Genomic DNA, 57,671 nt, shown 5'->3' on the forward strand with positions numbered 1-57,671 from the left:
TGGAAATCAACGGGCTTCCTATCCAAACAAAAAACGGCAGTCTGAAGCCCTGAATACATAGCGTATCCAGGGCTTTGTCAGGCAAGGTGAAGGAGCTCGAATACCCTATGCATAACCGGTATCCTTTTTAAAAACAAACACTCCATTCCCGCGTCTTTTTATCAAATTCAAATCGGCCATCCGGCGGCTGTCTGTAACAATTCATATATTCATCAAACATTTCATCCATATTGATATAATCGCCTACTACCCATACCGGTATCTCCACCTTTGTCCGGCTCTGAACGGACTTTGCCAAAGAGATAACCATGCCTTCTTTCATTTTATCAATAAAGGAAGCCACCATCTCTTTTGGAACCGGCGGAAAAGAAGTTCCCTTCCGCAAAGAAAAAAAGGTCTTCTCGCTGCGGAAATAGCCAAGCTTGAACGAAATGACTCTCCCCAGCATAAAATAAAAATCAGGAAGATAACGATAATATGTTTTGTTAAACCATTCATCCTCCTCTGAAAGATAAGCATACCGGTTATTTAACTTGCTGTAGAACGGGACCCGTAAATGGTGCTTGCAATGGCCAAGGTAAAGAAGCTCAGCAATCTCTTGATCCTCCAGCTCATTCAACCCCTCCATATCATCGAAATCCAGCCAGCAAAAGTCGCCGTACTCAGCAATCGGCTCTTTAAGAAGACTCCTGACCTCCCCAGCATCCACGTAATTAAACCTCGTATGCATGTTAAAATCTGCCCCGCCGTATTCATGTTTCAGCAGCAATAAATGATTCAGCTCCTGAGAAAGGCTCTGAACGAAATCATGAAAATCAATTCCATATGAAATTGCATATTGGTGAGCTGTATTTAAATGAACATAAATCAGCTCTTTCATAGTCCCTTGGCTCTTCAAAGCGATGACCTCCGATTTTCTCGAAATTACGACATCTTTTCCGCATCAATATGTTATACTTTCTATTTTAGCAAAAGAAATGAAAAACTCGTATGTTAAAATCTAAGAAATATGAGATTCTTTTTCACTTTCTTTTTCTGTTCGTTTTATAATGGGAAAGAATGAGTTTTTCAACAAGGAGGGATGCTTATGCTGACAAACTTAACTGAAGATCAAATGACTCTTCTTGTCATAAAAGCGTTAAAAGAAGGAAAAAAGAAAGAGCTTCAAAAGCTGCTGGATGAGCTGCACCCTTATGATATGGCAGCTATTTATACAAACCTGCCTCCCAAGCACCAGACACGGTTTTTACTTCAGCTCAGCATTCCTATTTTGACGGACATGATTCAAGAGCTTGATAATGAAAACCAGCTGGATGTACTGAAAAAAGTGGGGAAAGAGCGTTCCCGAAAAGTTCTTGATGATATGGATAATGACGATTTGGCTTCGCTGCTCGATGACATGTCCCCCGAAAAAATCAAATTGTTTCTAGCCGGCATGAAAAAAGAGGAGTCCACCATCATCGAAAGCATGATGGCGTACCCTGCCGAAACGGCCGGCCGTCTTATGACGAACCGATTTGTTTGGATCCGGGACACTTACACCGTGCGCGAGGCTGTTGATAAATTAAAGACCTTCGCTGAATTTGCAGAAACGATCAACTACTTGTATGTCATTGACGCGCAAAAAAAGCTGGTCGGCGTCGTGTCATACCGCGATTTGCTTTTAGCAGATGCGAACGACAAAGTAAACGAAGTCATGTACGGACGAGTTATTTCCGTGTCCGTCTATACAGACCAGGAGGAGGTTGCCCGCTTAATTGAGCGCTACGACTTCCTCGCTATTCCTGTAGTGGATGATCACGATATGCTTGTCGGCATCGTGACGTTTGACGACATCATTGACGTTGTTATTCAAGAAGCAAACGAAGACATCGAGAAACTTTCTGCTTCCGGGAAATCGATCGACTTCGATACAAAAGCGTCCACTGCGGCTTTTCGCCGTCTCCCATGGCTGATTCTTCTGCTATTTATCGGGCTTGTTTCCGGAAGCATCATTTCCGGCTTCGAGAACACATTGCAGCAAGTTGTGGCACTGACCTTTTTCATGCCGATGATCTCCGGAATGACCGGGAATACAGGCACCCAATCCCTTGCTGTCGTTGTCCGCGGCTTAGCCTCCCGGGACATTGACATGAAGACTGTATTAAGCTTGATTGGCCGGGAGTTTGGTGTCGGCTTTATTATCGGTATTGTATGCGCTGTTTTAATCTTTTTGATCGCCTTTTTCTGGCAGGGCAGCGCCATATTAGGCATCGTTGTCAGCTCCTCTTTGCTGATTACTCTGATTATCGGCACGCTTGCCGGAACCGTTATTCCATTGGTTCTTTATAAGCTGAATATTGACCCGGCTGTCGCCTCCGGACCGCTGATTACAACGATTAATGACATTTTTTCCTTAATTATTTACTTCTCAATTGCTTCCTGGTTTCTGCAGCAGTTGATGTAAGGTACACATACACCGTTTCTAAAATATATGAAGAAACTTTTTTCTGATGATCAGACTGATTGACGACGCCTGTTTGCCGAAGCGCCGTATTTGATTCGGAAGCCGCAAAAACAGGCGTTTTCAACAGTTTAAGGCATATTCCCTTCGCCAACCGCATATAAAGTAGTATCTTTTCTTTAGATTTGACTGAAAAATCAGTATTCATTATACTGTTAGTAACTATTTAAGCGCGTTAAGAGGTGATTCGATGGGACAATGAAGGTTCAATATGAATTCTCCCGTAAGCCCGCTTCATTGAAGACGCGGCTCGTTGAAGTGAAAGATTGGCTCGTCAATCAGGTAACTTTACTCTGCAGGAGGTGACTCCTTGTCTGTCTGCTGACGGACTGAGGAATTTATTTGGACATATTTAACCTGGTGTTCATCGCGATCCTTATAGCTTTAACTGCATTTTTTGTTGCTTCGGAATTTGCTATTGTGAAAGTCCGCAGTTCGCGGATTCATCAATTGCTGGAGGAAGGACATCCGCGGGCGCCTGCCGCCAAGCTTGTTATTTCCAGCCTTGATGAATACTTGTCCGCTTGTCAGCTCGGCATTACGATCACCGCGCTTGCACTCGGCTGGATTGGAGAGCCGGCTATGGCCGGCATACTGAAGCCGTTTATGGAGTTTCTCCATATTCCGCCTTCTCTGTCCCACATCATTATCATAGGAGCAGCATTTTTCATTATTACGTTTCTCCATGTAGTAGTAGGGGAACTTGCGCCAAAAACGCTGGCTATTCAAAAAGCGGAAGCCCTCACGCTTCTCTTTGCCCGGCCGTTAATTATATTTTATAAAGCAATGTACCCTTTTATATGGACGTTAAATGGAACGGCCCGGCTCATTACTGGTCTGTTTGGCATAAAGCCTGTTTCTGAAAGTGAAGCCGCGCATACTGAAGAAGAACTGCGCCTGATTTTATCCGAAAGCTTGAGAAGCGGAGAAATTAACCCTTCTGAGTTCAAATATGTAAATAAAATCTTTGAGTTTGATGACCGGATTGCTAAAGAAATCATGGTTCCCCGCACCGAAATGGTGACATTGCCCAAAGAGATGACGATCAAAGAATTCATTGAAGTGGTTCGGGAGGAGCGTTTTACCCGTTACCCTGTCATTGCTGGCGACAAAGACCACATTATCGGTCTCGTCAATTTTAAAGAAGTGCTTACTGATTATGTAAAGCAAAAGGAAATCGGTCCTATCTTGCTTGAGCAGTACGTCCGGCCAATCATCCGGGTGATTGATTCTGTACCGATCCATGAATTGCTCGTTAAACTGCAAAAGGAACGGATTCATATGGCTGTGTTAATGGATGAGTACGGCGGAACATCCGGCCTGGTCACCATCGAAGATATTTTAGAAGAAATCGTTGGCGAAATTCAGGATGAGTTTGACACGGATGAAGTGCCGCTCATACAGAAGATTGCTGAGGCGCACTATATTATCGATGGCAAAGTATTGATCAACGAGGTAAATGCCCTTCTTCAGCTTTCGCTGGACGATGAAGATATCGATACGATCGGCGGCTGGATTCTTACAGAGAATTACGAGGCCGTCCAAGGCGATACAATTGATTGCCATGACTATCTATTTACCATTAAAGCGATGGAAGATCATCAAATTAAATATGTAGAAGTGCGAAAAAAGCCGCAGGTGCAGCTGGATCAACAGATTCTTGCGGATAAGCAGCCTGCTCTTTCATTAACTGAATCGAAAGCAATTTAGCCGTCTCCTGTGAAAAGAGAATGAACCGGATAATGATTATCCGGCTCATTCTCTTTTCTTTTTTCAGTCTGAAGACTGTTTTTTCGGGAGGATTTTTTTGTAAAATAGAGAATGTAAGAAAAGTTGCTCCAACAGTTTGCTGTGAAGGAAGGATAACGATGCTGATAACAACAACTTTGATTTTACTGTTCCTTTTGATTTATAGTGCCGGAGCGACCCTGTTCATCCGAATATTCGAAATAGGGATATGCAAGCGCGGAAATAAAACAGCAGAAAAGATGATTGCTCTAACATTCGATGACGGGCCGGACCCCCTGTATACACCGCTGTTGCTTGATTTGCTCGACCAGCATGGCGCGAAAGCCACCTTTTTCTTGGTTGGCGAAAAGGCGCGCGCTCACCCTGACATTGTCCGGATGATCCATAAAAAAGGCCATACTATCGGCCTTCATAACGACATTCACCGATCCAATTGGTTTTTCCTTCCTTTCGCATTCAAAAAGCAGTTGATAAGAGCGCAAACTGCTTTGAAAGAAATTACAGGTGAACTCCCCCTCTATTACAGGCCGCCTTGGGGACACTTTAATTTATTTACACTTCGCGATGCTAAGCCGCTGCGCATAATTATGTGGACAGCGATCCCAGGTGATTGGAAAGAACAAGTTCAGCCAGCTGTACTGGCCGGCAAGCTGCTCAAAGAAAGAAAAAGCGGGGCCATCATTACTCTGCACGACAGCGGAACCACATTCGGCGCTGATGAACATGCCCCTGCCAATACATTAAAAGCCCTGGAAATCTTTTTTGCGGATGAAGGATCCACTCACTATCAATTTGTAACCGTCGATACCTTGCTGCAGGCATCCAGAAGGAGCAAACAGTAATATGGAGTCTCAAATTCTCGATTATTTATCTCAATACGGGTTCATTATTTTATTTATCGCCGGCTTTTTTGGCATTGTAGGGATTCCGGTTCCGGAAGAAAGCTTATTTGTTTATATCGGCATTTTGGCAAAAACCCACGGAATCTCTCTTGTTTCAGCCTGGCTGACTATTTCCTCAGGTGCTTTTTGCGGCATGATAACAAGCTACATTCTGGGGCGCAAAGTCGGAAAGCCTTTGCTTGACCGCTATGGGAAGTATTTAGGAATGAATAAAAGCAAGGTAACGAAATTCGTTCTCCACTGGGACATGAAGAAATCTTTGTTTACAGGCTTCTTTATCCCTGGCATCCGGCAGTTCAACCCGTACTTTGCCGGAGTTGCCAAGTTTCCATGGCCCTTGTTTCTCCTTATTTCTGTTTTTGGCTCACTCATATGGGTATTGTTTTATGTAATGATTGGTTATGTAGTGAGTTCATATATTGCTATTAAGCCTGTTTATTTAACGATCGCTGGTGTCATCTTTTTCATCATCTTTGTCATCCAGCTGCTATACAAATGGAGGAAATCCAAAAACAAAGCTGCTAACACCGAATGCTAAAGGAGTTCTCGACTATGAAAATTTTGTTACTGCCTCTTTTCCGCATGCCGTCCGGCCATCATAAGGCGGCCGAAGCCATCGTCGGCCATTTGTCCACTATGGAAGCGGAAATAGAAGTGAAGACGATTGATTGCTTAAGCCATTTTCATAGTGGCCTAGAGGCTGTCATTTCCAACGCTTATTTAAAATGGATCAGCCGAAAACCAGCCTTGTATAGCAAGTTCTATCATACATTTATGTACTCATACGGCACGAGAAGTGCGTCACGCTCCCGCTTCTCCCTGTGCTTCTGGGATAACTATCTGGCCTGGCGGCTGGAGAAGCTGATGGAAGAAGAACAGCCGGATTTTATAATTTGCACGCATTGCTATCCTTCTAAACTTCTTAATCAGCTTAAAGCAAAAGGAAAAGTCAACGCTCCTGTCATCAATGTATACACTGATTTCTTTATGAATGATGTATGGGGAAAGGAACACATTGACTTTCATTTTGTCCCTCATCAGCAAGCAAAAGAGCAGTTAATGAAAACTTATTCATTGAAAAAAGAACAGATATTTGTAACGGGCATTCCGGTGCATCCATTTTTTCAAAAGGCTTCCCGCCCTGAATCTGAGGGCTATGTATTAATTGCAGGCGGGAACAGCGGCTTAGGGAACTTAACCGCCTTGATTGATCAATTGTCAAAGGCCGAATTGCGCTATCGCTACAAAGTGCTATGCGGCCATAACCAAAAGCTGTATAAGCAAATTCGCTCTCTTAATCATGAAAAACTAGACGCGATCGCCTATACCAGTTGCCGGAAGCAGATGAATCGCTACTATGAGGAAGCTTGCGCGATTATTACTAAGCCGGGCGGAGTGACGATCACCGAGGTGTTAGAGAAATCTTTGCCCGTTTTTATTCTTGATACGCTGCCGGGACAGGAAGAGATTAACCGCCAGTATTTAGGGGAGCAGCACCTCATATATACACTTGATCTGCAACAGCCGGTTGAACAGCAAATCCTGGATGTCATCAACAATGAAGTAGAGATGAATAAATGGCGCAAACGCCTAGCCTGTTACCAGCTTGAAAAAGATGCAGAAATTAAAAACAGCTTGCTGGCAGTCTTTAAAAGCAAGGAGCCTTCCTATGCTCCGTCATTAAAAAAATCCGCCTGGAATCCTTATCTCGGCTGATTTTCTTCATGGGGCTCTTGCTGGTTCGCTTAAATAAATAATGGTATAATCTTTGTGGTTAATTTAATTAAAGGAGAATTCTTTTACATGTCTGATTTGATTCACCATCTGGAAGGGTGGCTGCTGGAGTACGGGGTTTTGGGGTTAATTGTTGTTGCTTTTACTGAATCTTCTTTCTTCCCTATTCCGCCAGACGTCATCTTGCTGCCTTTAGCTCTTGCCGATCCTGACCGCGCCATTCTCTTTGCATTATATACGACTGTCGCTTCTGTTTTGGGAGCTTTACTTGGCTGGCTGATCGGGCGCAAACTGGGACGTCCTATTTTATTGAAATTCGTATCTGAAGAATTAATTTTAAGAGTGGAGCATCTATTTAAAAAGTACGGTCCTCTCGCCATTTTAATTGCCGGATTTACACCGATTCCCTACAAAGTGTTCACGATTTTTGCCGGTGTGGCAAAAATTCGCATCAGGGTCCTTCTCATCTGGTCTCTGATCGGGCGCGGGCTTCGCTTTTTCCTTGAAGGAATTATTATCTTCTGGCTGGGCGATCAGGCGAAACCATTTATTGAAGAAAACTTTACGCTGCTGACCATTGCAGGCGGATTGCTGATCGTTGTTATTTACGTTGTATACCGTTTGCTGCAAAAAAGAAAACAAACCGTCTAGAGAGCTTGGATTCAAAACCGGGCCATCTCTATCATTACTTATTTATACAAACATCCCGGTGCCTATGGCAGCCGGGATGTTTCAATATCTGTTATGTATAGCTTATATTTTCAGGCCTTTGCATGATCGGCTAATTCTTGATAGCTTTTTAAAGAGTTGAACACTTCGATGCGGGACTTGGTTTTTGACACTTTAATACCTAATTGAGCGAGCCGGTCGATCATTTTTAACACTCTATCGTGGTCTTTCCCCAATTTACACACCTCTTTAAAAGTTTTTTCTTACCTTTTCTACGTCCGATCGTAAAAATGGTTTCAAAAAATTATTGTTTTATTTAATTTTAATATTCCCTTTTCTTTAGCAATTAATCCCTGAAATTTTGATTTTTTGCGGCCGAAGCCGGCTCCTGCCAACCATAAATAAAAGAGAAATCAATCCCTTCCTCACCTCAAGCTTTTGATCTATTTATTTTAAAACAGGCATCCTTATACGGCTACCTTAACTTTTTCCACTCTGTTAATTGGAATAGAAATCAACAGCCCCTTTCTACAAGCAAACTAAAAAAGACTGCGGACCACGCTCAATTTTCATTGAGTTTGTCTACAGTCTGAGAAGCCGGCGCTGCCGGCTTCCAAGTTTGCCTTTTTCATGATGCCCTTAGCTGTAAAGAGCTTCTTTCTGTGGTTCATTGTAAACAGCTGTATCCAGCTCTTTCGTCACGCGGCTCGTTACTACTCCGGCTGTCATGCTTCCGCTGACATTCACGGCTGTCCGCGCCATATCGATCAACGGTTCCACTGAAATCAGCAGTCCCGCCAGCGCTACAGGGAGATTCATTGTCGATAGCACCAGGATCGCTGCGAAGGTCGCTCCGCCGCCAACACCGGCTACGCCAAATGAACTGATCGCTACTACAGCAATTAACGTCAGAATGAACGTTGGCGAAAGCGGGTCAATGCCGACCGTCGGCGCAATCATGACCGCCAGCATAGCCGGATATACACCGGCACAACCGTTCTGGCCGATTGACAGCCCGAACGAGCCGGCAAAGTTCGCAATTCCTTCCGGCACTCCTAATGAGGAGGTCTGCGCTTTAATATTTAAAGGCAAGGTTCCTGCGCTTGAGCGGGAAGTGAAGGCAAATGAAAGCACCGGCAGCACTTTCTTTACATATGTCAGCGGGTTTAATCCGACTAAAGTCAAGATAAGCAAGTGAATAATAAACATAACTGCCAGCGCTACATAGGAAGCTAAAACGAATTCTCCAAGCTTCGCAATCGCCGTAAAGTTGCTTGTTGCGACCGTCTTAGCCATAATCGCTAAAATGCCATAAGGTGTAAGACGCAAAACGAGTGTCACAATACGCATGACAATACTGTAAATCGAGTCGATCATCTTCTTGAAAAACTCGGCTTGTTCCGGTTCTTTTCTTCTCACCCCAAGATAGGCAAATCCAACAAATGCCGCAAAGATAACTACAGCAATCGTGGAAGTGCTCCGTTGGCCCGTTAAATCAAGAAACGGGTTAGCCGGCAGCAATTCAATAACTTTTTGCGGGAAAGACTGCCCTTCAATTTCAGAGTACTGTTGCTCAATCTCCATTCCGCGCGCCTGCTCTGTTTCGCCTCCTTGGATTTGAACCGCTTCGAGGTTGAAGCCAAGAGACGCACTAATGCCGATGGCTGCTGCAATAGCTGTTGTTCCGACAAGCAAACCGATAATCAGGCCAGCAATCTTGCCAAGATTGGTTGTCAGAGTAAGCTTTGTAAAAGCCGACACAATAGAAATAAACACAAGCGGCATGACGACCATCTGCAGCAGTTTCACATAGCCTGTGCCGAGGATGTTAAACCATTCGGTGGATTGAAGCAGCGTATTTGATTCCAAGCCATAGATCAGCTGCAAAACAAAACCAAGAACAATCCCCAGTCCAAGGGCGGTAAATACCCTCTTTGAAAATGAAATATGCTTTTTCTGCATAAAATATAAAACACCTGCTAACAAAAGCAGAGCTGCAACATTGACAATAATAAGAAATGAATTCATGGATGCTTCCTCCTTTTACTAACGAATAGCCTATATCATCTATTCCTATGTGTCAAGTAGGTTTTTAATTCCTCTCTTTTTTCCTTTATAGAAATATTCTCCTTTCCTTGGTAACATAGACGTATCTTAATAGATGAAACATCATTCAAATACTATGGATAAAGCTGGTGGGAATAATGGAAATACCTATGTGGAGCTGGATCGCTTACGTTGTTTTGTTTTTAAACTTTTCCTTTTCAGTCGCTGTTATTTTTTTGGAAAGGCGTGATGCCGCAGCCACTTGGGCCTGGCTGATGGTGTTGTTCTTCATCCCCATTCTCGGTTTCATTCTCTACCTAATTTTTGGCCAGAATTTAAGCAGGCGGCGTTTATTTGATTGGGACGAAAAGGTCAAGGTTGGCACTGAGTCGGCTATTCAAAATCAAATGCATGCCATTAAAAACCAGCTCTTCCGGTTTCGCAACCCTCACACAGAGGAAAACGAAGATTTGGTCTATATGCTGCTGTGCAACAATGATGCTGTCCTCACCGAAGACAATGATGTAGACATTTTTGTTGACGGCAAGGATAAATTCAATTCCCTGCTTGAAGACATCAGACAAGCAACGCATCACATTCATCTGCAATATTATATTTTCCGGGTGGACAACCTTGGAACCGAGATTGTCCAGCTGTTGACGGAAAAAGCGAGGCAAGGCGTGGAAGTAAGAGTTCTCTACGATGAAATGGGTTCCCGCGGCGTCCATAAGCGGCACTTCAAAGAATTAATCGAGGCGGGCGGCATAGTGGAAATCTTTTTCCCTTCCAAAATCCCCTTTATTAATTTGCGTCTCAATTACCGCAATCATCGCAAGCTTGTGATTATTGATGGTGAGATCGGCTATGTAGGCGGTTTTAATATTGGCGATGAGTACCTTGGACTTGATCCAAAGTTCGGCTACTGGCGGGATACTCATTTGCGAATCAAAGGAACAGCGGTGCACTCCATCCAGACGCGGTTTATCCTGGATTGGAACCAAGCATCAGATCGCCATGATCTCCATTACGCTGAAGCCTATTTTCCCGATAAGCCGGCTGCTGGCGATGTATCGATGCAGATTGTGACAAGCGGACCGGATTCAGAGTGGGAACAAATTAAGAACGGCTACATTAAAATGATCTCATCTGCCCGAGAGTCTGTGTATATTCAAACCCCTTATTTTATCCCGGATGCCAGCCTGCTGGATGCTCTGCGCATTGCGGCCCTTTCAGGCGTAGATGTCCGGATCATGATTCCGAATAAACCAGATCATCCCTTTGTTTACTGGGCCACCTACTCTTACATCGGCGAGCTGATGAAAGCAGGAGCGAAAACGTATATCTATGATGCCGGCTTCATTCATGCAAAAATGATTGTCGTCGATAAAAAACTGAGCTCTGTGGGCACAGCTAATATTGATGTGCGCAGCTTCCGGTTAAACTTTGAGGTGAATGCTTTTATTTACCACCTGGAAACGGGCCAAAAACTTGCGGAGATATTCGAAAAGGATATGGAGCTTTGCTCCGAGCTGACGCTCGAAATTTATAACAACCGGAAAACACTCATTAAATTTAAAGAATCTATTTCAAGGCTGCTGTCACCCATTTTGTAACAACGTCGAGCTGCCCCAGGAAGTCATGAAAAATGACTTTTGGGGGCGGCTTTTTTCTTCTCTGGAACAGGCCGATCTCCATTAAAGGAAGAGTGAGCGCAGCAAAGCAGCCGAAAAAACTAACGATGTTCTTTCATAGAGCCCTGACAACAAGCAGGTTGTTTTGCCAGTGAATATCCATCTATTTTGAAAAAATGGTTGCTTATACCATATAAAAACCACAAGTCAAGCCTATTAATCAAAAAAATGTGACAAATTCGTTAAAAATGTTTTGAACTTTTAGAAAATTGGTTATATAATAAGTCTACAAACTTTTAACGAGGTGATATTTATGGATCAGGTAATAACACAAAAATTAAATAAGCAAGGATTGATCTTCGTCACTATTCATTCGTTATTCTTTTTAAACTTAGCTTTTGACTTCGTGCAATTTTATTAAATATATAAACTGATTTTCGAACATCCTTCATAGCTGGCAATGAAGGATCAGGAAACATTAAAGCATTGCCAGCCACTAAAAAAAGATCAGCCATCAGGCTGATCTTTTTTAATTATGCATTAGCCGAGTGTCAAACGGGCTCTCGTCACCTGCTGGTTCCTTTCATATTTTGCACAGAGCGGTTAGCTGCCAGCAACGCTGCATCTGTTTCTTCCAGCAAACTAGCAACCAGCTCATCAGCCGTTTGCTTTTTGCTCAACCTTGTCCCTTGTCCGGACCAAAGAGACATATATTCTTTATTATTTTGCTTTCCGGCCTGCTTTCTCATAGATTGGGTTAATGTGTTTTGCAGAGGATACGGCAGAAAAACCTCTTCATGCCCCTGCATGTCTTGAATGAAATGATTGGAAATGCCCCGGGCGGTTTTTCCGGAAAAAGCCTTCGTCAGCACCGCCTCCTTTTCATCGGCTGCCAAGATTGCTTCTTTATGAAGCGGATGAGCCCCGCTTTCCTCAGTCACTAAGAACGCCGTACCGAGCTGAGCGGCTGAAGCACCCAGACATAGAGCAGCGGCTATGCCCTGCCCGTTCATGATTCCGCCGGCAGCAATAACTGGAATACTCACCTCTTGCACAACTTGAGGAAGCAGCGCCATTAAACCAATCATGCTTTCAGGCGGTTGAAATGATCCTCTATGCCCTCCTGCTTCACATCCTTGCGCCACAACAGCGTCTACTCCTGCCTGTTCACAAGCAACCGCCTCTTCTACCGTTGTGGCAGTGCCGACCGTTATAATGCCTCGTTCCTTTAATTGCTCCAGTGCTCGCTGCGGAGGCAGCCCAAACGTAAATGAGCATACTCTGACTCTCTCCTGCAACACGACCGCAAGCTGCTCATGAAAAGCGGAAGACCCGAAAGATAAACTCCCCCCTTCCTCCTCTGCCTTGAGCTCCTTATGATAAGGCGCCAGCAATTGGCGGGCGGCCTGCACTTGTTGGGCGCTCGCCTCTGCTTCCTCAGGAACAAACAAGTTAACGGCAAAATCAGCCGTTGTCAGTTGTTTCACGCGTCTGATAAATTCTTCTGTCTTCTCACCCGATAGATAACCGGCACCGATGCTGCCAAGAACACCTGCATTTGAGGCAGCAGCAGTTAATTCCGGTGTGGATACTCCCGCCATGGGAGCTTGCCATACCGGAAGCTTTAAAGTTAACCCAAGCATAGTCATCCTCCATTCTTTAAAGTTGCCGTCAAAGATTTTTCTCCTTTAATATAATAAGAAAACAACAAAGGAGACCAATCATGACGAAATCCGAAATTGAATCAAAAATTGCTGAATTAAAAATGGACTATATCCGTGTACAAGGAGACATTGAAAAGCTCGAATCCACAGGTAATACTGTAACAAAAGCGGAAGAACAGCTCATTCGCATGGAAAATGAGCTGAAGGAACTGAATCAACAGCTGGCCGCCTTGTCTAAATAAGACGCATGAACAAACAGCAATCGTTCGCTTTAGCGGACGATTTTTTTATGAACAGCAACTGATCAGGTTCATCCGTTTCTACAAATAAACCAGCCTTTCCAATGAATGTGCCTTCCCTGCTGGGAATTATAGTCAATATCAAGTATACAGCAATTACCTATTATGCTATCATTCAAATAAATGAATATTTAAAAAATTTTAGTTGAAAGTGGTGACAGAATGAATCTCGTTGAACAGTTAGCCGGTCTGCTTGGCCAGGAAAAAGTCACAGTGAATGAAACCATATTGGAGCATCATAGCAAGGATGAATCACATTTTGAAGCGGTTCTTCCCGATGTTGTCGTATTTCCTGCTTCTGCTGAGGATGTCCAAAAGATCGTGCGGTTTGCCAAGGAACAGCACATTCCCGTTGTTCCTTTCGGCATTGGCTCCGGCCTTGAAGGTCATGCCATTCCAATACATAAGGGAATATCCGTGGACTTCAGCCAAATGAACCGGATTATTGACATGCGTCCGGAGGATTTGCTCGTCAAAGTTCAGCCCGGCGTAACGCGGCTGCAATTAAATCAAGAATTAAATAAGCATGGTCTCTTCTTCCCGGTTGATCCCGGAGCCGATGCCACAATCGGCGGCATGGTTGCTACCAATGCAAGCGGCACGCAAGCGGTTCGGTACGGTGTCATGAAAGACCAGATTTTGGACCTGGAAGTCGTGCTCGCTGACGGCCGAATCATTCACACCGGATCACTTGCTAAAAAATCCTCCTCCGGCTACAACTTAAATAGTTTGTTTACCGGCTCGGAGGGTACACTTGGCCTATTCACCGAAATTACTCTCAAGCTGCATGGCATACCCGAATCCATCATTGCAGCCAGGGCCTGCTTCCCTTCCGTCAAGCAATGCGTAGAGGCAGCTGCCGCCATTCTGACCGCCGGCATCCCAATCGCCCGCATGGAACTTGTGGATGACCGTTCCATTGCACAAGTCAATCAGTTTAGCGGAACCGACTTTCCCGAGGAGCCTTCGCTGTTCCTTGAGTTTCACGGGAATGAAGCAGGCAATGAAGCCGATGCCCAATTTGTGCAGGAACTGTTAGAGGAGTATCAATGCCAGACCTTTATCTTTGAAAAAAACAGCTTAAAAAGAGCTCAGCTTTGGAAAGCCCGGCATGACTTATCCTACGCTTTCCGCCATAGCAATCCGAAGCTGCATACGATTAACACAGACGTGTGTGTACCAATATCAAAGCTTGCAGATATGGTTACTTACGCGCGTGCGCGAATTGAAGCCTACGGGATGGATGGCGCGATCCTTGGGCATATTGGAGACGGAAATTTTCATACACTTACTTTGTTTGACCCGCAGGACCCTGAACAAGTTCGCAACACAGAAATATTAAACGGAGAGATTGTTACGTTTGCTTTATCGCTTGGAGGAACGTGTACAGGAGAACACGGCGTCGGCTTGGGCAAAATGAAATACCAGATCCAAGAGCATGGCGAAGCGCTGAACGTCATGGCCGGCATTAAAAGTCTGCTTGACCCCGACCATATTCTGAATCCGGGAAAACTGATTCCTTCCGCGGAGAAAGCGACACTGTAATGCAAAAAAACTGTTCTGCAACCGTCTGCAGAGCAGTTTTTTTCATGGGCATTAAGCTTGGTAAATCAGCGGTATTTATCAGGTGTGCACCTGCATCGCCTGATCCTTTCGTTTTTTTAAGGCCATGTAAAGCAGCAAGCATTGCTCGAAAGACTGTGTATCAATGGAAAGAATTTCGCTTAGCTGATTCAATCGGTATAACAGAGTATTGCGATGAACAAACAGCTTTCTGGCCGCCCGGCTGACATTTAACCCTTGCTCGCAGTAGACAAGAAATGTTTCTATGAGTGCCGAAGCATTAGAATGGGAGACTAATTTTTCAGCGTAGTCATCCAGCGTCTCTGCCAAAGCCGGCTGAATGTCCTGCACGAGCGCACTTAATAAAATATTCCAGTCATCAAATGCATAAACACCCGATGCGCCTTTCGCGCGCTCCTTCCCTGTTGAGAGCGCCTGCAATGCCTGTTGGTACGAACGGCTGACACCTGCAAAACCGCTGCAGCTCTTTCCGTAAGCGATAGAAACCGAACCGCCCACCTGCTGGTTTCGAAAAAATTTCCTTAAGGCTTTCAGCGCATGTTCACATTGCCGCCTCGTTTTTTTCATGTCAGCACCATCCATATATTTTAGGACTATCCACTGTCCTTGATGAACCGGACTGATGATGTCTTCATCATGAACTTGAAAATAATGGCTGATGACTTGAAACAAATCATATTGGGAAATCCGGAGCACTCCTTCTTCTCCTTTCGCCGTATGCAGGGAGGAGAGGTCGATTAGAATGCACATTCGGGGGCAATCGAAATGAAAGCCCGACATGCTGCAATAATTTTGCAGGGTGTCTTCACTTTCCCACTCTTTAAAGTGGATAAGATGCTGAATGAAAAGCTCGGTCGTTTTCATTTGCAAATAAAATGATTCTGTCCGGAAAGACTGCTGCAGCAGCATTTCAACGTGTGTCCGGACAAACTCCACATATTTCCCCACCTCCTCCGGCTCGCCAATGATTCCTAAAACGCCAATGATTTGCCGCTGAAAGCGTATCGGTGTAGCCACACCCGGCAATACGTTTTTCCGTCCTGTTATGTTCTCCTTTGTGAAAATAACCGCTCTGCCCGCTTTTGTGACTTCCTCTGTCACCTCATGATGAGAGCCGATTCTTGTTAAGTCATTGCAGCCAATGATTGTTCCTTTGGCATCTGTAATGCTCATAGATACCCCCAGAACAGTGGATGTTTTTTCTACGATAGATTGGGCAATTTGTTCAAAAAACTTCATTGCTTCACCTCAGTCATTAGCTAATCTTTTAACATTTTTCTTAATTTTCTGATTAATATTCGTTATTATTCTACCAGATTTTTGTATAAATTGTACATTGATTGAAAGCGCTTTCCGAATATAATGGTAAATAATTTAAAGCAGCTATATCACGCCTGAGGGAGGTTTTTATATGAATAAAGCAGATATCATTATCGTCGGCGGCGGAGTTATGGGATCAAGTACAGCTTATTCCTTGCGCAAGATTGGTTTCGAAGGAGCAATTACAGTGTTTGAGAAAGACCCGATTTATGAGTTTTCCTCTACACCCCGCAGCGCAGGCGGGATTCGCCAACTATTTACCACGGCCATCAATATTCAATTAAGCCGGTTCAGCCTGCAAAAATATCAAACGTTTTCTGAAGATATGGCGATTGACGGCGAGCCGGCCAAAATTGACTTTCAACAAAGAGGCTATCTATTTTTAGCAAAAAAAGAAATGGTCCCGGCGATCGAGCGCCAAAGAAAGCTGCAAAACGAGCTCGGCGTGCCTTCCCAATTTCTCTCTCCCGATGAACTTCAGGCTGTCATCCCCGAGCTGCAGCTGGAAGATCTCGCGGGCGGCCTTTATTGTGCAGAAGACGGTTATCTTGATGCTTATTCAGTTATGCAGGCGTATAAGAAAAATGCCCAAAAGCTGAATGTCGATTATGTCTCTAAGGAAGTGGCCACCTTTTTGACGGAGAACGATCGCATAAGAGGAGTACGCTTAGTCGATGGAGAAGAATATATGGCCTCAATCGTAGTTAACTGTGCCGGAGCGTGGGGAGCGATTCTCAGTGAAAAAATCGGGCTTTCTCTGCCGGTCGTGCCGTTAAAACGGCAAATTTTTCAATTCCATCCGGCTGTCCCGCTGGAAAAACCTCTGCCTCTTACGATTGATCCAACCGGCGTGTACTTCCGCCACGAAGGCGACCGTGTAATTACAGGCTACGCAGAAGATGTCAAGCCTGGAATTGACTTTTCCTGGAAGCGCTCTTACTTTGAAGAGCTCTGGCCGGTGCTGGCTCACCGTGTTCCAAACTTCGAAAGCGTGAAGCTGGAATCCGGCTGGGCGGGGCTGTACGACTTTAATACCGAGGATCAAAATGCGATCATCGGCGAACATCCGTCTATGAAAGGGTATTATGTTGCTCTTGGATTCAGCGGACATGGCATGCAGCAAGCGCCTGGCGTCGGCCTCGGATTGGCTGAACTCATTTACAAAGGAACCTATGAAACACTCAATCTGTCTCCTTTGCGTGTCGAACGTTTTGCAGAAAATGACTTAGTGCTGGAGCAAGCAATTGTGTAATTGACTTTTATCAAAGGGGGAAGCGACTTGCTAATATTAACTGAAGGCAGCATGCGAGCAGCTGCTGGCATGGCAGATATCATTGCAGCTGCAGAAACTGCCTATGAGCTTTACGATCGAGAGCAGTTTCATATGGACGCAAGAACACAGATCGCTCATGAAGAAAACACACTTTTGCTTATGCCTTGCCAAGCCAGCGAGTTATTTGGAACAAAAATAGTCAGTGTGTTTCCTACTAATCATCAGCGGTCGCTGCCGGCTGTACAAGGGCTGATGGTGCTGATTGACGCCTGCACAGGGAAACCGAAAGCCTTATTGAACGGCACCTATTTAACCGCGCTCCGTACCGGCGCTCTCGGGGGATTGGCTGCCCGGCATCTCGCACCGGCCGGCGCCAGCTCTGCAGGCTTGATCGGCACTGGCGCCCAAGGCTTCTACCAGCTCCTGGCCATCTGCCTGGAGCGTAATATTCAGAACGTTTATTTATACAACCGAACACCTGAAAAAGCGATTGCTTTTGCCGGCAACCTTCAATCGCACTTGCCTTCACACATCCGGATTCACATTGAACATCACTCCAATGAAGTAATCAGCCAGTCAGATATTCTTGTTACTGCAACAACGTCCAGCATGCCTGTTCTTCCGGACGAACCTGATTTATACAACGGCAAGCTCATAATCGCCGTCGGGTCCTTTCAGCCGCAGATGCGCGAGCTGCCTGAACAGCTCTTTAAACAAGCAAATCACCTTTTTATTGATACCCTTGATGCGATCGAAGAATCGGGCGATGTGGCCGACCCGCTCAAAAACGGCTGGTTAAGCCAGTCGCAGATCATTCCATTTTCCAGCTTAATCGCCGGCAAAATACGCCCGCAATTAAGCGAGAAGCATCCCATGATTTTCAAATCGGTCGGGATGGCTTTATTTGATGTCATGGCCGCCCGGGCTGTTTATGAAAAAGCTGTTCAGCACCAGATCGGACTGGAAATTGAATTATAAAAGTTAAGCCTAAAACCTTGGAGAGGATGATAAATATGCATACAATCATCATGGTTGAGTTCATTCTTTATTGCTTGCTGATGCTTGGAGCCGGCTACTTATTCAGCCGAAAAGAAATGGATCATGCTTCCTTCCTGCTCGGCGGCAAAAAATTGCCGGGCTGGGCGCTCGCTTTTTCAGAAAGAGCCACCGGCGAATCCGCCTGGCTCCTCCTTGGCTATACAGGATTTGTTTTCGCTACAGGTCTGTCCGGCATATGGGTAGCTGTCGGCATTTCATTAGGAATTGTTTTTTCCTGGCTGTTTTTAGCAAAGCGCTTTATGAAGGAAGCGGAAGAATATCAAATTATGACCCTTCCCGGCTACCTGGCGAAGCGATTCGGCAGCCACGGAAAAATTATTCTTTGGATGTCTGCCATTTTAATTATTAGTTTTATGATGTTTTATTTCGGCGCGCAAATTGCCGGTGCCGGCAAAACATTATTCACTGTGTTTCATATCCATCCCACTGCAGGGGCGTTGCTTAGTCTAGCCATCGTTATTCTCCTCTCCTACCTTGGCGGGTTCACGGCTGTTGTCTGGACCGATATGATTCAAAGCCTAATGATGCTTGTCACGCTTGTTGTCTTGCCCATCATCGCTCTTTTTCATATTCAGGAAGCCGGCCTCTCCATCAGCGCAGCCCTTGCCGCCTCTGGCCCGGCTATGGATTCGTGGACAGGCGGGGCGGCAGGATTTGCTCTCGGCCTTCTTCTCTTTAACAATTTCGCCTGGTTTTTCGGATTTCTCGGCGGCCAGCCGCAGCTGAGCGCCCGCTTTATGGCATTAAAAAATGAGAAAGAAGCAAAAACAGCTACCCGGGTCGCCATTATTTGGACCATTCTCGCTTACGGCGGAGCCTTCATGATCGGCTTAACCGCCCTTACTTTATATCAAGGGCAAAATTTCGCCGATGTAGAAACGATCCTTCCTTTCATGGTTTTAGACTTATTGCCGCCTTGGATCGCCGGAATTTTGCTTTCAGGAATTTTGGCCGCGATTATTTCTACCGCCGACTCGCAGCTTCTCGTCATTACAAGCTCAGTCAGCGAAGATATTGTCAACCATGCGCTCGGCAAAAACTTGACTGAAAAACAACTAGTGACTATTTCCCGGCTCACCATTATCGGTGCGGGGCTGCTTGGACTGCTGATCGCCTTAACCTCTCAGTCTCTCGTATATCTTGTTGTAAGCTGGGCCTGGGCCGGTGTAGGCTGTACCCTTTCACCCGCTATTATTCTCACGTTCTTCTGGAAGCGCTACTCTGGCGCTGGCGTCATCGCCACGATTCTGGCCGGATTCATCAGCACCATCGTCTGGATTTCCACGCCGCTTGAAGAGATTATTTCTTCCCGCTTTACCACATTCTTGATCGCTGCTTTCTTCGGCATTGTATTCAGCCTGCTCTTCCCATCCAAAGAAAGCGCCCGCGATATAAAAGAATCTCCTGAAGCAGACATATCGCCAAAAGTGATAGGATAATTGGTCCATCCATACTGAAAAGCACTGTTCGTCTGCCCGAACAGTGCTTTTGGCAATCAAGGAACCCATACTTCAATGTGTCGCGGCAATACTTCAAGCGTAAGCGGGAGGCCGCTTCCGATATCGCCGTCAACGTTCGCTTTTAAAAGAGCCTCTGAAGCAACCTTCACCCGGCTTGTACGAAAATACACGACATCCGGGTCTTCATTCAATTCCCCCTTCAACAAGTTGGCCGTCATCCGCACAAGCTTTGGCAAGGATGCTTTACGAATGATAAAGCAATGAAGCTTGCCATCATGAACTTCCGCATCAGGTGCCACACTTTCAAACCCGCCGACAGAATTGGTCAAAGCAGCTAGAAAAAGCAGCGCCTCTCCCTTCCATTCTTCCTCATCCGCCGTCACTGAGATGGTCACTGGCTGCTTATTCACCAGCCCTTTGCCCCCTTCCAGAAAGTAAGCAAACGAACCGAGCGCCGTTTTTTTCTCAGGAGATACCACCGCTGCAGATTCGGCTATATCACCCAGTGCGACAATATTTAAAAAATAGCGTTCATTGACCTTTCCGACATCTGCCTTTTGCAGCCTGGCCCGGCCGATGACAGCCATCGCCTCCGCCGGTTCAAGAGGCACCTGCAATGCCCTGGCAAAGTCATTCACTGTGCCGAGCGGAATAACTCCAAGCGTCGGCCTGTGTTCTTTTTCCGCCAGGCCATTGACTACTTCATTTAACGTCCCATCTCCACCGATTGAAACAACCATGTCAAGACGAGCCGCAGCTGCCTCCGCCGACCATGCAGCAGCATCTCCAGTCTGGCTTGTTAACCGGATATCGGTTGTATAGCCTATGTTCGCCAGCTGGTGCTGGATTTTTTCCACATACCCCTGCGCCTCTTCTTTTCCTGAAGAAGGATTAGCGATAATCATAGCTTTTTTCATTCGGCTTTCCCTCCATTTGCTCTGCCTTGGCTGTTCTCTGTTTGCGACTTACGCTGCTGGTAAAAAGAGCCGGTTCCCAGCTCTTCATTCAGAAGCAGTTCCATTTGCTCCAGATCTGCCCTTGTCACAACAGGATCTTTCTCTGACCAGTTCACGATATAAATAAAATAAAAATGGTTAATCGTTCGAAAAATCACATTTGAATGGGGAAACTTATCAAATACCGCCTTGATATTGTAGCGGCGGGAATATGCCCATCTCTCAAGCCTCATAAATTAGCCACCTATTATTAGAATAATATCTTTTATATACCCTCTTCTCTACTTTTTCAACTGCGGACAACGATAAATTCCTTGTCGCTTTTCTCGACAAAACTACTGATCAATCAACAAAACTAGTGAAAGGACTTTAGCCTTTTGCATGGAAAGTAGTAGTAACAGTCTATTATCCCGGAAACAGCCGCTTGAGGAAATGAGACATCATTATTTAACGGAGGGATGAACATGGAACAGGCTTATTTTAGTTCAGAAGTAGCCAAAAGCCTTGGAGTGGGGGCAAGCACGCTGCGAAAATACTCATCAGCACTGGAAGCGGCCGGCTACCGCTTTGACAGGGGAATCAACAACTCACGTGTTTTTTACCAAAAAGACATTATTACTGTCCAGCGTCTCTTAAAGCTGATCCAAGAGCAAAACTTGCCGCTTGAAGCAGCCATCGAACTAGCGATGAAAACGGAGCCGGATACACACATAGAGCAGAAACAAGCGGAACAGCCGAAAGCCGAAAGCAATGAATTATCTGAACGGATTGCCCGCCTGGAGGAGCAGCAGGAAACTCTCATTCAAGTGAACAAGGAGCTTGTTAAAGAGCTTGCTCAATACCAAAGGTGGATGAAGGAGAAATTAGAGCATCAGGAGATAGAGATTCGTGACCGCCTGCTGTTAAACAGCCTTCAGCCTCCCCCGATTAAAAGAGAGCCTCCTAAATACCGGCTCCCTTCCTTGTTTTCTATTTTTAGAGGGAAAAAAAATGAAGCCACTTTTAATTAAGCGGCTTCATTTTTTTCTTTGCAGGACTTTTTAGGTTTGTGTAGAATTAGGTCAAACATCACGTTTAAAAGGGAGCCTTTACATAATGAAAAAAGCAGTTTTCTTTGATTTAGACGATACACTGTTAAATGACCGCAAAAGCATTCAAACCGCCTTCGATGTGACCTGCGGGGACTTAGAACAAAAATACGGAATTGGCCAAGCAGAAATTGAAGCCTCTGTCAGAGAAGCAGCACGGGAACAATATCAGCAGTATTCTTTTTATCCGGTGACTCTTCATCTCGGCATTAACCCTTTTGAAGGGCTGTGGGGAGATTTTGGCGATGTGCATCATTGGCAGCTGCGCCAGATGGGCAAGGACATCAGCGATTATCAATTAAAAACATGGGAAAAAGGATTAGCGGCTGTTGGAATCCAAGGAGCAGCTGACTGGGCAAAAGAACGGTTCCGGGAAGTTCGCCGCCGTTCTCCTTTCCTGTACGAGGACACGATCGCTGTGCTGGATCAGCTCAAAGAAAATGGCTGCCGGCTGTTGCTCTTAACTAATGGGGCACCTTCTCTTCAGCTAGAAAAACTAACGATGACACCAGAGCTCGTACCTTACTTCGAACATATCGTCATCTCAGGGAACTTTGGATTTGGAAAGCCGGACCCTTCCATTTTTGCTCATGCGCTCAAGCTAATGGACGTACGCGCAGAGGAAGCGATAATGATCGGTGACAACTTAGGAACCGACATCCTCGGAGCTACCCGTCTTGGCATGGAATCTATCCTGATCGATCACGGTGATGGCCGAAAAGTAGATGGAGCCACACCTACCTACGTTGTTCGCACACTAAGCGAGGTTGCTGACACTCTCCAAAAATTAACAAGCGTCTAACAGGTTTTCTTTCTTCCTAAAAAGGGAATAGACCAGCAGATCCCTCTTTATATATAGATAAGGGAAGAAGGAAAAGGAGAGAGAAAGATGACCAGCCATTTAACGAAAAATGAGCAGGAACACCAATTGCCTCAAGCTTCTAAATTAGAGATTAAAGTATTTGATGAACAGGGCTGCTTTCCATTTAAGGGAAAAGACCTGTCATCGAAACATGTATATGAAATTCACGATGAAACACTGCGGACCCCGCTTGAAAAAGCAGAGGTATTCGAGCAGCTGTTGGACGTGCCCAGCAAATGTGAACTATGGATTGTGCCAGTGACGACAGAAACCTCCGCGCTTACCCAATCCTTGAAAGAAGAAAAAACAAGCGCTTTGTTTCATTTGCTCTCCTCCATTAAAGATAAAATGCAATTCGATCAAACGTTTATTATCGTGGAGGACGATGCGGCCGCCGCTATATGCAGCCAATTAAAAGAGCTCGGCTACACATTTACGGAGAAAACGGAAAAAGAACTGGAACAAGTCCAAGTAGAATTTTAACGAACGTGCCAAGCTGTTGCTTGGCACGTTTTTACTTGTCTTTTCCATGCATCACGTATGCTAAGGAAGGCGAAAAAGCGAAGGGCCATTCTCGATGAAAGGAATGCAGCATCTGTGAATGCTGAGGCTTCATTCCCACTACTTCAATTTTTGCTCCGTTCATATATTGAAGCATCGTAAAAAGCGCAAGCAGCTTGTCTACCCCTTTCTCTTCTATTTGCCCGACAGCCGTGAAATCCACAGCAATATGAGTGTACTCTCCCTCATAAGCCGTATGAAGCGCCTGTTTCGTGATCGACTCCATTTTTTCCCTTGTTATGTCTCCGAAAAGCGGGATGAACGCCAAAGTCGGAGACAGAGCAATAAAGGGGCCGGAAAGCTCTCTTAAACGAATGAGGGCTCTCTCCAGCTCCTCCTTTTTTGCCAGCAGTTCAAAATTAGTAGAAGATAAACGGTTCTGCAAGGAGAGTAACCGCTCCTCCAAATGTTCATTCTGCTGATCTTTGGGAAGCAGCGCAATATGGCCGTTCGCTTGTCCATCCCACGATAAATGAATATCAAACAACTGGGCTGGAGCCGTTTTTGTCCGTAAATTCACTTCAAACTGGCACGGTTCCTCTTGATAAACAATGAATTTGACTAGCTTTTCTTTGCTTGCGACATCTGCCAGCGCAACAATATTGTCTGCAGGAAGATCAAACATACGGGAAGCCGCCCCCGAGCATGTTAAAATATTTCCTTCTTTGTCAATCTGAATATAAGGAATAGGAAGCGGCTGATTATAAAGAGACATTGGGTTCACCTTCTACTTTCTGAGTATGCAACCATAAATGAGCAGCGTGCAAATCTTGAAAAATCACTGTTTTCTCCGAGCAATATGACTGCAAATCATACATTCCCGCCAGCCTTCCTCCAAGAATAATCGACGGCTGGGAGGAAAGCCCGGACAACCGCTGAATATAGTCTTGCAAAAGCGGAAGATGATAAACAATCGCTACGGACAAGCCAATGACATCGGGCTGCCACCTTTCGGCCGCTTTCCATGCTGATTCCAGCGGCAAATCTGAACCAAAAAGCCGGACACTCCAGCCCGCTTCCACAAATAAGCTGCTAACCATCTTTAGTCCAAGATAATGGCGCTCTCCTTCCGGACACAAAAACATCGCTTTTTTATTTGTTGAAGAGTGTTCTTTTTGCCAGGGAAACAAGCTGGATAAAACAAAATCGCAAGTACCAGTAGCCAGGTGCTCATCTGCTACAGTGATCTTATTGCTTTCCCATAATTCGCCGACATATTGCATCGCTGGGGTGAGAAGCTGATCAAATACCTCCAGTGTCGTCAACTCCTGTTTGCCTTTCAAAAAATCGATGGAGGCTAGTGCATCCCCTTCCAGTAAATAACCGGCTAACTCGTGCACTTCCTTGTTCATCTTCTTCACCTCATTTGCCTGTTTAATAGCTTCACTGCTGCAAGGCTAATATGGCTTCCTGTAAATAAGACCACCCTTTCTCATTTTCCTGTTCGCCGCTTTCCATTAACAGCTGCTGAATAATGACAAAGTTATCAATCAAATGCCTCGTACTCATGCCATGCTTCGTTAAAATGCCGTTGAGCCAGAGCGCATAATCAATAAAAAACTGCTGGTTATTCAAAAGCAAAGCCGTTTCCAGCTGCTTCATATGATGATGATTATCTTCCAGGCATTTAGCTTTTCCTTCTTCTCCGAAGCGGACCAGCAGAGCAGGCTCACGCTTATATATTTCATCCGTTGCTTTCTCTGCTAAGGCTGTCTTCCAGCTTTGCTTCATGTAGCCACCACCTTAAATTGGCGGACTGTAGGAATAACAGCGGCCAGCTCCTGATCCGGATAGTTTTTTTCCAGCTCATGAATTTTCTTAAACTCTTCGCTTCGCACCCACGATAAATATGAAGCTTTGGATTGGAAAGCCAATTGCACGGTCAGCTCTCCCGGTTTTTTATCATTTTGAAGCAAGAGAAAATGCTGAAAGCCATCCGCTTTATCGACAAATCGCGAACGATTTTTATAGATGGAAATAACCTCTTCTGCCTGATGATCCTGTACAGAAAATGTGGAGTGAACAACGTACACGTTAAAACCCCCTTCTTCTACAGTATATGTACTACTCTATCATTTCCACTTCCTGCTAATCTATTATATTGTTTGTTTTTTTTTGAAATCAAAAAGGGCGATACCCCTTTCGAGTACCGCCCATCCATATTGGTTTCTCCCGGTTTCATTTGTTTACCCTTTCCGCATTCGGTTGAACCGTCTTTAATTGGCTCGCAGACAAAATCTCGGGGTTGGTCAACACCTCAATAACCGCCGGGCGCCCGCTCGCCTTCGCTTTTTCCAATGCCGGCAAAAAGTCCGCATTCTTCCTGACTTGCTCTCCATAACAGCCGAACAGCTTGGCAAGCTCGGCAAAATTCGCATTGGATAGCTCCGTAGCCACTACCCGGCCCGGAAAATGCTTTTCTTGATGAGCCCGAATAGTTCCGTACATATTGTTATTTACAACGATGGCGATGACAGGGACTTGAAGGCGGGCAGCCGTTTCCAGCTCTTGCACCGTCATCATAAACCCTCCATCTCCCGAAAAAGACACAACCATTTTATCCGGGCAGGCCATCTTCGCGCCGATCGCTGCCGGCAGGCCATATCCCATCGCACCGGATGTCGGGCCAATATAAGTACCTTGGCGGTCAAAACGGTAATAGCGGGACAGCCAGCCAAAGAAATTACCGGCATCGCTTGTTAAAATAGCATCTGACGGAAATGAATTTACCATGTCATGCAATAAGCCATCCATATCGACATGCTGCTCCTCATAATCTTTTGGGGGTGATGAGAAGGCAAGATAAGCGGCGTGCAGCCTTTGAAGAGCCTGCTGTTTCTCCTGTTCTTCCGCAGGGACAGCCATATCAAGCGCTTTTTCTAGAAACCGTTTGACATCGGCTGTGATGCCTAATGCAGGAGCATACACTTTACCGATACTATCCGGGCAAACATCTACTTGAATCAGCTCCGTTTGTTCTCCAAGGAGCGTGTAGTCTTGGGTAGTGACTTGTGAAAAGCGGGTACCAAGCGCCACGATGAGATCGGCATCTTTAATATAGTCCAACAGCCCTTGCTCCGAGCCAAAGCCGAGCCAGCCGGCATAATGCGAATGGCTGTTAGGAAAAGCGTCGAACCTGCGAAAAGCCGTAACAACAGGCACGTTCAGCTTTTCAGCCAAGCGGGCAAGCAAATCGGCTGATTTCGTCCGTGTCACTCCCCCGCCGGCAATCACAACTGGCCTCTCAGCTGCCCTGATTCTTTCCAATACTTCCCGGACAGCGTCTTCAGAAGGCTCAGGCACCTGTTCCGTTTGAATATGGCGTTCGATATATTCTGCTGTCTCTTCCAGCATGTCGTGGGGCAGAGAGACAACGACAGGTCCCGGCCGCCCCGATCTTGCCATGTAAAACGCCCGATGAAGGAGCTCAGGAATCCTGTCTGCCGACTCAATTTCTACTGTCCATTTGCATAAGTGGCTAAAGAAAGCCGTAAACTCCACTTCCTGAAAAGCTTCTCTGCCTTTAAACGGCCTCTCTACCTGCCCGATCAGAGCAACAAGCGGGGTAGAATCCTGCATCGCTGTATGCAGACCAATGGAGAGATTGGCAGCCCCAGGCCCTCGGGTAGCCATGCAAACTCCCGTGCTGCCGGACGCTTTCGCATATGCTTCTGCCATAAAAGAAGCTCCCCCTTCGTGGCGGGTTGCGACCAGCTGAATGTCCGGATGTTCATAAAGGGCATCAATCACTCCAAGATAACTTTCCCCCGGCACGCAAAAAGCTTTTTTCACTCCTTCCCTTTCCATTACTTTCACAATTGCCTGTCCGCCGGATAATTTAGCCATGTTCAACGCCCCGCTTTCTTGTTCAAATAAAGTAATCAATAAAATTCCAAATTGTTTGTCTATTGGATTTTAAAATATGGTATACTCTGGTCAACATTCTCTCTTTCAAACTGGACATTTTTGTCAAACAAGGGGTGCTGTCAGTGAAAATTTTAGAGCATATCGCTCAGGACATCGCCGAAAAAACAAGCGCTGTGTTAGGCTATCCAATCAGCATCACCGATAATGAAGGATATATTATCGGCTCAACCGACAAAGAAAGACTTGGCCTCTTCCATCGTCCTTCGTTGGATGTTATTCGAAAAAAAGGCCTGATTCACTGCCGCGGCGAACAGTTCGGCCAGGTGCTGCCGGGCAGCTCTGTCCCGATTATGATTAACAATAAAGCCATCGGTGTTCTTGGCATTATCGGACAGCCGGAAGAGGTCGAAAAGTATGTTCACCTCGTGAAAAATCAAGTGGAAATGATGTGCCAGGATGCCTTTCATAAAGAAATGAAAGAACTGGAAACCAAGATGGTTGAGGTGTTTATCCAGCAGATTATTCACTATGATACAGATGAACAAGATGAACGGATCATTCAGTATGCTAAAACCCTTGGGTACGACCAGGAAATTTGCCGGACCTGCATCTTAATAGATATTCACCGCCCTTTGCCGATCCGGACAGGCTCGAGTGAATCCAATGATTCCCACTCACTGCCTTATTTTCAAAGGGATCTGTTAGACTACCTCCATTTGATTTTCCGCGACTCTAAAGAAGACATCCTTTCCTTTATTAATATTGAACAATTGATGATTGTAAAACCAGCCGCCACAGAGCAAGCTTATGCAGCTCTCGTTTCTTCCCTGGAACAGCAGCTTCATAAGCTGAACAGCTTTTTGCAGGCGAAGTACCACCTATCTGCCTCTCTTGCCATCGGTGATGTGCAAAAAGGAATAAGCGGCATCGCCGAATCCTTCCGTAACGCCGAAAAGGCCATGTCTCTGGGCAAGGGAACAGCTAACGGGCCAGGGGTGTTTATTTATGACGAAAAGCAGGCTGCTTTTCAGCTGCTGCCGAAAGAAATGACCCCCGAACTTCAAAGAAAGCTAATCAATATTATTCAGCCGCTCACTCATTTAGACAGCTATGAGGTGCTCGCCGCGACTTTTCTCAGCTATTGCACGCATAACTTAAATTTAAGCGAAGCCGCCCGCAATATGTTCATTCACCGGAACACGATTATTTACAGACTGGAGAAGATCAATGAAGCGACCGGTCTCGACACGGGAAGCTTCCAAGATTGCCTGCTGCTTTACATGGCGATCCGCTGCTATGAAGAAAAGAAAGAGGGGATCCCCCGCTCAAAATAAGGGCTTTTTTTGAAAAAACAAGCAGAAATGCCTTCGCAGCCTACTGCGAGCACTCCTGCTTGTTTTTCTCTATTCAGCGAAAGGAATCAATAGTTGTCAATTTGCGCCCGCTGAATTTTGCCGCTGTAATCAACATACACGGACTTCCATTCAGTATATACATCTAGTGAAGCGACCCCGGAATCACGGTGGCCGTTTCCAGTTCCCTTCGTTCCTCCAAATGGCAGATGGATTTCAGCACCTGTTGTCCCTGCATTAATATAAACAATTCCGGTGTCTAAGTCCCGCATAGCTTGGAACGCCCGGTTGACATCACCGGTAAAAATGGAGCTTGATAAGCCAAACTCTACGCTGTTGTTCACTTCAATCGCTTCTTCAAGACTTTGGACAGGAATAATGGAAGCAACCGGCCCAAAAATTTCCTCTTGAGCGATTCTCATGTCAGATTTTACATCTGTAAACAAGGTTGGCGCATAGAAATTCCCTTTATCTAAACCGTTGTCAGTCAGGATTTCTCCGCCTTTTAATAATTTAGCTCCCTCATCTTTGCCGATTTTCACATAGCTATGAATTCTCTCTAGGGAGGAACGGTTGATAACAGGCCCCACATCTACCGACTCATCCAATCCGTCGCCTACCTTTAGCGTCTCCATCCGCTTCAGCAGCTTTTGTTCAAGCTCTTCTTTCACAGCTTCATGCACGATGATCCGGCTGCACGCTGTACACCTTTGTCCGCTCGTGCCAAATGCGCTCCAGATAATTCCGTCCACAGCCAAATCGATGTCCGCATCCTCCAGCACAGTGACCGCATTTTTTCCGCCCATTTCCAGCGATGTGCGTTTTAACAGCTCGCCGGCGCGGCCGTTAATTTGTTTGCCGACTTCGTTGGAGCCGGTGAAGGAAACAATATCGATCTCCGGGTGCTCGACAATCGCGTTGCCGACCTCCCCTCCTGAACCATATACAAGGTTGACAAGGCCTTTCGGCAAGCCGGCCTCTTCATAAATTTTGACGAATTCTCCAGCTAAAAACGGGGTTTCAGAAGCCGGCTTCCAAACGACAGCATTGCCTGTCACAAGCGCCGGAAGTGATTTCCAGGAAGCGATGGCGATCGGAAAATTCCAAGGCGTAATCAATCCAGCAATGCCAACTGGCACACGGACGCTCATCGCAAATTTATTGCGAAGCTCGGAAGGCACCGTGTCGCCAAACATGCGTCGCCCTTCCCCAGCCATATAGAACGCCATATCGATCGCCTCTTGCACTTCCCCCCGCGCTTCCGAGATCACTTTCCCCATTTCCAGCGTTAGCGTTTGAGCTAATTCCTCCTTGCGCTCTTTCAACAGATAAGCGACCTTATACAAGAAATCCGCCCGTTCAGGCGCCGGAACGTTGCGCCATTTCTTTTGCGCTTCTTTTGCCGCTTGAACCGCCTTATCCACATCTGCTTTTGTCGAAGCCGCTACTTCCCCCAATACTTCTCCGTTGACCGGATTTGTATTCTGCGTATATCTTCCTGATTCAGATTCTACCCATTCCCCGTTAATAAAGTTTAAGTATTTTTTTACTGCTTTATTTTTTTGAACAGTGTCTTGTACGGTTTGATTATTCATAGCGCGATCACTCCTCTTAATTGGTCATAATGGTGAGTTCTTTTTTCATGCGGTTAATGGCTTCAGTCAGCCGGGCGGTCGGCACGGACAGCGAAAGCCGGAAATACCCTTCACCCGCCGCGCCAAAGGCATGGCCGGGTGTAATAATGACTCCTGTCTTTTCTAGTACCCGGTCGGCAAATTCAGCGGATGTATATCCATCGGGCACCGGTGCCCAGATAAAGAAAGTTCCGCGCGTCCGGCCGGTGTTCACGCCGATGGTTTTTAACGCCGCCGTCATTGCCTTCATTCGCTCCGCATAAATTTCGTTGCTGGTCTTTATGGACTCCTGACTCGCTGTCAGGGCATGGGCAGCGGCTTTTTGAATCGGGGTAAATTGGCCGGTATCCGTATTGCTCTTATAAGTAGACAACGCCCGAAGGACCTCTTTATTCCCGACGGCGTAGCCGATCCGCCAGCCAGTCATGCTGTACGTTTTCGATAAGGAGCCAAACTCAACAGCCACCTCTTTTGCCCCTTCCGCCTGCAAAATGCTTGGTGCCTGGTAACCGTCGAAGGTAACCATGTTGTAAGCCGCGTCGTGGGCAATAACGATCTTGTGCTGTTTGGCGAATGACACCGCTTTGCGGAAAAAATCAACATCTACCGTCGCAGCTGTCGGGTTGCCCGGATAATTCAAAAACATCAGCTTTGCCTTAGCTGCTGTATTTTCAGGAATATTCTGAAACTCAGGCTCGAAATTATTTTTCTCAAGCAGCGGCATTGGATACAATTGCCCGCCTGCAAGAGAGATGGCCATTCGGTAAGGAGGATAACCGGGGTCTGGAGCCAATACGGTTTCTCCCGGGTCAATAACCGTCGGCACTAGGTGGGCAAGCCCCTCTTTTGAACCGATCAAGGCCAGCACTTCTGTTTCCGGATCTAACTCCACATGAAACTGGCGTTGGTAAAAAGCGGCGACCGCCTTTCTAAAGTCCGTGCAGCCAATGAAGCTCGGATACTTCAGGTTTTGCGGATCTGCCGTTTCCTCTACCAGCTTATCGATGATGTGCTGCGGTGTCGGCAGATCAGGGTCGCCTATTCCTAAATCAATCACATCTATTCCCGCCTCTTGCATCATTCGTTTCTTTTTGTTGAACTCCGCAAACATATACGGCGGAATTTGAGCTATTCTTTGTGATTGATAGCGCATGAATAGTCACCACCACCTCTTTACATTTATGAGAAAAATCAGCAAGCGTTTTCATACTCTTACTTTAACTTCTTTTACATTTATAGACTATGGTCTTTTTGTACAAAAATGCCCAAAGAATTAACGGGAAAATCCATGCATTTTTCACAAAGGATTCTACTCATCCGCTTTCTTGGCCATCAAAAATGCCGGAGGGCCCTATATAAAAAAGCGCCGCAAAAAAGCGGCGCCTGCTGGATCTCAATCTATCGGACAAGATGGTTTTGGAAAGCGTAGATGACCGCTTGTGTCCGGTCGTTCACTTCGAGCTTGGATAAGATATTGCTGACATGTGTTTTTACTGTTTTCAACGAAATATACAGCTCATCGGCAATTTCCTGATTCGCCTTGCCTTGGGCAATCAGCAAAAGCACCTCTTTCTCCCTCTCGGTCAGCTCTTCATGAAGGGCCGCCTTTTGCCCTTGCCGCATGCGCTTCATCATTTTTCCCGTTACTTCCGGTTCGAGCACCGGTTCGCCTTCATACGTTTTGCGGATAGCTTCAGCAATGGCGCTGGCCTTTGAGGTTTTCAAAATATAACTAATGGCTCCTGCTTCAAGCGCCGGATACACTTTTTCGTCATCCAGAAAGCTCGTTACAATCACGATTTTGGCTTCAGGCCATTTTTCTATAATGCGTTTTGTCGCTTCAATTCCGTCCATTTTTGGCATGACAAGATCCATTAAAATAACATCCGGCTTTAATTCAAGAGCGGCAGATACGGCTTTTTCTCCATCCTCTGCTTCAGCCTCTACTTGAATATCCGGCTGGGCCATTAAATAGGCAGATACGCCAATACGCACCATTTCATGATCATCTACGAGAAGAACTCTAATCATTTGTTTCCACCTTTTCTTCTGTTTTTTCTATTGGTGTCCGATCGCGGTGCTGCTTTGCAAGCGGAACCTTTACTTCCAGCTTCGTCCCTTTGGCAGGCAATGAAACGATTTTTAATGTTCCGCCAATTTCAATTGCACGCTCATGCATATTTTGCAAACCGTAAGATCCCAGCTTCGTCTGTTCCTGATCAAATCCAACTCCATCATCGCTGATCCGCAAGATCACAAAGCCATTCCGCCAAACATTCAATACATCCAGCCGGCTCGCTTTGGCATGGCGCAGCGTATTCGAGACGGACTCCTGCACAATCCGGAACAAGTGGTCTTCCATCGCTTTATCCATTTGAATTTCTTCTGTCGTCCAGTGGATAGCCAATGGAACCTTTTGCCTTAATTCCAAAAGCAGATCATCAATTCCCTCTTTTAACGACTTCCCATTCAGCGCGACAGGACGCAAGTGCAAAAGAAGCGCCCTCATTTCCAACTGAGATTGCTGAATCATTTCTTCAACCATAGCCAGCTGCTTCGTTTCGATGGCAGATGCGGGCTCGCGGTTTTCATTGATCGCCGACATCATCATGGAAGCCGCAAACAGCTGCTGCGATACGGAATCATGCAATTCCCGGGCAAGGCGCTGCCTCTCTTGTGACACCATTTCTCGAATAAGCGTTTCTTGGCTTTCGGCTCTTTCCCTCGCCAGCCGGCGAGCCGCCTGCTTCTGCTCAGCAACGACACGTTCAAGCTGCTGAAACTTCTGTTCAATGATCGAAAATTCTGCGCATACCGGGTGATTTTCCTCTTGCTCTTTTCCAGAAATAAGCGCGTCCAGCCGCTGATCAAGTGTTTTAACTGACGTCCATTGACCCCAGCCATACAATGCTCCGAACAGAAAAGCCGTCCCGACCGCAGCTGCCGCTATAAACACAGCAAGCGGAAGATCAAATACCTTCTCTTCCCAATAAATCCGCCACGTCGAGTGCAGAAAACTCATTTCAAACGCAAAGATCAATACAACTGTTACAAACAGAACAGCTAAAAACACCTGCCGGATTTGCTTGGCGAAGATATTCATACTCGATTCACCTCCACATCGCCGATCATAGTGGAGATGAGAAGCACCACAGTTGTTTCTGCTCCTTCCTGCTCGCTATGATGTTCATCTTCAAAATACAACGTATCATTCCATAAAGGAATCGGAAAACGCTGAAACAAATGGGCATTCCCAACCACTGTCGCAAAGCGAATGCGCACAGGCACTTCATAGGGGATATCCACTTTCACTTTTCCAATGATTTGCCTAACAGAAATAATGGCCGTCCCCTTCGGCAATACTGTATTGCTTACATCAACCGTTATATCCCCAATAGCCCCCTGAATATGAATATCCTTCCATTCATACGGATGCTCCGGAGTAGATTGAACGGAGAACAGCTTATTTTTCAAGAAAGAGTGCTTAATTGATTCACCGGCTTCCATTGGCATCGACTTGACCCCATCTGTTGATAAGGAAAAACGTATTGGTTCTTTTTTAGACTGAAAAAACCGGTAAAATATATAAATCACCCCAGCCAGAACAAGCATGCGCAAGCTGCTCATACTAAGCACCATGATGATTGATAAAAAGACGCCAAACCAGAACAGCAGCTTGCCAAACCAGCTTGTGTTCCACTTTCTGCCAAAGTAAATCATTGCTATCCCGAAGAAGAGGGAAAACACAAAATCACTATGAAAAAATGTCGCTTCAATTAAAATAATAATGAAAGCGGCAAGCAAAAACATCGTCAGCATATCGGTTCTTTTAAATGGTGACATTCTTTTTTCCTCCTTCCCCGGCCCAGCAACGCTGGAATGTGAAACAAACCCGCCGTTACGGGTTTGTTTCACTCTCTTCAATTGTTAATCATAGCACGTTTTACATAGACTGTGTGTGCTTTTCTTTCTTATAAGACTGACGCTCCAATTCTGCAAGGCGGGCATCCATCAGTGACATTTCATACTTTCTATTTACCTTTCCTTCGAGGTTATCAATGTATTGCTCCAGTTCTTCAAATCGTCCGAATGGATACTGATCTCCCGATTCTTCATTCAATACCTTGTTCATGCTATGATGAGCCCTTGCAGCGTTTTCCCGGCCCATTAATTCCAAGCGCCGAACGTTCATGTCTTTCAGTTTGTGCTTCATTTCTTCTGTTTTTTCTTCGAGCTTGATAATTTGTTCACTCACAATGAGCTCTGACTGCTGCAGCCGATCCGCCCGCTCTTTATAGACGTCTGCTTCTTTTCTGGCAAATTCCTCAAGGCTCTCTTCTCCTGCTTCCGCAGCCAGTGCCGCTTGCTTCAAACGCTTATCCTGCATACGGAGGGCCTCTCGGCGCTCCCGTTCAAATTCGTTTTTCAACAGCTGCTGCCGTTCAAGCAGCTTCATTGTTTTTTCAGTTTCTCTCTGCGCCTCGCGCAAATACTGGTTGAGCATGGCGATTGGATTCTTTTGTTCCTTCTGTTCTACAAAATCAAATAGCTCCGCCTCGATGGTTCGTTTCATTTTTGTAAAAATGCTTGTCATCTTGATCTCTCCTCGCTTAATTGTTTTTCAATTGATTCCATTGCTTTTCAAAATTAACGAACGGGTCTTTTTCCTTGGCAACGTCAACAAAGTCTTCATCTTCTTCCTGCCACTTTTTATATACAACATACAGGACGGCTAAAGCAGCTACACCAAGCAAAGCAGGTACATTGCCGACTGCCACGAAGAACGCGATCAATCCGGTTGCTCCCCAAAAGAGCTTGAGCCCCTTCGAAGGAGCTTGTTTGTATTGCTTCCACGCCACATACATAATAGCGGCACACAGCACAAGGCCCAGCATCGGACCGACACTTGCAATCGCTATGATCGCTGCAAGACCTCCGACACAAAACAGCATCACCTTTTTCATTTATTTTTTCCTCCCTTCGATATCTTGATTTCATCTTACCTCGTACTGCCCTTTTCTATAACGAGCCCTGGATTGAACTTTCCCTCCTCCTTAAGACCGAGACTGTAAAATCCTGAAAGAAAATAGCGTTCCTAAAGAGCAAATAAAAAGGAGCCGCCCCAACAGATCATGAAACTTGACTTGTTGGGACGGCCCCTTCTTCTTTCTTACAAAGAGGCTGATTTCTATTTTGTTTAGAAGCTGAAGCATCCGAAGTCTCACTTCGGATGCTCTGGCTCATTTCTTGTGCATTTTAAATTCAAGATACAGCTCGTTATAGTAGGCCAGCATGTCCGCCCCTAAGTTTTCATATACTTCTAAGTGCTCTGTTTGTTCCGGACTTGGATAGAAGCGCTGGTCATTCACCACGTCTTTCGGCATGTATTCGAGAGCTTTTTGATTAGGCGTCGAATAGCCGACATACTCCGCATTTTGCGCGGCTACTTTCGGATCCAGCATAAAGTTGATAAATTGGTGGGCGGCTTTTATATTCTTGGCTGTTTTCGGAATAACCATGTTATCAAACCAAAGATTCGATCCCTCTTCCGGCACGACATATTCCAGATTATCCTTTTCCCACATAATTTCTGAAGCAGTTCCTGACCAGACAACACCAATAGCCGCTTCATCATTCTCCATCAGCAGACGGATTTCATCACCGATGATCGCTTTAATATTAGGAGTCAATTGATCCAGCTTTTCCTTTGCTTCAATTAGGTGCTGTTTGTTTGTATCATTCAATGAATAGCGGAGCGAGTTCAGTCCCATTCCCATGACTTCGCGGGCACCGTCCACCAGCAAAATATTGTTGCGCAGCTCCGGGCTCCATAAATCGTTCCATGCTTTGATTTCTTTGCCCTTCATTAAATCTTTGTTGTAAATAATGCCAACCGTTCCCCAGAAATAAGGAATGGAATATTGGTTGTCATGATCAAAAGGCAAATCCATGAACCGTTGATCGATATATTTTAAATTTGGCAGCTGAGAGTGATCAAGCGGCAGCAGCTGGTTTGCCTTTTTCATTTTGTCAATGGCATACTCGGAAGGCACCGCAATATCGTAAGCAGTGCCGCCTTGCTCAATCTTTGTCATCATCGCTTCGTTGGAATCAAAGGTTTCATATATAACCTTGACACCCGTTTCTTTTTCGAACCGGTGAATGAGCTCAGGGTCAATGTAATCTCCCCAGTTATAGATAGTCAATACATTGCCGCCTGCTTTTTGTTCGGGTCCATTAAGAACAGACACGGCATACATCAGCAAAAAAGCAATGGCAAAGACGGCTGCAAATGCACGGATTAATTTGTTCATTTCTGCACCCCCGCTCCAGCTGACCGGCTGTTTCGCTGCATGATGAAGTAATACCCGGCCACAAGAATGATTGTAAACAGGAATAACAGCGTGGACAGCGCGTTAATATTTAAGGAGATGCCGCGGCGGGCCAGTGAGTAAATTTCCACTGATAATGTGCTGAAGCCGTTGCCCGTTACAAAGAAGGTAACCGCGAAATCATCAAGCGAGTAAGTGAGCGCCATAAAGAAGCCGGCAAACACCCCTGGCGAAATATACGGCAGAACAACTTTCGAGAGCACATCCCAGTGGCCTGCCCCTAAATCACGGGCGGCATCAATCAAAGAGCTGCTCATCTCTTGCAATTTAGGAAGCACCATGATGACCACAATCGGAATCGAAAAAGCAATGTGCGATAACAGCACGGACGTAAAGCCCAGCTTAATTCCTGCCATCGTAAACAAAATTAAAAAGGAAGCACCGATAATGACATCGGGACTCACAATCAAGACATTATTAAACGACAAAAGTGCTTGCTTCGCCGTCTTTTTTCTCATGTATACAATAGCCAGTGCGCCAAGCACGCCGATAATTGTGGAAATCGCCGAGGATAACAAGGCAATAATAATTGTATTGAGCACAATAATCAAAAGCCGCTTGTCACCAAAAAGCTCCTTATACCACTCCAGCGTAAAGCCCTCAAAATTGTTCATCGTGCCGCCGCTGTTAAATGAATAAAACATTAAATAAAAGATGGGCGCATATAAAACGATGAAGATAAAAGCCAAATAAACTCTTGGCCAAACAGACTTCTTTTTCATTTTATTGAACCCCCCGCTTTCTCGTGCCGGTCACAATCATAATAACGACCATCGTGATAATTAAAAACACCGCAATCGCTGACCCCATGCCCCAATCCTGGGTAACGAGGAAATGCTGCTCGATTGCTGTTCCCAGAGTAATAACCCGGTTGCCGGCAATCAAGCGGGTAATCATAAACAGCGATAACGCCGGAATAAACACCGCTTGCACCCCCGACTTGACCCCGCTCAGCGTAAGCGGAAAAACAACCTTGCGGAATGTTGTCCACGCGGAAGCCCCCAAGTCGCGGGAAGCATCGATTAAAGCAGGATTCAGCTTATCAAGCGCGTTAAAAATCGGCAGCAGCATAAATGGAATAAAAATGTAAACAGACACAAATACAAAGCTGAAGTCGGTAAACAGTATTTGCTGCGCGCCGATGCCGACCGCTTCAAGAAAATTATTCGCCGCGCCATCCGTGCTGAAAATGCCCAGAAAAGCATAAGCTTTCAGCAGCAAGTTAATCCATGACGGCAAAATAACAAGCAGCAGAAGCAGCTGCTTGTATTTTGTTTTTGTAATAAAGTAAGCTGCCGGATAAGCAATGATTAAGCAGAAAGCGGTAATTAGAAAGGCGTACCAGAAAGAACTGGCAATCATCTTCATATATACAAAGGTAAACAGTTTTTCATAGTTGGCGAGAGTAAAGTTTCCATGCAAATCAAAGAACGAATAATAAACAACAAGCAAAATAGGCGTAATGACGAACAAGCCGATCCACAGGACATACGGCAGAAGATAAAACCAGCGCGCTTTATTGTTCATAGCCGGCCTCTTGATAGGACTCTAGCCGCTTGTCGAATTCTTCTTCTGTTTCGCCGAGGCGCATAACATGAATGGCCTCCGGTTCAAAGTTCAAACCGATTTTCTCGCCTACTGTCGCCTTCTTAGTGGAGTGGACAAGCCACTCATTCTGCGCTTCATCATAACAGATCATTTCATAATGGACACCGCGGAACAGCTGGGAATCCACCTTTACTTGAATCTTGCCTTCGTTCCATGAAGTAATCTCCAAATCCTCCGGACGGATCACAATATCCACAGATTCATTCTGGTTCAGCCCCTGGTCTACACATTCAAATACCTTGCCGGCAAATTCCACTTCAAAATCCCTGATCATCTTTCCGGGCACAATATTGGATTCCCCGATAAAGTCGGCTACAAAGCGGTTAATCGGCTCGTCATAAATATCTGTCGGCGTGCCGCTCTGCTGGATCTTTCCTTGATTCAGCACAAAGATTTCATCCGACATGGCCAACGCCTCTTCTTGGTCATGGGTAACGAAGATAAAAGTAATGCCGAGACGCTTCTGTAAATCGCGAAGCTCATATTGCATCTCCGTCCGCAGCTTTAAATCTAAAGCGGATAAAGGCTCATCCAGGAGAATGACTTCCGGTTCATTCACAATAGCGCGCGCAATGGCTACCCGCTGGCGCTGCCCGCCGGACATTTCGGTAATTTCCCTTTTCTCATAGCCGCTCAAATTGACAAAACGGAGCGCCTCTTTTACCCGGCGGTCAATCTCCGAGTTTTTGACTTTTTTAATCCGCAAGCCAAAAGCGACGTTCTCATATACATTTAAGTGAGGAAAGAGCGCGTAATCTTGAAATACCGTGTTTACTTGCCGCTTGTTCGCCGGCACGTTATTCATTCGTTTGCCGTTAAAATAAATGTCGCCCTCCGACGCTTCCGTAAAACCGGCAATCAGCCGGAGAATAGTCGTCTTTCCGCAGCCTGAGGGACCGAGAAGCGTATAAAATTTTCCCCGCTCAATTTCAAAACTTACATGATCTAATACGACTGCGTCGTTATCATAGCGCTTCGTTACATGATCGAAGCGAATAATGACTTCCTTTGTCATAGTACCCTCCCTTTTCTCTTATAAATAAGACTTAGTCACAGTCAAAACAAGCTCAGATGAACCTTCGAAACAATTGACAATTTGATGGGCTTCAGATGAGTGAAAATAGATCGCTTCACCGGCATTAGCTACATATTCCTGATTCCCAAGCAGCACTTTAATCCGTCCGCTCAGCACATAACCAAATGTTTCAGCCAAAGAGGGCTCAAAGCGTTTAAATTCGCCGTTTTGCTGGAGAATAAGCTTCACCGGCTCCATCTCTTTCTCGTTGGACTCCGGCACAAGCCACTGAATTTCATATCCTTTTTCTTCATCCATGTAACCGGTATGATCTTCCTGCCTGTAAACAACCTTTTGTTCCCGCTTCTCCTCATCAAAGAAATCCTTCGGGGAGCAGCCCAACACTTCTAATAAGTGAAAAAACGTCTCTATCGAAGGAGAGCTTAAATCCCGCTCTAATTGCGAGATATATCCCTTGCTCAAATCCGTTCTTTCTCCGAGTTCTTCCTGTGTTAACCCCTTTTTCAATCTTAAATTCCTGATTTTCTTGCCGATTTCCATCCTCTTAATCCTCGATTTTGTTTAGTTTTAGTAAACTTTTTATCAACAAAGTTTATTTTTATCAAACTATAAGTTTACACCCAGTTTCTCATTATAAAGTATAGCGCTGAAATCTCAAGAAGAAGTTTCACTTTTTTAGCGAACTTGACAGAAGGAAGAAAATACTGTAAAATGAATGATATTCAGTCATTATTATCGGGGGATTTTATTATGCGGGTAAAGAGTGATGGGAAATACAACAAAATTCTTCAGGCAGCGATCGAGGTCATTTCTGAAAAGGGATTGGACCAAACATCGATCACTGATATTGTCAAACGGGCAGGGGTTGCACAGGGGACCTTTTATTTGTATTTTCCCTCAAAAAAAGATTTAATCCCTGCGATCGCGGAGGATTTGCTTAGCCTGACGTTAGAAAAAATCAAAAGCGAGACAAAACTTAAAAGTGATTTCTGGGACATCATTCAAACGTTAATAGATGAAACCTTTGAATTAACGAAATCCTATAAGGACGTCATTATTTTGTGCTACTCGGGACTGGCGATCGTGCATTCAATGGAAAAATGGGAAACGATCTATACCCCCTACTATGACTGGCTAGAGGAGGTTTTACAGTCAGCTATCAGCAAAGGAACGATCATCGGAGATATTGATGTGAAATGGACAGCCCGTCTCATTATTAACTTAATTGAAAATGCAGCTGAACGCTTTTATATTGCCGAAGAGGACAAAGATTTAACTGCTTATAAACAATCTGCCTTTTCTTTTCTGCAGCGTTCGCTTTCCAGGTAATCCAGAGGCGCTTTCTTAGGCGTTTCACTTTTCATAAAAAAATGAATGACAGTCATTCACAAATTTAATTGAGGTGCTTACAGTGAATTGGTTTATTGTGTTTATCGCAGGTGCATTGGAAGTCGTATGGGCCACAGGCTTAAAATACGCCGACTCTCTGGCGGATTGGACAGTGATCACCGTGCTGATTGCCGTCAGCTTCCTTTTGCTCATCCGTTCATATAAAACGCTCCCGCTGGCCGCTGCTTACACCGTTTTCGTCGGTATCGGAACAGCAGGAACATACTTTATGGGAATCTATTTAGGAGAGCCTTTTTCTCTTGTACAATTATTATTCGTTGCCTTGCTGCTGTCAGGTGTAGCCGGCATGAAACTATCTACATCGGCGCAGGAAGATGAAAATAGAGGTGAATATCAATGAGTTGGGTCTTTTTAGTATTAGCCGGTTTTGAAGAAGTCATTGCGACCATTGCCATGAAATATGTAAATGGCACAAAGCGAAAATTACCGATTGCCATCATGGTGGTTGGCTTTATTTTTTCCTTCTATTGCCTATCACGAGCGATGACTGAGCTTTCCGCCGGAATTGCCTACGCGGTTTGGACCGGCATCGGATCGATCGGCATTACCCTCGTCAGCATCGTCTGGTTTAAAGAAAAACTAAATAAATTTCAATTTCTTTCATTGGCCTTCATTATGCTTGGCGTAGCCGGATTGAAATTTACTTCTTAATTAAAAGAATCTCCGCCGTTTCCAAACGGCGGAGATTCTTTTTTAACTTTATTGTATTGCTACTTTAGCCAATACTTCTTTGAATGTATTGATCACTGTATCTACTTCTTCGTAGCTGATTGTCAATGGCGGCTCGATGCGGATTGTTTTTGAGTTAACAAGTGTACCAGCCACAAGGATGCCATGATCAAACATGCCTTTGGATACTTCGTAGCCAATTTCATCTTTGTGGAACTCAATACCGATCATAAGCCCTTGACCGCGGATTTCCAATACTTTATCTCCATGCTCAGCAGCCGCTTCTTTCAAGCCTTTTAAGAAGTACTCGCCGACTTCTGCTGCTCTTTCCGGAAGATTTTCTTCGATCAGCACGCCGATTGTTGCGATAGCTGCCGCGCAAGCAAGCGGGTTGCCGCCGAATGTTGTTGTGTGCATGAATGGGTTGTCGAACAAGTTTTTGAACACTTTTTCGTTCGCTACTACCGCTCCAGCCGGCATGACACCGCCGCCGAATGCCTTTGCAAGACAGATAATGTCAGGCGTCACTTCGTATAATTCCGCCGCGAACATCTTTCCTGTACGTCCCATTCCTGTTTGCACTTCATCAAAGATTAAGACAACATCGTACTCGTCACACAATTCTCTTACTTGTTTTAAGTAATCTTGAGGAGGGATGATGATACCGCCTTCACCTTGAATTGGTTCTAAAATAACCGCTCCTACATCTTCGCCGACAAGCGCGCAAGATTCGAATGTTTTTCTCATCATATCAATGTCGCCGTACGGCACGTGACGGAATCCAGGAATCAGCGGAAGGAATGGCTTGCGGAAGATTCCTTTAGCTGTACCGGAAAGCGAGCCTAAGCTTTTTCCATGGAAAGAACGTGTAGTTGAAATAATGGTTGAACGGTCGCTGTACATTTTTGCAAGCTTTAATGCCGCTTCCACACTTTCTGTTCCGCTGTTTGTAAAGAAAGAATATTGCAGGTCGCCTGGTGTAATGTCTGCTAAAATTTTAGCAAGCATTGCACGAAGCGGGTCAAGCAAATCTTGGCTGTGAAGCGCTTGGCGATTCAACTGATCCGTTACGGCTTTCACCACTTTTGGATGACGGTGGCCGACATTGTAAATACCGAAGCCGCCCAAACAATCGATATATTTCTTGCCGTTGATGTCAGTGAAGCAAGAACCGCCGTCGGACCATTCAACAGCTGCGAACTGGCCGCCTTCTGTTACTGTCTTGCGGTAGGAAAGGAATCCCGGATTCACGTGATCACGGAAGTTATCTACTGTTTCTTTCGTTACCCACGCTGCTTCTTCCGCTGTTACTTCTTGCTTCTCGATTAACGCGAGAACCTGCTGAATATATTCATTTACTTGTTCTACTTGCTCGTTGTTTTTCACTTCTGTTTTTGTACTCATTTATCTTCACTCCTGCAATTTGATTAGTTTTTAAACCAGCCTACTGGTTCTACTTCTAAGTTGATGTTAATTTGTTTGATTTCTTGGAATTCATCCAGTCCGTACGTTCCTAAGCTGCGCCCGATGCCGCTTTGCTTATAGCCGCCCCATGGAGCTTCGTTGTAAGTCGGATGATAAGAGTTGATCCATGTAATACCCGCGCGCAATTTCTTGATGACGCGAAGCGCTTTTGCTCCGTCAACAGTAAATACTGCACCGGCTAATCCGTAGTCTGTGTCATTCGCAAGGTGGATGGCTTCTGCTTCGTCTTTGAATTTTTGAATTGCTACAACTGGTCCGAAAATCTCTTCTTGAACGATTTTCATCTCTTGTGTCGTATCAGCAAATGCTGTTGGAGCGACGAAGAATCCTTTGTCCATGCCGTTCTCTGTTAAGCGCTCTCCGCCGAACAGAAGGCGAGCCCCTTCTTGTTTACCGCTTTCAATATAGCTTAATACTTTCTCCATGTGCTGCTGGCTCACAAGCGGTCCCATTTCTGTTTCCGGATCTGCACCGTTTCCTACTTGAATTTGTTTTGCACGCTCTGTAAAACGTTCAATGAACTTATCATAAATGCTTTCTTCTACGAGAATTCTTGATCCGGCTGAACATACCTGACCTGATCCGCAGTAAATGCCAAACAAGGCGTAATCAACTGCCACTTCAAAATCAGAATCCGCAAAAATAATGTTTGGTGATTTTCCGCCGAGTTCTAAAGAAATCTTTTTCATGTTGTCAGCTGCCGCTTTCATGATGTGCTTACCTGTTTTTGTACCGCCGGTAAAGGACACCATGTCCACATCTTTATGAGAAGCAATTTCGTTCCCAACAACAGGGCCCGCACCGTGAACCATATTCACAACGCCTTTTGGCACGCCGGCTTCTTCAATGATTTCGATCAATTTTGTAGGTGTAACTGGTGTTACTTCAGAAGGTTTGAAAACAATTGTGTTCCCTGCCGCTAATGCCGGAGCGATTTTCCAAACACTCATCAGCATTGGAAAGTTCCAAGGAACGATTAATCCGCACACGCCAACTGGTTCTCTGACAACCATTGCTTGCATTGGGTCCGCTACATGATACGTTTCGCCATCCGGCTGAGTGATCATGCCTGCATAATAACGGAAGCAAGCGGCCGCATCTCCCATGTCAAAGCCGGCTTCACGAAGCGGCTTGCCGTTGTTCATTGTTTCTAAAGTAGCTAGCTCTTCCGCTTTTTCATCAATTTTATCCGCTATTTTCAATAAGTAAGCAGCGCGCTCAACTGTCGGAAGATCTGACCAGACACCGCTTTCAAAAGCTTCCTTGGCTGCAGCAATAGCCGCTCTTGCATCTGCCACCGTGCCTTCAGCTGCTTGAGCGATTACCTCTCCAGTAGCCGGATTGATTACTTCACGTGTTTTATTGTCACTGGAGTTTGTCCATTCCCCATTAATATACATTTTCAAATCAAGAGTTTTCACTGCTTGCGTGTTTTGCGTTTCTAACATGTTTTTCATCCTCCTATTCTTTGTTTGTTTTATATAATGCAATTAACGTGCCAAGTTTAAATATTTTAAATATTTTTGAAAAACCCGTCCTATTAAGCTTTTTTTATATGATAAACGCAGAGGAACGATTTTTTTCTATGCAAAATTGAATAATGTATGTTTAATTGAATAAATCACCCATCTTCGCATAGTACTCATGCTCACCATAAAAAAAACGTTCAAAAGCAAGCTTTCACTCACTTTTGAATCGTTCAGACTAGAGATACACTCATTGAAAATTGAAGTTTGTCCATAATCTTTTTTCATTTGCTTGTGAATAGAGGCTGTTGATTTCCATTCCAGGCGCTTCGCTTTCCGCAGGGCGGGCGGTGAGCCCGCTGGAGTCTGCGCGCCTTCCATTTCAATCAACAAAGCGGACACGTCAGGATAGTGGTACAAAACGCTGGAGGTGAGAAAGAAGCTTTCGAAATACTCTCCCATCCAATGGGATCAAATAGATAGGAGCCCTCTAGGCCAGCTTGTACTAGGGAATCATCTGGTTCGCCAAATAGAGCACAGGTTGGACGATGTTAAAGGAACTGAAAAAATTGTCCATGCAGGCATGCTTACTTTCGCTCCAATGAACCTCAAGAAGATGGTCTGAATCATCGACCCGGAGAGATCTATCTTTCTCTCAAATGACTTAAAAATCATCTAAAAAACGAAAACGGGTTCGGAATGATCTCATTCCGAACCCGTTTGAACCGTTCAAAAGCAAGCATTCTCTCACTTTTGAACAGTTTCTATTAATAAAGAGACGCTTCGTTTTCTGTTTTTCTGCTGCTCACAATCTTTTGGTACTTGCGGCTGACAGATGATTGGCTGACTCCGAGTGCTTTAGCTGCTTTCGTTGTCGTTTTATACTGCTTCATTGCCAGAACAATCAGCTGCTCCTCCACATCTTCCAGAGCTTCCTGAAGCGGCACGACTCTAGTAATGATTGGCCGTGCCTTTTTGAAATCATAACCAAGCGACAGGAATTGGCTGACAAACTCGGCGTCGATTGCCTGATCATCGGCAGAAACCACAAGCCGCTCGATGATGTTTTGCAGCTCACGCACATTTCCCGGCCAAGAATAGAACTCTAGCACATTGATGGCATCAGGCGTTAAGTAAAAGCTTTTGTCGTACTTTTCGTTGAGCTGCTGAAGAAAATGAAAAGCCAGCACCGAAATGTCCTCGATTCGCTCCCGTAAAGGCGGGATATGAAGCGGGATAACATTCAGCCGGTAAAACAAATCTTCGCGGAAGGTGCCTTGCTCCACCATTTGTTCAAGTTTTTTATTGGTGGCCGCAATAATTTGCACATCCACTTTTTCAGCAATGGTGCTGCCGACCGGAATGACCTCCTGCTCCTGCAGCACACGCAGCAGCTTCACTTGCAGATGAAGCGGCATTTCACCGATCTCATCAAGGAAAAGCACCCCTTGGTCGGCCATTTTAAAATAGCCGTCTTTTCCTTCTTTATCTGCTCCCGTGAAAGCGCCTTTCTTGTAGCCGAACAACTCGCTTTCAAGCAGGTTTTCCGGAATAGCGCCGCAGTTTAACTTCAGGAACGGTTTATCTGAACGGCGGCCAAGCTGATGGATCGCCTGAGCGATGACTTCTTTTCCGACTCCCGATTCACCGGTAATCAACACAGTGGAAGAAAATTCGGCAATTTTCTTCACCTGGAGAATAATTTTCTCCATTTTCGGACTGCGGTACATCAGCTTTTTCAAGGTGCGATCCTGATTCTTGAACGTATCGAGCTCTTTTTTATATTTCTCGGAAATCTTCTTCATTTCTTTTAATTCGTCTTTTAAGCGCGATGTTTCTGTAATATCTCGAGAAGCGATAATAATGCGGTCAATCTCTCCCTTATCATTAAAAACAGGATTGCCGACTGCCAGCACCTTTCTTCCGCTTCTCGCCTCCTGCACCACAGATACCTTTTTCTTCTTTTCCATCACGAGCCTTGTTACAGAAGGACTGAACATCCCTTTCTTCTCTAACTCAAGAAGACTTTTTCCTATCATATCTTTTAAATCCGTATCCCAAAATCCGCTAATGACGTTTTCACTGTAACGAATCAGTTCACCTTTGCTGTTAACAACGAGCAGTTCATCATAAATAGTGGATAAAATGGCGTTTAAATCGGTATTAAGATTTTTGATGTCTTCAATTTCCATTGCCATATCTTCAATGGTCGGAATATCCTGAACAACAATGAGCATGCCCTCAATTTTTTGATCTTGAGCTGAAATCGGGCAATAATCAAGCAAAACTCCCATCTCATCTGTCAGCTGCACTTGGTTCAGAATGGTTTTTCCGGTCGCGAATACGCTTTCGATTAGCTCCCTGTCAAAAATAGACTCAGCCGGTTTATTCATCACCTTTTCTGCCGTTGACTTGATCATTTTCAAACCAGCATCATTGCAGTTAATGATTTTCTTTTCCCGATCTACTACAAACATACCCATCGGAATAGAGGTAAGAAGTGTTTTAAATAAATTGACGCCGTGCTCTTCTTGTTTAAACAGCTCGGCTAGCAGCTCTTCCCGCTTTAAATAACCGCTGGGCGAACCTGTTTCATCATTAATGATGGTTAACGGCTCCCCAATTACCTGAAAAATAACAGGCAATGAAATAATTTTGTTTACGTGATAGACTTGTTCAATCGGAATGGACTGAGACAACAGCGTTTGGAAGGTCACTTTTCCTTTATGAGCCAGACGGTTGCTCTTTAAATGAACATAAGAAATAAGCTTGCCCTTCTCGCTCATAAAGATAAATGGTTCTTTGATTGCACTGATGTCTATGAAGTTGTCCTCCTCTTGATCTTCCACCGCAATGGAAACAAGCGGATTCAATTTGTTTTCATCAATCGTAAACATGTTCGATCCCCCTCTCAGCTGTCCCCTTTCTATTATTTTAACAAACTTTTTACAGAATAATAGAAAAAGAAGATGGAAACACCATCTTCCTCCGTTGCTTATTGATCAATCACAAGCGCTTACTACCAGTTCTTCTTTCACATAGGCGAGTACCATGCCGGGAATGACCTTGTCTCCTTCTTGGACTTCCAGCGACTGGATTTCTCCGCTGACGCCCACTTTCACTGGCAGCAATTCGCCGTGCTCATCTCTAATTAAAAACAGCGGCTCCCATTCATAAATTCTGATGCTTTCTTGTACGAGAACTTGCTGAACAACTCCGTTATATGGGCTTGTAATCAATTCTTCAAACAATGGTACTCATCTCCTTTTCTTTCAAGCTATAGTAATGGCCGTGTCGTCATTCAGCGCCTTCCCTGCCAAGCCCTGAAAATTCATGAGCGAAAAAAGAAGCAACATCCACAGGCCTATTCAGCAGATCCTTCCTTGCCCTAAACAGGCAGCCGCTGCTGCATGTTTATTTTGCCCTCCCCGGATTCGATCAGTTGGTGTTCCGCAGGCAGTTTTTCCCATTTGTTCTGCCTTCTGCTAATGATTTCCCGATCATTTTGCCTACCTGAACGGAACTCGCCTGATCCAACCACCTCATCCCCTATACTTGTTTTATAGCTGGCTCATTTATGAAAGATTAATCCAGCCGCGCAATCCGGAAGCTTCAGCAATCTTGCGGATTCCTTCGACGTAAGCCGCTGTTTTCATATTTATTCCAAACTGTTCAGCGGTATTCTGAACGTTTAAGAAGCTGGCATGAATTTTTTCTTGCAGCCGCTCTTCCACTTGTTCTTTCGTCCAATAATACCCTTGGTTGTTCTGGCACCATTCAAAATAAGAAACAATCACGCCGCCGGAGTTGGCAAGAATATCTGGGACGACCAAGATTCCGCGCTCATCCAGCTTTTGGATCGCTTCTCGCGTTGTTGGTCCATTGGCAGCTTCAACGATAAACTTACATTTCAATTGATCGGCATTTTCGGTCGTGATGACTCCGCCAACCGCTGCCGGAATCAGCACATCACATTCCTGCTCGATCAGCTCTTCATTTGTAATGACGTTTTCAAACAAGCCAGTGACAATTCCGAATGAGTCGCGGCGTCCAAGCAAGTCAGGAATATCCAGTCCTTCAGGATCATAAATCGCACCGAGGGCATCTGAAATACCGACTACTTTTACCCCTAATTCATGCAAGTAGTAGGCAAGGTAGCCGCCAACGTTGCCAAACCCCTGCACAATGACTCTCATTCCTTCCAAAGGCATGTTCTTTAACTCGCTGACCATCTGCAATGTATATAAGACACCTTTAGAAGTGGCCGTTTCGCGCCCTTCAGAGCCCCCCAGAACAAGCGGCTTTCCAGTAATAAATCCTGGCGAATCAAATTCTCTAATATGATCATACTCATCGAGCATCCACGCCATAATTTGAGAATTCGTATACATATCCGGCGCCGGAATATCTTTCGTTGGGCCGACAAGTTGACTGACCGCCCGGACATAGCCGCGGCTTAAACGCTCCAGTTCATTCATGCTCATGCTTCTCGGTTCGCAAATGATGCCGCCTTTAGCTCCGCCATAAGGAATGCCCGTAATGCCGCACTTTAAGCTCATCCAGCCAGCGAGCGCTTTCACTTCATCAGCTGTGACATCCGGATGAAAGCGAATGCCGCCTTTTGTTGGACCGTTCGCATCGTTGTGCTGGGCACGGTAGCCTTTAAAGACTTGTGTTTGGCCATTATCCATTTTGACAGGGATATTGACCTCTAAAAATCTCATCGGCTCTTTTAGGAATTCATATACTTCATCAGAGTAACCAAGAATCTCTACCGCTTCTTTTAAAATGGATTGAAATTCTTCTTGCGGATTATCCTTATGATGTTGTCCTGTTGTTTTCTCAGTCTCTGTTGCTTGTACATTGGTACTCAATTCATCACACCTCATTTTTGTTTATTGCTTTATATAGAAGCAATTTCCGTGCCAAAGCTTCAAAAAATTCAAAAATTTGTTTTGTACATGGCAGACGGGCTTCTCGCCGCTTTCCATTTCCTTTTCCTGACACTGTAGTTATGCTCGATTGCATAGCCTATTATTTTTCGCATAAGCCGGATAGCCTCACACGGCGGAGCTCCTCTCTTTTCAACCTGCAGTTCCTGACATCGCCTCATAAAAAAAGCCGGATGAACCAGCGACTCTCCTGTCGCCAGCCCTTCCGGCTTTGCTATCTGCAGTTTATAATTCGTGCACTTCTTCCATATGCATCTGCGGAACAGGTGAACGGAACCAGTTTGTAATATACATTAAGTACAGGATTCCGATGGCTGACCAGATGATTCCGAGAATCAGTGAATGAATATTTAAATTCACCCATAGGATCATGACGATGCCGGCCCCAATAAGCGGGAAGACTAAATAGTTAATGAAATCCTTGATATTTTTATACCTTTTCATTTTAATCACATAGTGAGAAATAACTGCTAGGTTAACAAACGTAAAGGCAATGAGCGCCCCGAAATTAATTAAAGAAGTAGCTGTTTCTAAATCAAGGAAAATAGCAATCAGCGAAACGAAGCCAACCAATACCACGTTCAGTGCTGGAGTCCTCCATTTCGGATGGATATATCCAAAAAACTTGGCAGGAATCACGTTATCCCGTCCCATGACGTACAGGAGCCGGGAAACGCTTGTGTGAGAAGCAAGCCCTGAAGCAAGTGTGCCTGTCAGTGTTCCCGCTAAGAAAAATGCCTGGAATAACTTCCCGCCTACAAATAAAGCGATTTCAGGAGAAGCTGCCTCAGGATCGGAAAAACGGGACACATCCGGAAAATACATTTGCGTAAAGTAAGAAACCGTAATGAACAGGACACCCCCGACAAGTGCCGTTAAGAAAATGGCCCTTGGAATGGTCTTGACGGCATCAGGCGTCTCTTCTGATAAAGTCGTCACCGCATCAAAGCCAAGGAAGGAGAAGCATAAAACGGTGGCTCCTGCGACCAGTGCGTCCATGGACATCCCTTCTTCTGCAAACGGAACGAGCGAAAAGACTGTGCCGGCTCCTTCCCCGCTGCCAAGTCCTTTAACAACAAGTACAACAAACACAATAATGACCAGAAACTGAAAGAATACAAGAAAGTTATTAAAATTAGCTGCCAGATTTACACTGAACAAATTGGCAATGGTCACAACCGCCACAAAACCGACGACCCAGACCCAGCCGGGCACTTCCGGAAATAGTGCTGATAAATAAATTTTCGACAAAAGCGCATTGACCATTGGCAAGAACAAATAATCAAGCAATGAGGCCCATCCAACGAAAAATCCAAGTTTTTTGCTAATCGTTTTTTGTGTATACGTATAGGCCGAGCCGGCTACCGGATAAACTCTTACCATTTTCCCGTAGCTGGCTGCTGTAAATAACATCCCAACTAACGCAATCACATAAGAAGCAGGTACGTGCCCTCCCGTCTCGTGCGATACAATCCCAAATGTATCAAATGCCACCATTGGCGTCATGTAGCCGACACCCAGCATGACAATCGCCCATAAACCTAAAGATCTTTTCAATTGAACGTTTTCCTGCATATATCATTCCTCCTGTTTGTAACCGCTTAAAATGTTAATTATTAAAATATTCATACAAGTTCCGTGCCAAAAATACAAAAAAGTGCAAAAACTTTCATATTTTTTCCCAAAACAAAGAAAGCGGTTACCGACGGAGCTAACTGTCCGTTTGCTATTAACAGGAAAATAAATCATTTAGGAGATTAAAGCGATAAAAGGAAAATGTAAACTTTTTTTACTTTTTGATCCAGAATTTTTCTATTCACAAATGCATAATTCATTCCGTTTTACATAGCGATGTTTTTTCCAAATAACAAAAAAGAAGATGCAGGATGTTCCTGCATCTTCATGTCTTTTATTTAAATTTCAGCAAATCTTCCGCGTTGGCGAAGAAGTTCGCGATTTAATTCAGGATTTACTTCGAATGCTGCACGGCCATGCAGCCAGAACAAGTTGTTCAGCATAACAAGGTCGCCTACTGGAAGTTTTAGCTCAATAACACTTTCATCACTTTCCATGGAATCCGAAAGTTCTTTCAGATACTTCGCTTCTTCAATAGTATCCGGATAAACGAACTGATCGATATAGCAGATGCAAGGCGCATTGTTATCATTAAAGAAAGTCGCGCGCTGCACTTCCTGGCCAACATTTTTGCTGTTTGGCGCTTTGTAAGTAAATTTATGAGTAGCTAATGAATGAGTAGAGAACTTTTCAAGCTCTTTCCAGTCATCCAAGTGAAGCAAACGAGATTCGCCGCCTACCGCATTTTCTTCCTTCATTTTCATCATTAACAGCCAGTCAGTCGGCTCGTCAACAAACGTTCCATCTGTATGGAGTGTAAATAAGCGGTACGCTTGACGAAGGTAAGAATCACTGTTGTCTGTATGGGCTACTGTAAATCGTGCATAATATTTGCCTGTCATTGCATCAAAGTTCGGCGTTCCAACCAGGTGAGTCAGCGCCGTAGAGAAAATAACGTAGTCATCCGTATCTAATGTTTCTCCTTGAAGACCGATTGTAAAGCCGCCTGTTTCCCGGTCATGGACGATGCCTCTTAAAATATCCTGGAACTCTTTTCCTGTCAGCTGCAATAAGTAGTCAGCAACAATGCGTCTTGCATAAGGCGTGTACTCTAAATGCTGGACAGAAACGCTTTCCTCTTTGATTTTCGCCAAAAATTCTCTGATCACTTGCGGGCTTAACTCAATGTGGTATAGACGATCGCTTTGCGGATGCGCCTTCACCTCATAATTTGCTGTTTTTTGAACAAATTTTTTGCTTTTCGTTTCTAAAGTACTCATAATTTCATTCCTCCTGCTATTTTTAATTATAATGAGTGTGTTGTTTAGCCGGAAAAATAAAAAAGCCAGTTTACACCCTTTGCGTCCAAGGATAGTAAACTGGCCAATAATTACTTCATTGCTCCATGGAAATGGAGTCACAGTAAATATTTCAGTTTGTTATTTTATTTTCCAACTCAAACATTCGGTTTATAGTATTACTCACGTTTTTTGAAAAGGCTGTTTTCAAAAGGCGAGTATTTAATTCTAGGTTAATACTAGTATATGCGACTGTCACATAATTGTCAATATATTTAATTATTTATTTCGAATTTTTCGCTACTTGCTGGTAATGAAGATGCAGATCGTTCAGTGCAGCAGCAAGCGCATTGGCCGCCTTGCCTTTATAATACTGCTGAAGCTGTTTAAGCGGTTCGTCAATGCCATCTTTCAGGCTGACTCCTTTCAGCAGCTGCCCGATAAACTCTCTTCCATGCTCAGTTGCCAGCGTACAGGAAGCTTCAATGATCACTCCATACTTGGTGTCAACTTCTGCGGTGATTGTTAATGTGTCAAACACGCTTTTTGCAGCCATTCCTTGCGGCAGCCGCGCGTGCCCTGCAATAAACATTACTCTTGAGTTAATCATAAGAATTCCCCTTTCAACTTACGAACTAATCGCGCTTGTTAAATGCTGCTGCTCAGCAATCTGGCTGACAATCTCTTTGCCGATCTCGATTGAAGCCGTAGCAGCCGGCGATGGTGCGTTACAAACATGGATGCTGTTTTCGCCATTAATCATGTGGAAGTCATCCACGAAACCGCCGTCTGTTTTGACTGCCTGCGCGCGTACGCCTGCCGGTCCCGGCACTAAGTCCTCTGCTTGAATTTCCGGAATTAACTCCTGGAGACTTGCTACAAATTTTGCCTTGCTGACGGAACGGGCCATTTCTTCGAGTCCTTCACCCATAAATTTGCTTGCCAGCTTCCAGAATCCAGGATACCCCATTACTTCAGCAAAATCTTTTAAGTTGAAATCAGATAGCTTATATCCTTCACGCTTAAAGCTGAGAACAGCGTTCGGTCCGGCATCCACTTCCCCGCCAATCATCCGTGTAAAGTGTACGCCCAGGAATGGGAACTTCGGATTCGGAACAGGGTAAATTAAGTTTTTCACCAAATATCTTTTTTCCGGGACGAGCTTATAATATTCGCCGCGGAATGGGATGATTTTGACATCTGTCTTATAACCAGCCAGCTTCGTTACACGGTCGCTGTGCAGCCCGGCACAGTTAATCAAGAATCTTGCTTTGAATGTGCCGCGATTTGTTTCAATGGTAATGCCGTCACTGGATTCAGCAATATTGTCCACTCTTGTATTCAGGCGGATATCCGCTCCTTGTTCTTGAACGATTTCTGCGAATTTTTCAGTGACTTGCTTGTAATTCACGATGCCGGCAGCCGCTACTTTAATTGCAGCCTTTCCATTAACATGAGGTTCGATCTCTTTTAACTCTTCCTTGCTGATCTTCATCACATCGAGCTGATTTTCCAGACCGCGCTCATAAAGATTGTCCAAAAGCGGCAGCTCTTCATCTTTTGTTGCAACAATTACTTTCCCGCAAATATCATGTTCAATGCCATATTCCTTACAGAACTCAGTCATCGACTTGCTGCCTTGACGAGCAAAGCGCGCCTTGTAGCTTCCTGGCTTATAATAAATTCCAGAGTGGATAACCCCGCTGTTATGACCTGTCTGATGAGCAGCCAATTCTGCCTCTTTCTCTACTAAAAGCACTTTTGCATTTGGATACCGTTCATATAACGCCTTTGCCGTAGATAACCCAACAATGCCACCGCCAACAATCGCGAAATCGTACATTTTATCTTCTCCCTTGTTTGTTCTTTAATATTTTTACTTCATCATTATTTCGAGGAATGGTCTTCGGCCGATTCCAGACTGGCCATATAAGAAATCAAATTATTTTTTGTCCGCAAAAGATGATATTCCACTGCTGCGCGCAGCTCGGCAGGATCATTCCGGACGGCCGCTTCATAAATAAACCGGTGTTCTTTTTGCGTTTCCGCATAGTAATCCGCAAGCAGGCTAGGAGCGATCGGCGAAATCCCCAGGTTTTCTACCGCCTTTGTCAGCCGCGGCCACGGACAGCCTTTCCGCAGCAGCTTATGAAAGCTCTCATTTAAAGCAATATAGGAATCGTTTGTTTCATCCGACAGCTGCAGAGCTTCCATTTTTTCTACTGTTGCTTTTAACTCCTGCTTATCTTCCGCTGTTAAAAACGGAAGGGATTTCTCGACAGCCATTCCTTCCAAATAGGATCTTAAATGATAAATTTCTTCAATATCCTCTTTGGTAATGGGAGTCACAATGGCTCCTTTGTGAGGAACAAGCTTTACCAGTCCCTCAGTTTGAAGCTGGGCCAGCGCTTCGCGGATCGGCATCCGGCTGACATTCAAGGTATTTGCCCAGTCTTCCTGGATCAGCCTCTCCCCTTTCTTAAACGTTCCATTTAAAATGGCCTGCCGCAAGTTTTTCGTTACATAGCTTACGACGGTTGTTTTGTCCTTCGAGGGCTGAAACTTCATAGATGGACCCCCTGATCAGAAAGATTAGTCTTTTCATATTGGATATTGGATACAAAAAACTTAACATAAAAATAATAGAATTGCAAGAATGTTTTATAAATTATTAATAAACCTTGTAAATAAAGACATTAATAATAGTCATCCCTTTAAAGAGATGACTATTTCCGTTGATAATTGTATCCAATTTTACGCTTCTTTTTTCAACACAGCAGCTTTCTTTTGCGCTTTTCTTTTTTGAACCGCCGCTGCCATTGGGCAGTTTTTACACTTGCCGCATCCGGACGTTTGTTTGCACATCGTTCTTTTCCCTCCTCGATTTTTTATGACGGAAAGTGAAACGAAAAAAGCCAGCAATACCCTCCTAACAGAGAAGATATTACTGGCTTAACCTGCGCTCTTGTCTCCTTTTCTTGAGACTAAAGCAGATTTGACAGTTTCTACATATATTACAGCAGAATGGCCATTTCACTTGATCATAAAGAGGAAGTCTTTACAGAAGTGACTTTCCATGCCCGCTTATCATTCGTTACCCTCATCTTATCCAGTTTTAACTTTTCTGTCAATTGTTTTTTTATTCGCCGGACGAAGCTGCGGCCGCGCCAGCGGAAATCGCAGCAACCGCGGCCGCCTGCTGGGCTTGCAGAACCGCTTCAATCGATACGGCCAAACTTGCGGAAGCTGCTTGATTCCCGGCCGTTCTTTGCCTCACAACCATCTGCCCGGCAATTAATAGTCCCATATCTTTATACCATTTAAATAGCTTCTGCTCGCAAAATGCTTCCGACAGTACCATCACTTCTTCTAGTAAGTTCTCAGGCTTGTCTATTAATGCAAGCAAACCGAGGATCGGATAATGAAGCCCTTTTATTTTCAGCCCCCTGCTGCGAAGGTTTTCCATCCAATGAATGGCCCTGTCAACCAGCAGCTCCTTATCATTTTCCGTGCCTTGCGCCAAGATGTGGGAAAGCAGCTGCAGGTCATTCCCTTTCCGGAATGGCCCTTCGCTTAATGCCGCATAATAAAATTCGATCTTTTCCATCAGCCCGTCCTGATCCTGGACCGCCAGCAAAATAGATAATGGATAATCATCATAAGAAGTTAAAAAATAATGTTTCTTCTTCATGTTTTCATGCACTTCTTTTGCCTGTGCGGCCACCTGCGCTCTGCCCTCTGCATCTTCTGCGGCGGAAATCAATGTAATAGCTGCGATATATGTAAAGGAGGTCTTTCGAAACTTGTTGTCTAAAAGCAATTGATAGCTTTGCTGCATCTTTTCAAAGGCATCGTACGGATCGCTCGCCCCTGTCAGCAATAAAGCGGTAACAGAATAATTGAGCGCTCCCTTTAGCCCTGACAGCCAGCCTGAATTTGCTTTAATATGGTCAGAAAGCTGTAAAAATTCCTTTGCTGAAAAATCTTTTCCGGCCGCTGCATATTGGGCAATGATAGACAATAACTGGCGCTTATCCGTCCCCCAGCTGACCGCGTTCACCAGCTGCTCGTAATCACGGGCAAACCGGGCCGCTATTTGTTGTGCTGCCTCTTTATTCATACTCCCTCGCCACCCTTCGCTTTTTTCCTTTTATTAAAAATAATGGAAGTTACTTTACTTACGAAAGAAACAGGCAGAAGGTTTCATTGAATGCTCTGCCTGCTTCTTCATTCGTTCTCCATCACTTCTTAATCAGCCGAGGGAACGGCCTCCTCTAAAGCATGCTCAAACTTCTCTGCTAATTCCATACCGGACATTACACGCTGACCGCCGCCTTGAATAAAGCGGGGCTGGCCGCCTCCCTTGCCTTTGATTAGCGGAAACACGGCGGCAGCAGCCTGCTTTAAATCCACTTGTCCGGCTTGATGCCCGCTCGCAGCTGTCAGCTGGAGCTTCTCTCCGTTTTCCGCTACGAAAAGAACAACAGCTGTCGCTTCTTTTTCGACCGCCAGACGAGCCAGCTTTTGCAGCTCCTGTATCGGCCGCTGCTGAAACACTTGAACGAGCAGCTGATACCCTTTCTTCTGTATCACTTGCATCAATAGCTCCTGTGCTTCATAGTTAAGCAGCTCTTCCTTCACTTCTTCAAGGGCGGTCTGCAGCGCTTTTTTCTCGCCCAGCAGCTGAGCGGCCGCCTCGGCCATTTTGGGCTGGGGGCTGTTCAGCAAGCGCGAAAGCTCCCGAAGGACTGTTTGCTTTTGCCCCAGCTGCTTCAAGACCCGCCAGCCGCACACAAATTCCAAACGCGCTTGCTGGCGCTGCCTTTCCCATTTCAGCAGCTTAACCGCCATTACCTCGCCCGTATGGCGCGGATGCGTCCCCCCGCAGCCGCTGTAGTCAAATTCAGGGATGATAACAAGCCGAATATCCTCTTCCACTGCCGGCTGTTTACGCAGCGGATAGCGGCGAGCTTCCTCTAACGTCATCCACTTTATTTCAATCGGACGGTTCTCCAACATTATTTGGTTGGCTTTCTTTTCTGCCTGCTCCAGCATTTCCTCCGTCAAAGAATCTGCCTCAAGATCAATCGTAACGGTCTCTTCCCCTAAATGAAAACTCGTCGTTTTTAAACCAAATAATTCTTCAAACGCTGCCGATAAAATATGCTGGCCCGCATGCTGCTGCATATGGTCATAACGGCGCTCCCAGTCGATTTGCCCTTGCACCTGCCCGCCTTTGAGTTCCGGTTCTTTCTCAAGGTAATGACGAATCACTCCATCAACCGTCTGCACATCAAGCACTCTCTCCCCGCTGATCCATCCGGTATCGAACGGCTGGCCGCCGCCCTCCGGATAAAAAACAGTGCGGTCGAGCACCACAAAATTCCGTCCAACCTCATCCGTGCCAACGTCTACAATGCAGGCGTCAAAGGATGTCTTATAAGCATCTTCATAAAAAAGCTTCTCTGTCATCGTTTTCCTCCTTTGTATCCCCTATCGCCTTTACTATAACAAAAAAGCCCTTTGCTGAATCAATCAGCAAAAGGCTTTATCAAAAATCTGAACGA

Annotated in this window: 55 protein-coding genes; 19 read left to right on the forward strand and 36 right to left on the reverse strand. The window is 45.1% G+C overall.

From position 1 onward, the window contains the following. Positions 1-127 precede the first annotated feature (127 nt). Positions 128-898, reverse strand: coding sequence for a hypothetical protein (locus tag BBA02S_RS03785; protein WP_082028238.1), 771 nt, complete (start codon positions 896-898; stop codon positions 128-130). 189 nt (positions 899-1,087) lie between these two features. Between BBA02S_RS03785 and mgtE the strand changes: the two genes are divergently transcribed. The 6 genes from mgtE to BBA02S_RS03815 all read left to right on the forward strand — a co-directional run bounded on the left by mgtE (position 1,088) and on the right by BBA02S_RS03815 (position 7,539). Next, complete coding sequence (gene mgtE / locus BBA02S_RS03790; RefSeq protein ID WP_041100695.1) at positions 1,088-2,446, forward strand: magnesium transporter; 1,359 nt, start codon at positions 1,088-1,090, stop codon at positions 2,444-2,446. Positions 2,447-2,845: 399 nt separating this feature from the next. Further along, complete coding sequence (locus BBA02S_RS03795) at positions 2,846-4,213, forward strand: hemolysin family protein (protein ID WP_041113882.1); 1,368 nt, start codon at positions 2,846-2,848, stop codon at positions 4,211-4,213. 158 nt (positions 4,214-4,371) lie between these two features. Further along, positions 4,372-5,094: a polysaccharide deacetylase family protein gene (locus BBA02S_RS03800; protein WP_041113883.1), complete on the forward strand. Its 723-nt coding sequence runs from the start codon at positions 4,372-4,374 to the stop codon at positions 5,092-5,094. A gap of 1 nt (position 5,095) precedes the next feature. Next, on the forward strand, positions 5,096-5,692 hold the full coding sequence (locus BBA02S_RS03805; RefSeq protein WP_041100689.1) for a DedA family protein: 597 nt from the start codon (positions 5,096-5,098) through the stop codon (positions 5,690-5,692). 14 nt (positions 5,693-5,706) lie between these two features. Beyond that, positions 5,707-6,870: an MGDG synthase family glycosyltransferase gene (locus BBA02S_RS03810; RefSeq protein ID WP_041113884.1), complete on the forward strand. Its 1,164-nt coding sequence runs from the start codon at positions 5,707-5,709 to the stop codon at positions 6,868-6,870. Between the two features lie 87 nt (positions 6,871-6,957). Then, positions 6,958-7,539 carry a YqaA family protein gene (locus BBA02S_RS03815; RefSeq protein WP_041100685.1) on the forward strand — a complete coding sequence of 194 codons (582 nt, stop codon included), beginning with the start codon at positions 6,958-6,960 and terminating at the stop codon, positions 7,537-7,539. Between the two features lie 110 nt (positions 7,540-7,649). On the opposite strand, the gene BBA02S_RS20945 is transcribed toward BBA02S_RS03815, so the two are convergent. Together BBA02S_RS20945 and BBA02S_RS03820 are read right to left on the reverse strand one after the other, a co-directional pair. Then, complete coding sequence (locus BBA02S_RS20945; protein WP_169713112.1) at positions 7,650-7,793, reverse strand: Lmo0850 family protein; 144 nt, start codon at positions 7,791-7,793, stop codon at positions 7,650-7,652. Between the two features lie 403 nt (positions 7,794-8,196). Next, positions 8,197-9,585 carry an L-cystine transporter gene (locus BBA02S_RS03820; RefSeq protein ID WP_041113885.1) on the reverse strand — a complete coding sequence of 463 codons (1,389 nt, stop codon included), beginning with the start codon at positions 9,583-9,585 and terminating at the stop codon, positions 8,197-8,199. 176 nt (positions 9,586-9,761) lie between these two features. Here BBA02S_RS03820 and cls point away from each other — a divergent pair, with 176 nt between their 5' ends. After that, positions 9,762-11,216 carry a cardiolipin synthase gene (gene cls, locus BBA02S_RS03825; protein WP_052475302.1) on the forward strand — a complete coding sequence of 485 codons (1,455 nt, stop codon included), beginning with the start codon at positions 9,762-9,764 and terminating at the stop codon, positions 11,214-11,216. Between the two features lie 584 nt (positions 11,217-11,800). Here cls and BBA02S_RS03830 read toward each other — a convergent pair. Beyond that, complete coding sequence (locus BBA02S_RS03830) at positions 11,801-12,877, reverse strand: NAD(P)H-dependent flavin oxidoreductase (protein WP_041100681.1); 1,077 nt, start codon at positions 12,875-12,877, stop codon at positions 11,801-11,803. 80 nt (positions 12,878-12,957) lie between these two features. Between BBA02S_RS03830 and BBA02S_RS03835 the strand changes: the two genes are divergently transcribed. Together BBA02S_RS03835 and BBA02S_RS03840 are read left to right on the forward strand one after the other, a co-directional pair. Further along, positions 12,958-13,140 carry an SE1832 family protein gene (locus BBA02S_RS03835; RefSeq protein ID WP_041100679.1) on the forward strand — a complete coding sequence of 61 codons (183 nt, stop codon included), beginning with the start codon at positions 12,958-12,960 and terminating at the stop codon, positions 13,138-13,140. 219 nt (positions 13,141-13,359) lie between these two features. Next, positions 13,360-14,742 carry an FAD-binding oxidoreductase gene (locus BBA02S_RS03840; protein ID WP_041113886.1) on the forward strand — a complete coding sequence of 461 codons (1,383 nt, stop codon included), beginning with the start codon at positions 13,360-13,362 and terminating at the stop codon, positions 14,740-14,742. A 78-nt stretch (positions 14,743-14,820) separates the two neighbouring features. Here the strand turns inward: BBA02S_RS03840 and BBA02S_RS03845 are convergent, their stop codons facing one another. Next, positions 14,821-16,020 carry a CdaR family transcriptional regulator gene (locus BBA02S_RS03845; RefSeq protein WP_041113887.1) on the reverse strand — a complete coding sequence of 400 codons (1,200 nt, stop codon included), beginning with the start codon at positions 16,018-16,020 and terminating at the stop codon, positions 14,821-14,823. Positions 16,021-16,192: 172 nt separating this feature from the next. On the opposite strand from BBA02S_RS03845, the gene BBA02S_RS03850 reads away from it, so the two are divergent. Genes BBA02S_RS03850 through BBA02S_RS03860 form a run of 3 tightly spaced genes read left to right on the forward strand, consistent with a single transcriptional unit; the run spans position 16,193 to position 19,872 of the window. Continuing rightward, complete coding sequence (locus tag BBA02S_RS03850; protein WP_041113888.1) at positions 16,193-17,353, forward strand: NAD(P)/FAD-dependent oxidoreductase; 1,161 nt, start codon at positions 16,193-16,195, stop codon at positions 17,351-17,353. Between the two features lie 27 nt (positions 17,354-17,380). Beyond that, on the forward strand, positions 17,381-18,352 hold the full coding sequence (locus BBA02S_RS03855) for an ornithine cyclodeaminase family protein (protein ID WP_041113889.1): 972 nt from the start codon (positions 17,381-17,383) through the stop codon (positions 18,350-18,352). Between the two features lie 35 nt (positions 18,353-18,387). Next, the gene (locus tag BBA02S_RS03860; protein ID WP_041100669.1) at positions 18,388-19,872 is read left to right on the forward strand and encodes a sodium/proline symporter; all 1,485 of its coding nucleotides are present in this window, start codon (positions 18,388-18,390) and stop codon (positions 19,870-19,872) included. A 56-nt stretch (positions 19,873-19,928) separates the two neighbouring features. Here the strand turns inward: BBA02S_RS03860 and BBA02S_RS03865 are convergent, their stop codons facing one another. Both BBA02S_RS03865 and BBA02S_RS03870 read right to left on the reverse strand, forming a co-directional pair. After that, complete coding sequence (locus tag BBA02S_RS03865; RefSeq protein ID WP_041113890.1) at positions 19,929-20,810, reverse strand: diacylglycerol/lipid kinase family protein; 882 nt, start codon at positions 20,808-20,810, stop codon at positions 19,929-19,931. Further along, positions 20,807-21,082 carry a hypothetical protein gene (locus BBA02S_RS03870; RefSeq protein ID WP_052475301.1) on the reverse strand — a complete coding sequence of 92 codons (276 nt, stop codon included), beginning with the start codon at positions 21,080-21,082 and terminating at the stop codon, positions 20,807-20,809. Before BBA02S_RS03870 ends, BBA02S_RS03865 begins: the two co-directional genes overlap by 4 nt. A gap of 231 nt (positions 21,083-21,313) precedes the next feature. Between BBA02S_RS03870 and BBA02S_RS03875 the strand changes: the two genes are divergently transcribed. From BBA02S_RS03875 to BBA02S_RS03885, 3 genes are all read left to right on the forward strand, one after another. Continuing rightward, entirely contained in the window at positions 21,314-21,859 is a 546-nt protein-coding gene (locus BBA02S_RS03875) for a MerR family transcriptional regulator (protein WP_052477324.1), read from the forward strand. A gap of 85 nt (positions 21,860-21,944) precedes the next feature. Further along, positions 21,945-22,739: an HAD family hydrolase gene (locus tag BBA02S_RS03880; RefSeq protein ID WP_041113891.1), complete on the forward strand. Its 795-nt coding sequence runs from the start codon at positions 21,945-21,947 to the stop codon at positions 22,737-22,739. Between the two features lie 87 nt (positions 22,740-22,826). Then, a complete protein-coding gene (locus tag BBA02S_RS03885) occupies positions 22,827-23,282 on the forward strand; it encodes a hypothetical protein (protein WP_041100663.1) in 456 nt (151 codons plus the stop codon). Between the two features lie 31 nt (positions 23,283-23,313). Here BBA02S_RS03885 and BBA02S_RS03890 read toward each other — a convergent pair whose 3' ends face one another. The 5 genes from BBA02S_RS03890 to BBA02S_RS03910 all read right to left on the reverse strand — a co-directional run bounded on the left by BBA02S_RS03890 (position 23,314) and on the right by BBA02S_RS03910 (position 27,206). Next, on the reverse strand, positions 23,314-24,075 hold the full coding sequence (locus tag BBA02S_RS03890) for a hypothetical protein (RefSeq protein ID WP_052475299.1): 762 nt from the start codon (positions 24,073-24,075) through the stop codon (positions 23,314-23,316). Further along, positions 24,062-24,712 carry a cobalamin B12-binding domain-containing protein gene (locus BBA02S_RS03895; protein WP_041100661.1) on the reverse strand — a complete coding sequence of 217 codons (651 nt, stop codon included), beginning with the start codon at positions 24,710-24,712 and terminating at the stop codon, positions 24,062-24,064. The genes BBA02S_RS03890 and BBA02S_RS03895 overlap by 14 nt, the downstream gene beginning before the upstream one ends. Before the next feature lie 31 nt (positions 24,713-24,743). After that, positions 24,744-25,091 (reverse strand): hypothetical protein, encoded by a 348-nt coding sequence (locus tag BBA02S_RS03900; RefSeq protein ID WP_041113892.1) that lies wholly within the window; start codon positions 25,089-25,091, stop codon positions 24,744-24,746. Then, complete coding sequence (locus tag BBA02S_RS03905) at positions 25,088-25,393, reverse strand: antibiotic biosynthesis monooxygenase family protein (RefSeq protein ID WP_041100657.1); 306 nt, start codon at positions 25,391-25,393, stop codon at positions 25,088-25,090. Before BBA02S_RS03905 ends, BBA02S_RS03900 begins: the two co-directional genes overlap by 4 nt. 145 nt (positions 25,394-25,538) lie before the next feature. Then, a complete protein-coding gene (locus BBA02S_RS03910) occupies positions 25,539-27,206 on the reverse strand; it encodes a thiamine pyrophosphate-dependent enzyme (RefSeq protein ID WP_041113893.1) in 1,668 nt (555 codons plus the stop codon). A gap of 143 nt (positions 27,207-27,349) precedes the next feature. On the opposite strand from BBA02S_RS03910, the gene BBA02S_RS03915 reads away from it, so the two are divergent. Further along, positions 27,350-28,561, forward strand: a complete 1,212-nt coding sequence (locus tag BBA02S_RS03915; protein WP_041100653.1) for a CdaR family transcriptional regulator — start codon at positions 27,350-27,352, stop codon at positions 28,559-28,561. 86 nt (positions 28,562-28,647) lie between these two features. Here the strand turns inward: BBA02S_RS03915 and BBA02S_RS03920 are convergent, their stop codons facing one another. The 12 genes from BBA02S_RS03920 to BBA02S_RS03975 form a co-directional block, all read right to left on the reverse strand. Further along, positions 28,648-30,174 carry an aldehyde dehydrogenase family protein gene (locus BBA02S_RS03920; protein WP_052475298.1) on the reverse strand — a complete coding sequence of 509 codons (1,527 nt, stop codon included), beginning with the start codon at positions 30,172-30,174 and terminating at the stop codon, positions 28,648-28,650. A 16-nt stretch (positions 30,175-30,190) separates the two neighbouring features. After that, positions 30,191-31,366 carry an LL-diaminopimelate aminotransferase gene (locus tag BBA02S_RS03925; protein ID WP_041113894.1) on the reverse strand — a complete coding sequence of 392 codons (1,176 nt, stop codon included), beginning with the start codon at positions 31,364-31,366 and terminating at the stop codon, positions 30,191-30,193. A gap of 245 nt (positions 31,367-31,611) precedes the next feature. Further along, positions 31,612-32,244 carry a response regulator transcription factor gene (locus tag BBA02S_RS03930; protein WP_041100649.1) on the reverse strand — a complete coding sequence of 211 codons (633 nt, stop codon included), beginning with the start codon at positions 32,242-32,244 and terminating at the stop codon, positions 31,612-31,614. Continuing rightward, the gene (locus tag BBA02S_RS03935; protein ID WP_052477325.1) at positions 32,237-33,316 is read right to left on the reverse strand and encodes a sensor histidine kinase; all 1,080 of its coding nucleotides are present in this window, start codon (positions 33,314-33,316) and stop codon (positions 32,237-32,239) included. The genes BBA02S_RS03930 and BBA02S_RS03935 overlap by 8 nt, the downstream gene beginning before the upstream one ends. Beyond that, positions 33,313-34,056 carry a cell wall-active antibiotics response protein LiaF gene (gene liaF / locus BBA02S_RS03940; protein ID WP_041100647.1) on the reverse strand — a complete coding sequence of 248 codons (744 nt, stop codon included), beginning with the start codon at positions 34,054-34,056 and terminating at the stop codon, positions 33,313-33,315. Before liaF ends, BBA02S_RS03935 begins: the two co-directional genes overlap by 4 nt. Positions 34,057-34,156: 100 nt before the next feature. Then, positions 34,157-34,807, reverse strand: a complete 651-nt coding sequence (locus tag BBA02S_RS03945) for a PspA/IM30 family protein (protein WP_041100645.1) — start codon at positions 34,805-34,807, stop codon at positions 34,157-34,159. Between the two features lie 16 nt (positions 34,808-34,823). Then, a complete protein-coding gene (locus BBA02S_RS03950) occupies positions 34,824-35,177 on the reverse strand; it encodes a lmo0954 family membrane protein (protein ID WP_041100643.1) in 354 nt (117 codons plus the stop codon). A 276-nt stretch (positions 35,178-35,453) separates the two neighbouring features. Next, on the reverse strand, positions 35,454-36,527 hold the full coding sequence (locus BBA02S_RS03955; protein WP_041100641.1) for an ABC transporter substrate-binding protein: 1,074 nt from the start codon (positions 36,525-36,527) through the stop codon (positions 35,454-35,456). Beyond that, positions 36,524-37,327 carry an ABC transporter permease gene (locus BBA02S_RS03960; protein ID WP_041113895.1) on the reverse strand — a complete coding sequence of 268 codons (804 nt, stop codon included), beginning with the start codon at positions 37,325-37,327 and terminating at the stop codon, positions 36,524-36,526. The genes BBA02S_RS03955 and BBA02S_RS03960 overlap by 4 nt, the downstream gene beginning before the upstream one ends. A gap of 1 nt (position 37,328) precedes the next feature. Continuing rightward, positions 37,329-38,132: an ABC transporter permease gene (locus BBA02S_RS03965; protein ID WP_041100637.1), complete on the reverse strand. Its 804-nt coding sequence runs from the start codon at positions 38,130-38,132 to the stop codon at positions 37,329-37,331. Continuing rightward, entirely contained in the window at positions 38,122-39,228 is a 1,107-nt protein-coding gene (locus tag BBA02S_RS03970; protein ID WP_041100635.1) for an ABC transporter ATP-binding protein, read from the reverse strand. The genes BBA02S_RS03965 and BBA02S_RS03970 overlap by 11 nt, the downstream gene beginning before the upstream one ends. A gap of 18 nt (positions 39,229-39,246) precedes the next feature. Further along, a complete protein-coding gene (locus tag BBA02S_RS03975) occupies positions 39,247-39,789 on the reverse strand; it encodes a helix-turn-helix domain-containing protein (protein WP_041100633.1) in 543 nt (180 codons plus the stop codon). 210 nt (positions 39,790-39,999) lie between these two features. Between BBA02S_RS03975 and BBA02S_RS03980 the strand changes: the two genes are divergently transcribed. The 3 genes from BBA02S_RS03980 (at position 40,000) to BBA02S_RS03990 (ending at position 41,310) form a co-directional block, all read left to right on the forward strand. Next, positions 40,000-40,578, forward strand: coding sequence for a TetR/AcrR family transcriptional regulator (locus BBA02S_RS03980; protein WP_041100771.1), 579 nt, complete (start codon positions 40,000-40,002; stop codon positions 40,576-40,578). 82 nt (positions 40,579-40,660) lie between these two features. Beyond that, positions 40,661-40,999, forward strand: coding sequence for a DMT family transporter (locus tag BBA02S_RS03985; RefSeq protein ID WP_041100631.1), 339 nt, complete (start codon positions 40,661-40,663; stop codon positions 40,997-40,999). After that, a complete protein-coding gene (locus BBA02S_RS03990) occupies positions 40,996-41,310 on the forward strand; it encodes a DMT family transporter (RefSeq protein ID WP_041100629.1) in 315 nt (104 codons plus the stop codon). The genes BBA02S_RS03985 and BBA02S_RS03990 overlap by 4 nt, the downstream gene beginning before the upstream one ends. 48 nt (positions 41,311-41,358) lie before the next feature. Here BBA02S_RS03990 and BBA02S_RS03995 read toward each other — a convergent pair whose 3' ends face one another. The 12 genes from BBA02S_RS03995 to BBA02S_RS04055 all read right to left on the reverse strand — a co-directional run bounded on the left by BBA02S_RS03995 (position 41,359) and on the right by BBA02S_RS04055 (position 57,576). Next, positions 41,359-42,732, reverse strand: coding sequence for a putrescine aminotransferase (locus BBA02S_RS03995; protein WP_041100627.1), 1,374 nt, complete (start codon positions 42,730-42,732; stop codon positions 41,359-41,361). A 23-nt stretch (positions 42,733-42,755) separates the two neighbouring features. Then, positions 42,756-44,261, reverse strand: coding sequence for an aldehyde dehydrogenase family protein (locus BBA02S_RS04000; protein WP_052477326.1), 1,506 nt, complete (start codon positions 44,259-44,261; stop codon positions 42,756-42,758). Positions 44,262-45,046: 785 nt separating this feature from the next. Continuing rightward, on the reverse strand, positions 45,047-47,176 hold the full coding sequence (locus BBA02S_RS04010) for a sigma 54-interacting transcriptional regulator (protein ID WP_041113897.1): 2,130 nt from the start codon (positions 47,174-47,176) through the stop codon (positions 45,047-45,049). A gap of 105 nt (positions 47,177-47,281) precedes the next feature. Beyond that, entirely contained in the window at positions 47,282-47,530 is a 249-nt protein-coding gene (locus BBA02S_RS04015; RefSeq protein WP_041100621.1) for a biotin/lipoyl attachment domain-containing protein, read from the reverse strand. Between the two features lie 324 nt (positions 47,531-47,854). Further along, positions 47,855-49,153: a Glu/Leu/Phe/Val family dehydrogenase gene (locus BBA02S_RS04020; protein WP_041100619.1), complete on the reverse strand. Its 1,299-nt coding sequence runs from the start codon at positions 49,151-49,153 to the stop codon at positions 47,855-47,857. Positions 49,154-49,456: 303 nt separating this feature from the next. Continuing rightward, positions 49,457-50,806 carry an APC family permease gene (locus BBA02S_RS04025; protein WP_041100617.1) on the reverse strand — a complete coding sequence of 450 codons (1,350 nt, stop codon included), beginning with the start codon at positions 50,804-50,806 and terminating at the stop codon, positions 49,457-49,459. A 338-nt stretch (positions 50,807-51,144) separates the two neighbouring features. After that, a complete protein-coding gene (gene glaH, locus BBA02S_RS04030; RefSeq protein WP_041113898.1) occupies positions 51,145-52,086 on the reverse strand; it encodes a glutarate dioxygenase GlaH in 942 nt (313 codons plus the stop codon). Between the two features lie 301 nt (positions 52,087-52,387). Further along, complete coding sequence (locus tag BBA02S_RS04035) at positions 52,388-52,714, reverse strand: DUF3870 domain-containing protein (RefSeq protein ID WP_041100613.1); 327 nt, start codon at positions 52,712-52,714, stop codon at positions 52,388-52,390. A gap of 18 nt (positions 52,715-52,732) precedes the next feature. After that, entirely contained in the window at positions 52,733-53,947 is a 1,215-nt protein-coding gene (gene lhgO / locus BBA02S_RS04040) for an L-2-hydroxyglutarate oxidase (RefSeq protein ID WP_041100611.1), read from the reverse strand. Positions 53,948-53,991: 44 nt separating this feature from the next. Continuing rightward, entirely contained in the window at positions 53,992-54,672 is a 681-nt protein-coding gene (locus BBA02S_RS04045; protein ID WP_041100609.1) for a GntR family transcriptional regulator, read from the reverse strand. A 571-nt stretch (positions 54,673-55,243) separates the two neighbouring features. Next, entirely contained in the window at positions 55,244-56,224 is a 981-nt protein-coding gene (locus tag BBA02S_RS04050; RefSeq protein WP_041113899.1) for a DUF4003 family protein, read from the reverse strand. A gap of 128 nt (positions 56,225-56,352) precedes the next feature. Then, positions 56,353-57,576: a serine-tRNA(Ala) deacylase AlaX gene (locus BBA02S_RS04055; protein ID WP_041113900.1), complete on the reverse strand. Its 1,224-nt coding sequence runs from the start codon at positions 57,574-57,576 to the stop codon at positions 56,353-56,355. Between the last annotated feature and the right edge of the window lie 95 nt (positions 57,577-57,671).

The sequence above is a fragment of the Bacillus badius NBRC 15713 genome (assembly GCF_001591605.1).
GTDB lineage: Bacteria > Bacillota > Bacilli > Bacillales > Domibacillaceae > Pseudobacillus > Pseudobacillus badius.

Excerpts from the sequence above, each read along its gene's own strand:
- mgtE (WP_041100695.1), top strand. The coding sequence starts at position 1,088 with ATGCTGACAAACTTAACTGAAGATCAAATGACTCTTCTTGTCATAAAA.
- BBA02S_RS03800 (WP_041113883.1), top strand. The coding sequence starts at position 4,372 with ATGCTGATAACAACAACTTTGATTTTACTGTTCCTTTTGATTTATAGT.
- BBA02S_RS03805 (WP_041100689.1), top strand. The coding sequence starts at position 5,096 with ATGGAGTCTCAAATTCTCGATTATTTATCTCAATACGGGTTCATTATT.
- BBA02S_RS03810 (WP_041113884.1), top strand. The coding sequence starts at position 5,707 with ATGAAAATTTTGTTACTGCCTCTTTTCCGCATGCCGTCCGGCCATCAT.
- BBA02S_RS03815 (WP_041100685.1), top strand. The coding sequence starts at position 6,958 with ATGTCTGATTTGATTCACCATCTGGAAGGGTGGCTGCTGGAGTACGGG.
- BBA02S_RS03820 (WP_041113885.1), bottom strand. The coding sequence starts at position 9,585 with ATGAATTCATTTCTTATTATTGTCAATGTTGCAGCTCTGCTTTTGTTA.
- cls (WP_052475302.1), top strand. The coding sequence starts at position 9,762 with ATGGAAATACCTATGTGGAGCTGGATCGCTTACGTTGTTTTGTTTTTA.
- BBA02S_RS03830 (WP_041100681.1), bottom strand. The coding sequence starts at position 12,877 with ATGCTTGGGTTAACTTTAAAGCTTCCGGTATGGCAAGCTCCCATGGCG.
- BBA02S_RS03835 (WP_041100679.1), top strand. The coding sequence starts at position 12,958 with ATGACGAAATCCGAAATTGAATCAAAAATTGCTGAATTAAAAATGGAC.
- BBA02S_RS03840 (WP_041113886.1), top strand. The coding sequence starts at position 13,360 with ATGAATCTCGTTGAACAGTTAGCCGGTCTGCTTGGCCAGGAAAAAGTC.
- BBA02S_RS03845 (WP_041113887.1), bottom strand. The coding sequence starts at position 16,020 with ATGAAGTTTTTTGAACAAATTGCCCAATCTATCGTAGAAAAAACATCC.
- BBA02S_RS03850 (WP_041113888.1), top strand. The coding sequence starts at position 16,193 with ATGAATAAAGCAGATATCATTATCGTCGGCGGCGGAGTTATGGGATCA.
- BBA02S_RS03860 (WP_041100669.1), top strand. The coding sequence starts at position 18,388 with ATGCATACAATCATCATGGTTGAGTTCATTCTTTATTGCTTGCTGATG.
- BBA02S_RS03865 (WP_041113890.1), bottom strand. The coding sequence starts at position 20,810 with ATGAAAAAAGCTATGATTATCGCTAATCCTTCTTCAGGAAAAGAAGAG.
- BBA02S_RS03870 (WP_052475301.1), bottom strand. The coding sequence starts at position 21,082 with ATGAGGCTTGAGAGATGGGCATATTCCCGCCGCTACAATATCAAGGCG.
- BBA02S_RS03875 (WP_052477324.1), top strand. The coding sequence starts at position 21,314 with ATGGAACAGGCTTATTTTAGTTCAGAAGTAGCCAAAAGCCTTGGAGTG.
- BBA02S_RS03880 (WP_041113891.1), top strand. The coding sequence starts at position 21,945 with ATGAAAAAAGCAGTTTTCTTTGATTTAGACGATACACTGTTAAATGAC.
- BBA02S_RS03885 (WP_041100663.1), top strand. The coding sequence starts at position 22,827 with ATGACCAGCCATTTAACGAAAAATGAGCAGGAACACCAATTGCCTCAA.
- BBA02S_RS03890 (WP_052475299.1), bottom strand. The coding sequence starts at position 24,075 with ATGTCTCTTTATAATCAGCCGCTTCCTATTCCTTATATTCAGATTGAC.
- BBA02S_RS03895 (WP_041100661.1), bottom strand. The coding sequence starts at position 24,712 with ATGAACAAGGAAGTGCACGAGTTAGCCGGTTATTTACTGGAAGGGGAT.
- BBA02S_RS03900 (WP_041113892.1), bottom strand. The coding sequence starts at position 25,091 with ATGAAGCAAAGCTGGAAGACAGCCTTAGCAGAGAAAGCAACGGATGAA.
- BBA02S_RS03910 (WP_041113893.1), bottom strand. The coding sequence starts at position 27,206 with ATGGCTAAATTATCCGGCGGACAGGCAATTGTGAAAGTAATGGAAAGG.
- BBA02S_RS03920 (WP_052475298.1), bottom strand. The coding sequence starts at position 30,174 with ATGAATAATCAAACCGTACAAGACACTGTTCAAAAAAATAAAGCAGTA.
- BBA02S_RS03925 (WP_041113894.1), bottom strand. The coding sequence starts at position 31,366 with ATGCGCTATCAATCACAAAGAATAGCTCAAATTCCGCCGTATATGTTT.
- BBA02S_RS03930 (WP_041100649.1), bottom strand. The coding sequence starts at position 32,244 with ATGATTAGAGTTCTTCTCGTAGATGATCATGAAATGGTGCGTATTGGC.
- BBA02S_RS03935 (WP_052477325.1), bottom strand. The coding sequence starts at position 33,316 with ATGAATATCTTCGCCAAGCAAATCCGGCAGGTGTTTTTAGCTGTTCTG.
- liaF (WP_041100647.1), bottom strand. The coding sequence starts at position 34,056 with ATGTCACCATTTAAAAGAACCGATATGCTGACGATGTTTTTGCTTGCC.
- BBA02S_RS03945 (WP_041100645.1), bottom strand. The coding sequence starts at position 34,807 with ATGACAAGCATTTTTACAAAAATGAAACGAACCATCGAGGCGGAGCTA.
- BBA02S_RS03950 (WP_041100643.1), bottom strand. The coding sequence starts at position 35,177 with ATGAAAAAGGTGATGCTGTTTTGTGTCGGAGGTCTTGCAGCGATCATA.
- BBA02S_RS03955 (WP_041100641.1), bottom strand. The coding sequence starts at position 36,527 with ATGAACAAATTAATCCGTGCATTTGCAGCCGTCTTTGCCATTGCTTTT.
- BBA02S_RS03960 (WP_041113895.1), bottom strand. The coding sequence starts at position 37,327 with ATGAAAAAGAAGTCTGTTTGGCCAAGAGTTTATTTGGCTTTTATCTTC.
- BBA02S_RS03965 (WP_041100637.1), bottom strand. The coding sequence starts at position 38,132 with ATGAACAATAAAGCGCGCTGGTTTTATCTTCTGCCGTATGTCCTGTGG.
- BBA02S_RS03970 (WP_041100635.1), bottom strand. The coding sequence starts at position 39,228 with ATGACAAAGGAAGTCATTATTCGCTTCGATCATGTAACGAAGCGCTAT.
- BBA02S_RS03975 (WP_041100633.1), bottom strand. The coding sequence starts at position 39,789 with ATGGAAATCGGCAAGAAAATCAGGAATTTAAGATTGAAAAAGGGGTTA.
- BBA02S_RS03980 (WP_041100771.1), top strand. The coding sequence starts at position 40,000 with ATGCGGGTAAAGAGTGATGGGAAATACAACAAAATTCTTCAGGCAGCG.
- BBA02S_RS03990 (WP_041100629.1), top strand. The coding sequence starts at position 40,996 with ATGAGTTGGGTCTTTTTAGTATTAGCCGGTTTTGAAGAAGTCATTGCG.
- BBA02S_RS03995 (WP_041100627.1), bottom strand. The coding sequence starts at position 42,732 with ATGAGTACAAAAACAGAAGTGAAAAACAACGAGCAAGTAGAACAAGTA.
- BBA02S_RS04000 (WP_052477326.1), bottom strand. The coding sequence starts at position 44,261 with ATGTTAGAAACGCAAAACACGCAAGCAGTGAAAACTCTTGATTTGAAA.
- BBA02S_RS04010 (WP_041113897.1), bottom strand. The coding sequence starts at position 47,176 with ATGTTTACGATTGATGAAAACAAATTGAATCCGCTTGTTTCCATTGCG.
- BBA02S_RS04025 (WP_041100617.1), bottom strand. The coding sequence starts at position 50,806 with ATGCAGGAAAACGTTCAATTGAAAAGATCTTTAGGTTTATGGGCGATT.
- glaH (WP_041113898.1), bottom strand. The coding sequence starts at position 52,086 with ATGAGTACTTTAGAAACGAAAAGCAAAAAATTTGTTCAAAAAACAGCA.
- BBA02S_RS04035 (WP_041100613.1), bottom strand. The coding sequence starts at position 52,714 with ATGATTAACTCAAGAGTAATGTTTATTGCAGGGCACGCGCGGCTGCCG.
- lhgO (WP_041100611.1), bottom strand. The coding sequence starts at position 53,947 with ATGTACGATTTCGCGATTGTTGGCGGTGGCATTGTTGGGTTATCTACG.
- BBA02S_RS04045 (WP_041100609.1), bottom strand. The coding sequence starts at position 54,672 with ATGAAGTTTCAGCCCTCGAAGGACAAAACAACCGTCGTAAGCTATGTA.
- BBA02S_RS04050 (WP_041113899.1), bottom strand. The coding sequence starts at position 56,224 with ATGAATAAAGAGGCAGCACAACAAATAGCGGCCCGGTTTGCCCGTGAT.
- BBA02S_RS04055 (WP_041113900.1), bottom strand. The coding sequence starts at position 57,576 with ATGACAGAGAAGCTTTTTTATGAAGATGCTTATAAGACATCCTTTGAC.